Genomic DNA, 45,184 nt, shown 5'->3' with positions numbered 1-45,184 from the left:
GACATATTCAAGTAGAGGAATTATAAATGCAGTCAACAACGCATTGTCAAAAGCAGGAGTAAAACCAAACATATCAAAGGAAAATTCAGTAGGAAATTCTAAAGAAAATTCTCAAGAAAATTCGGGTAACAAAAACGAAGAAAAACCACAAAACAATCCAGAAAAACCAGAAAATAATAACACAAACAGCAGCAGCAAAATAAATGACGCAAAACTAAAAGACGGTCAATACACAGGAATCGCACAAGGATTCAATGGGCCAATCACAGTTAGAGTCACAATAACAAATGGATTAATCTCGGGTGTGGAAATAATATCTCACAGTGATGATGCGCCGTATTTTGCAAAAGCAATGTCTGTTATTTCTAGAATTTTGGGTAAACCTGGAAAAACAGTGGACACAGTATCACAAGCGACATATTCAAGCAGAGGAATTATAGGTGCAGTCAACAACGCATTGTCCAAAGCAGGAATTGCACCAAACGAATCTGATCAAAAACCAGAAAAACCAGAAAAAGAAAACAACGAACAAAAAGACAATAAACAACCAGAAAAAGAAAATCCGAATAATAACAAGAAAGATAATGACAAGAATGACCCACAAAAAATTGACGACGCGTTGAAAAAATACTACAACGACAATCCATTGAGAGATGGAGAGTATAGCGGATGGGGCATCGGTTACATCAACACAAGGAAAACTAAGACCTACATCAAAGTTGAAAATGGCGAAATAATCGACATCAAAGTAGGTCAAGATTCGGAATACGGAGACGATATGGGGCCATTTAGAAAAAAAGCTGAGAAAGTTTTATCGTTCTTAAAAGGAAAAGAAGGACGAATTAACCTCGCAAAAATGGGATTATACCGCGAGTATTTCGAACAAATTAGAAACAGCAAAGATCCGAAATCCAAAGTAGAAGAATTATTTGGAAAACAATACGGCGCGCTTTTGAATGGACTTTCTGGAAACAACATTAAAACAGAATCTGATTTGACGCTACTTTCAAGAACCGTAAAGGCATACATGTCAGATAAATACAACTCGAAAGAAATGTTCGACAGCATAACGGGTGCGACTGTGAGTGCAAGTGGAATCGCACAGTCGACAAGAGAAGCAACAGCAAAATCGTCAAATGATTACAAGAATAATTCAGATGTCAAAGAAATCAAGATTATATCACCTAAAAACAAAACAATTGAAGTGAACAAAAACGATGCAGCTGATTTTTCTGAAATGAAGATTATTGTAATCAAAAAAAACGGTTCATCCGAAAAAATTGGCTGGACAGATTTCCAAGCCAATGGAATTTCAATTACAGATGACAAGGGCAACATAATTACGAATGATTTGTCAAAATATTCCGATACGAACGTAATCAAAGCAAAAGTTGTTCACGAAAAATCATTGTCATACGATGAGTTCAGAATTCTAATCGGAAACTACAGCAAGGATTATATCGTAGGATTGGAATACAGCGTTGACGGAATCAAATGGTACAGATTGGAAAACACATCAAAAGATTTTGAAAACACAAACAATATCGCAGACAGACAAATAATTGATGCACCAACATCATTTGAATTTGCAAAAGTAAAAATTCGCGCAGTATCGAAAAACAACAAAAGATACGAATATATAACATCAAACGCCGCAATCAACAACACTCAAGCGAACTATCATCTCGTATCGAAAGACAATCCGAACTTGCCAAGCGTAATATTTGTAACATTCAAATTGTCTGGAGATGAATCTGACAAGAAACTCGTTGAGGACAAAGAAAAAGAAAACCCACAAGAGAAAGAATCAGAAAAAAAAGAAGAAATTGAAGTGGATCAAAAAGTAATCGACACAAGCTTGATGGATTCAAATGGGCAAAAATGGATCGAAGGAAAACCAATCAGACCGGCGACAGTTACAAGCTTGGATAAGGACGCGAAAATAATAGCGAAAATAGATGGATTGCCACAAGGATTATCATTTGACGGAACGACAATAACGGGAACACCACAAGTAAGTGAAGAAGGTTGGGGCGAAGATGGAAGTGGATTCAAAACAATCACACTAAAACTAAAAGCAGAGAAAAATGGAAAAATACTTGTAAGAAAACTAACATATTGGTTATACAGAGATAAAGATCGTGACGGAATATCAGATGACGACGATGTAGATAACGGAGAAAAATTCACACCACAAAGAAATGGAGCACAACCAATAATAGTCAACGGAACAAAACCAACCATCGAAGATTACAAATCCAAGTTCTCAAACATCCCACAAGATGGATCGGTAGAAGTAACACTTGAAAAAGAACCTGATTATACAAAAGCGAGTGAACTTCCACAAAGAGTTAACCTGATTTTCAAAGTCAAAGGAATAAAAGAAGTTGGAAAAAGCTATGTGATGGTAATAGTGAAAAAACCAGTTGACAAAAAAGCTGAACAAGAAACAAAAGAAGAAATTCCTGTTGATCAAAAAGTAATCGACACAAGCTTGATGGATTCCAACGGACAAAAATGGATCGAAGGAAAACCAATCAGACCGGCAACAGTTACAAGTCTTGACAAAGATGCGAAAATAATTGCAAAAATAGACGGATTGCCACAAGGATTATCATTTGACGGAACGACAATAACAGGAACACCACAAGTAAGCGCAGAAGGATGGCCGGAAGATGGAAGTGGATTTAAAACAATAACACTAAAATTAAAAGCCGAAAAAAATGGCAAAATATTAGTGAGAACATTGACATACTGGTTGTATCGTGACAAAGACCGTGACGGAATATCAGATGACGACGATGTAGATAACGGAGAAAAATTCACACCACAAAGAAATGGAGCACAACCAATAATAGTCAACGGAACAAAACCAACCATCGAAGATTACAAATCCAAGTTCTCAAACATCCCACAAGATGGATCGGTAGAAGTAACACTTGAAAAAGAACCTGATTATACAAAAGTAGGACAATTTAGAGTTAACATAATATTTAAACTTAGAAAAACACAAGAAATATCAAAATCTTATGTGTTTATCAAAATCGAGAAACCTGTTGTAGAAGAAAAAGACAATGAAAAAGAACCTGACGAGAATTCTATTGATAAAAAGTCGGGGAAATCTCAACTACAAAATGAAAACAATACAATAGAACCAAAAAACTCCACACAGTCAGAGCATTTAGATTTGAAATCAAACAAGAAAAAAGATGACGACACAAAAATACATGATGAATCAATAGCAAATGTAAAAAACTTGAAGGAGGAGATTAGATGACTTTAATAGTAGGAATACTTTTCACTATAATATTTTATAGCTTAACAGCCCAATCAATAAAAAAACATCCGGGGGCATATTATCTAGGAATGTATGCGTGGACGGGACTAGTTGTGTGTTATTACAACATGGGTTACTACAGATATTTGCCAACTTGGTTCAACGATTATTTCATGAAAATATTCGCCAGAGGAATATTTGCAACGGCAACATTCATGATAGTAATGTTCTTAGGGACCGTTACAAAACACAATGATTTTTCAAAAAAACTGATGAGCATTCGTGGAGAAATGTCTATAATAGGAAGTTTGTTGGTGATAAGCCACAACATAATATTTGGAGTACATTATTTCCCAGTGCTTTTCACAAATCCCTTATCCTTGCCAAAAAGAGAACTAATCGCATCAATAATAACAATATTTTTATTGTTGATGCTGATTCCGCTTTTCGTGACATCATTTAAGGTAGTTCGTAGAAAAATGAACGCCAAAAACTGGAAGAAACTTCAAAGAATGGCATATCCATTTTTTATAGGAATTTATGTGCATGTAATGGTGCTTTATTCAAATAATTGGAAAGCACACATCTCTGGAGTTATAATTTATACGATTATTTTTGCAAGCTATGTTATATTGAGATTAAGAAAATCCATATATAAGAAGAAAAAAGCACAACGATAATTTGTTTTAGGTTGTTTGTATAATAATAATGATATAATGTAGTTATCATAAAAGAAAGGATAATCATTATGTCAACACAAGAAATTTACGAAATTACGAGAAATTATGCTGTAGTTACAGCGGTATTTCTAATCGTAAGCATATTCAGCTTGTATTTATCATTAAAACGTAAAGATAATGGTATTTTACACATAGTGACAACAGTATTTCTAATAGCTTTGTCATTTGCAATGATGAACATGAACTTCACGATTACTTTGTTACACGACGGACTTGTTTCAAATGATTCAATGCTTGTGAAATTCTGCTTGTACGGCTGGATATTGGCATTAGTATTGATGGGTATTAGCGCAATAATAACCATTAGAAATATCTTAAAACAGCGTAAAAAATAAACAAAATAGAATTACTAAAACGCAGACCACCAACAGTAGTTGGTGGTCTTTTACGTCTAAAATTGTACAGATTGATTATTATCAGTAAATATTATAGAATAAATAAAAACAGGAGGGAACATATGAAAAACAAATTCAAATTAATCGTTTGCTTAATTCTTATGCTGGTATTATTTGTAAGCTGCAACCAAAAGCAAGACCAACAACCAAAAAAAGCCACAGGAGTTGAATCCAAAAACGTAACCACAGAAGAAGACAAGCAAAAAGCCATCGAAGAATACGAACAAAACATCAAAGGCGTTAAGGAAATCAAAGTAGCAGAACTTGATGAAGTGAGTGCCGGAAAAGAAATCACGGTGTATCTTGGAAGAAAAACATGCCCAGATTGTCAAAAGTTTTCAAAAATATTCAAACCATTTGTATCCAAATATGAAATCTACTACATAGATAGCGTCGCTGGAATCAAAAAATCTCCAGAAGATTTGAAGAAATTCAGAACCGACAACGACCTCAAAACAGTCCCAGCAGTGTTTAGAGTAAAGGACGGAAAAATCACCGACAGAATGAACATCGACGACAAAGTGGGAACTACACCAGAAGAACTACAAAAGTTTTTTGATAAGAAATAAGTCAAAGCCATAACGTTAGTTATGGCTTGTTGTTTTAGTTTCCCAATCATCATCTAAAGGAGGATATTTAAATTTTTGTCTTTCTTTAGGGCTCAGACTCTTATAATCATCTTTTGATTGGAACTCGATAGAATCTAGACTCATTTTACCAGGATTTGGGTAATCGTCGTAGGTATAAACAAGAGTAAAACCCGCAGGATCTTTTATCTTCACTCTGTATACTTGGTTTCCTTTTATATAATCTTTTATCGCTTTTATCTCTTTTATGTTATCTTTTTTTATCCCTTGAACTTCCATGTATTTGTACAATTTTTTGTATCCGTAATGTCTTTGAACAGGGACAGCAATAATCCACTTTCCAGCTATAAATACTACAAGACATATTAGTAGTATTTTAACTACTAAAAACTTTTTCTTTTTCATATATAACGCCCCTCTCTTTGATATTATTATACTATAAAATACAAAGGAATCGAAGGTATGAAAATATTTTTTTCTATTATTTTATTTATTAAAATTGTTAGCTTACCATACTTCGTTTCCTACAATTTCTCCCCAATCAATATCTTCTTTTGAATACTTTCCATTAAAATCTTCAAATAAATCTTCAATATTCAATTCATCATCAGATGAATTTTCGATTATTAGTTTATTATCTTTAATTTTTAAATCCAAAATATCATCATCTTTCCAATTTAAAACATCCAAAATCGACATTGGAATTTGCAACACATGAGAATCTCCACACTTAGATAATTTGGTTTTCATAATTCCCCCTAAAAGTTAAGTCATTAATGCATCTAGTATATACCTTTTTTAAAAATTTTTGAATGTCATTTGATATTTCTCCATCAAAAATATAGTATAATTATAATACAAACACGAAGGAGATATAAAGATGCAAAAAACAACAAAAACAAACTTCAGAAAAATATTGAAACTAGTTTTATGGGCAGGTCTGATTATATTTTGTATCAATTTAATTATAAAATATCCTGTACACAGACACATTGGTTTTGATAGGATGTATAAGTACATGGATATGCAGAAAATACCAAGAAGTGATATCAAAAGTGTGAGGGCTTTCAGATCTACAAAAACGGACGATTATGTTTATTGGGTTGTGTTAAAAGATTTGGAAAATTATAGGTTTGAATATGGATATAATTTGAAAAAAGATAACATGTCGTTGAACATTAGTAAGAAAGAATATGATGATGTGTACAAGTATATTAGTGACGAGGAAGTTGCTACATTAAAATATAAACCACTTAAAGAAAGCATTTACTATTTCAAAAAATAAAAATGGATTGTAGATTTGACTCTACAATCCATTTTTTTATTCCAAAACTATAAGGAGTTGGTCTGTGTCGATGGTGTCATTTTCTTTGATTAGTATTGATTTTACAATTCCTTCTGATTTGGATAGTATGTTGGTTTCCATTTTCATGGCTTCCACTACTACCAATGGGTCGTTGACTGATACTTTGTCGTTTTCTTTGACTAGGACTTTTACGACTCTTCCTGGAATTGATGCTCCGATTTCTTTGTCGTTGTTAGGGTCTGCTACTGATAGGTTGTCTTCTTCACGTTCTGTGATTTTTGCAGATTCATCGAACACTCTGACTTCACGTCTGTTTCCATTGACTTCATAGGTGAAGTTTCTGTATCCGCCTTTTTCCAATCTTCCTTTTTCAATAAGTTTGATGATGAGGATCTTGCCTTCTTCTATTGGGACTTCGACAGTTTCTTTTTCGTTTATTCCTTCGAAGAAAGTCGGAGTGTCCATGTAAGTGAAGTTGCCTTTTGTTTTTCTGTAGTCGATGTATTCTTCGAATACTTTTGGATAAAGTGCGTGTGAGATGATGTCTTTTTCATCGAATTCCATTTTGTATTTGTCGGATAAATCTTTTTTGTCTTTTTCGAAATCAAATGGGTCGATGTAAAGTCCAGCTCTTTTTGTGATTGGCTTTTCATCTTTTAGGACGATTTTTTGTAATTTTTCGTTAAATCCTCCTTCAGGTTGTCCCATCATTCCTTTGAAGAATGATATTACAGAGTCTGGGTAGTCGAGGTTTTTGCCTTTTTCGTAGATGTTTTCAGGAGTGATCCCATTTGCCACCATGAATATAGCCATGTCTCCGACCATTTTGGATGATGGTGTAACTTTGATGATGTCACCTAGCATGTCGTTGACTTTTTTGTACATTAATTTTACTTCGTCGAATTTTTCTCCAAGTCCGAACGATTCTACTTGTGGTTTGAGGTTGGAATATTGTCCTCCAGGAATTTCGTAGCGATAAATTTCTGTTGTACCACTTTTCAAATCGCTTTCGAATTGTGAGTAGTACGAGCGAACATCCTTGTAGTAGTTGCTGATTTTGTCACAGTTTGAAAGGCTGATTCCCGTTTGACGTTGAGTGTTTTCAAGAGCGGCTACGACTGAGTTGAGTGCAGGTTGACTTGTGAGTGAACTCATTGAGTTAAAGCAAGTGTCAACTATGTCAACTCCAGATTCACAAGCGTTGATTATTGTAGCGACTCCGTTTCCTGTGGTGTCGTGTGTGTGCAAATGAATTGGAACAGAGACTTCGTTTTTCAATGCTGAGATTAGTTTCGTTGCGGCGTATGGTTTTAACAAAGCGCTCATATCTTTGATAGCGATAATATTTGCGCCGATGGATTCTAGTTCCTTTGCTTTTTTTACGTAATATTCTAGTGAGTATTTGTCTCTTGATTCGTCCAAAATGTCACCTGTGTAGCAAAGCGTTGCTTCCAAGATTTTTCCTTGTTCAAGTACGCTGTCACAAGCAAGTCTCATTCCATCGATGTAGTTTAGCGAATCGAATACTCTGAACACGTCGATTCCGTTTTCTGCAGCTTTTTGTACGAATTTTACCACGACATTATCTGGATAATTTTTGTATCCTACGGTGTTGTTTCCACGAAGTAACATTTGGAATAAAATGTTTGGTATTCTTTTGCGAAGTTCTTGTAGTCTAATCCAAGGATCTTCCTTCAAAAATCTGTAGCTTACATCAAATGTTGCGCCGCCCCACATTTCCAAACTAAACAAGTCCTTCATCAATTCATTGGTAGCTTCTGCGATAGGAAGCATATCTCTTGTTCTCATTCGTGTCGCCATCAATGATTGGTGCGCATCTCTTAGGGTTGTGTCTGAGATTAGAAGTTTATCTTGGTTCAAAATCCAATCGCTAAGTCCCTTGGCACCTTTTTCTTCGAAAACATCTTTGGTTCCTGTAGAATTTGTCTTGGTAAATTCTGGAATTTGTGGAATGTTGTAATCTTTTTTGTCGTTATTAATGGAGCGTTCGCTGATGAAATTCAACACCTTTAATTCTTTGTCTGTAGATGGTTTGATGTCGAAAAGTTCAGGGTTTTTCGAGATAAATCCAGTGTCACACACTCCCTTGTGGAATTCTTCAGTGTTTAAGACATTGATGATGAAGCCGATATTTGTCTTCACACCGCTGATTTTCGTTTCTCTTAAAGCACGGATTGCTTTGTTGATTGTGTCGTTGAATGTTCTGGAGAAGGCAGTGATTTTAACCAAAAGCGAATCGTAATATGGTGTGATTACAGAGCCTGTGAATCCATTTCCACCGTCAAGTCTCACGCCGAATCCGGAACTTGTACGATACAAATCAATCTTACCAGTATCAGGCATGAAATTATTCGCAGGATCTTCTGTCGTGATACGGCATTGAATTGCGTAACCATTGCAGTGAACATCGTCTTGTGAATAAATTCCTATCTCATCTGAATCAAAACTTTTGCCGTCTGCTATCAGAATTTGAGTTTGTACGATATCAATCCCAGTGATAAGTTCACTAACTGTGTGTTCTACTTGAACTCTTGGGTTTACTTCGATGAAATAGTGATTTTCATCTTCGTCCACCAAAAATTCTACAGTACCGGCGTTTGTGTAGCCAACTTCTTTGCAGATTTTGATGGCATCGTTGTGAAGTTCGTTTTTTGTCTTTTCTGAAATCGAAAATGCAGGAGCAAATTCCACAACCTTTTGGTGACGTCTTTGAATGGAACAATCTCTCTCATACAAGTGTAGAATATTTCCGTGATTGTCGGCTATGATTTGCACTTCAATGTGTTTTGGGTTGCGGATGTATTTTTCGATAAACATATCGTCTGATCCGAAAGCTTTCTTGGATTCGTTTTGTGCGCTGACGAAAGAACTCATCAAATCGGATTCATTTTCGACAATTCTCATTCCACGTCCGCCGCCACCAGCACAAGCTTTTACCATAACTGGATAGCCGATTTGGTTTGCGATTTCCAATGCTTCATTTTTATTTCTGATAGGAGTCTCCACGCCTTCGATAGTTTGTACGCCGGCTTTTTTTGCAACTAACTTCGATTGGACCTTGTCACCTAAACTATGTAGAACTGATTCGTCAGGACCAACGAAAATTATTCCGTTTTCCTTACAACGTCTCGCAAATTCTGCATTTTCACTCAAAAATCCATAACCAGGATGAATAGCATCGCAGTGTTTGGATTTTGCAATTGCAATGATTTTTTCGATATCTAAATAACTCGACAAAGGTGATGCCGCATCTTTTATCAAATACGATTCGTCGGCCTTCGTTCTGAAAAGGGAAGTCTTATCCTCTTCGCTATAAATCGCAACGCTTCTTATTCCAAGCTCACTACAAGCTCTGAAAATTCTTATAGCAATCTCGCCACGGTTTGCCACTAGAAGTTTTTTTATTTTATCCATATTACACCTCTTTAAATTTGGACATATTCAATATTATTTCGATCTAACAATTCAATCGCATACTCATCCACACGATAAGCTTCGTGATAATAAATCTTGCTAATTCCAGCTTGAATTAAAGATTTCGTGCAGTTCAAACAAGGAAAATGAGTCACATAACAAATACAACCCTTCACAGCAATTCCTTCTTTCGCACAATACAACAAAGCATTCATCTCCGCGTGAATCGTAGCAATACAATGTCCGTCACGCAAAGTGTGACCAACCTCGTCGCAGTGAGGATTGCCACTAATAGCACCATTGTAACCTGTCGATACAATCCTGTTGTCAGAATTCACCAACACACAACCAACAAACGCCCTGTCACAAGTGCTACGTGTCGCAACATTCAATGCCAAATCCATAAAATATTCATTCCAAGATTTTCTCATATTGACCTCTCATCATCATTAAAAAATTTCTTTACCTTTAATATTATCATAAAAGCAAAAAAATCAAAACTTAAAAGCGACAAAACTACACACCAAAAAAAGCCACACAATGTGGCTTAGGGAATAAAAATATTTACAAAATTATGCGTTGATTTTCTTTTCAAGAGCTGTGGTCAAAACTTCGGAATAATTGATATTTTGGCGATCACAAAGTCTAACCAACCATTCAGGGACTGTAGCATTTTTTCTGATGGTTTTGTTGTTTTTTATAAATGGTGTGGGATCAACTTGAATCATTGAAGTAAATCCGTCTTCGACTTTTATTTTCGTAATATCACTTGGTTTAGGAAGTGGAATATCTTCATCAATAAAAGTCGCCAACACGCTTTCTAACATTTGATGAGCGTTTACCATTGCTTCTTCGATATTATCTCCTTCAGTTCCACCGCCAAATTCTGGAAATTCCACCCAATAAGAATCTTCTTCTTTATGAAAAATAGCAGGATATGATTTTAACATCGTCTAACCTCCTTATGCATTAATAATACGCATAATGCGCATAAAAGTCCAGGGATATTATAAAATAATATAGGATATAATAAAAATAGAAGGAGTTGATGTAATGAAAATCACAACTGCAAAAAATTTCAGGGATAATTTATCCGAAATGATTGATGAATTAATAAAATCAAATGAACAGCTAAAAGTTACAACAGAAATGGGAAATGTTGTCGTACTTAGTGAGTCCAATTACAACGGGATAATGGAAACTCTTCGAATATATTCAAATCCACAAGAAAAAGAAAAAATAATAGAAGGATTACATACAACAATAAAAGATTGTGTATCTGAAGATGAAATTAATCGGAATAATTTGTAATCTTTCAATACAAAAATCACAATTAAAAATGATATCGTATGTCGTTGGCTTGACTAAGTAAAGAATTTATAATACAATTATGTTACGATGTAACACAATAAAAGGAGTGATTTTATGGCTACTATAACGATTAGATTGAGCGAATCGGATAAGGAACTTTTCACAAATGTTTCAAAAGAAAAAAACAAAACTTTATCCGACTGGGCAAGAGAATCATTATTGGAAAAAATCGAACAAGAGTATGATGAAAAGATAATTAACGAGTATCTTCTAAACAAAGACAAAATGAAATTTTACAGTAATGATGAGGTAAAAAAAGAGTTGGGTATATGAGGGTTATTTATTCAGAAAAATCACTAAAATCCTTGAAAAAACTCGATAAGCCTATTCAAAAAATGATTATTCATTATATGGAGAAAGTAGGTCAATTAGAAGAGCCACGTGCAAGAGGTAAGGCGTTGTCAGCCAATTTGAGAGGATTTTGGCGATACAGAGTGTCGAACTACAGAATTATTTGCGAGATTGATGACGATAAATTAATAATCTGCGTTGTAGAAGTCGATCATAGGAAAAATATATATAAATGTTGAAAAAAGTTATTTGTAGTACGAGCTTTAATTCTACAAATAACTTTTTTATTTGCAAAAATTAAAGAATCATATTTCCACACAAAAAAAGCCACACAATGTGGCTTTTAATTACTCATTTATGAACAAGTTAGGTGCTGTATAATATTTTCTGGCGCCACTTACGACGTTATCTTTTCCGATTCGTGTGTAAGGGGCTACGAAGTGTTTGTTGTAGATGAACAGTCCCACAACTTGTGTAAATTTGTTGAGTACAGGAGATTTTTCTTCGAATTCCAAGAATTCACACTTATTCATATCGTAATATTCTTGGAAGACGTAGCCTGTGCGGATAAATTCTGGAAGTTTTTCTTGCAATTCTTCTTCTCTCATTTCACTTCCTACGTATATTCCAAGTGATGCGTAGCCGTCAATTGGTTTGAAGATGTATTTATCTTTGTTCATTATGATTTCGTAAGCATCACGCTCTTCGATTTTTTTCGTGAATGGAACGTGTTCGTCGATGAATTTCTTTTCTTCATTATTCAACAAAGCTTGTGTTTGTTCTTCTCTGAAGATTTCAAAGATAAGCTTGGAGTGCATCAATTGTGATCTGAATGATCCTACCATGAAGAATGCGTTGTCCATGTACGCATCCAAGAATGGTTTGATTTGATCTTTTATTTTCAACAATTCTAATGTTACAATTCTTCTGTAAACCAAATCTATTACATAATCTCCGTGGCACAATTTGCCGTTTTTGTATTCCAAATCTCTGATGTCGATGATTTCGCAGTTGAATCCATTTTCTTCGTAGACTCTTTTGAATTCGTCAAATTCGTTTGGAGTTCCCACTTCCAAATTATCCACGATAGCGACATTTGGTTTCTTATCGGATACGTATTTTTTGTACATATCAGCTGTTTCCCAAACCCATGGAGTGAACATATCGACATTTTCAACGTCGTGTTTTTCCATGAATTTTTGCATAGCTTTTGTTTGAAGAAGAAGTTGTCCTAGTGTGTTGTCTTCGTTCATCGCAGATGATCCGTCTGTGTTAAGTTCACAAAGCATGTAGTTTACTCCGTCGTAGAACACGTCGTAGCGACAGATTGGAACGGGAACATCGTAGCCTGGATCGTGAAGTACAAGTTCTTCAATTGCTGGATCCAATTGGAATATTTTACGATATTCAGGATTTTCTACGAATTCTTTGGTGATTTTGTCAGTCATGCTCATCAAAATATTCGAAATGTATACAAAATCTGATCGGTTCTTTTTGTTGTAGAAAAGTCCTTGGTAGGTCATAGGGATTGGTTCTCCGTGATAAATCGCCTTTGATACTTTTGTTTTGGCAATAAAATCCACGAAATCCCTATAATACATATCTTCGTCTTCTCGTACTATTTTATATAATTCTAATGAATATTCGTCATTAAACATCTAAATCCTCCAATTTAATTTCGTTTGCAACTACAGCTTCACGAAGTCCTTTTTCTTTGTAAATTTGTTCAAATACATCTCTAGGATTCATTCCTTTTTCCAACATTTCTTCTAGAGGGATAAGATAGCCGATTTCATTTGCTGGAAGTCCTGCCTTTGCCATATCCACAAGCATTTTGCAAAATTCTAACATGTTTACATTCATAAATGTAGCATCCAGTCCTTTTTCACGCGCATCTAGTTTTGCTTTCATGCAAGATTCGTATGTCATATTTTTGAATAACTCAGATAATTTGTCCAAGTTAGTATCGTCGTAGAACAAGCCTTTGATTAGAGCGACTGCTGAGAAATTAAGTGGATATTTGATTTCATCCATCATTCTGATTTCAATGTATCGTTTTGCTCTTACATCGGGAAATACTATGGATAATGCGTGGAAAATCAAATCAGTATCTCTAACATCTTCAAATACTTCCTTGAAAGTTGTCTTTCCGACATAATAAGGCTCGTGGTTTTCATCAATTGAGAAAATTAACGGAGTGTTTAATATATTTTCGGCGTATTTCTTGTAGCTCAAATCATCGTCGAAACTAAAAGGATACATTCCGGATCTGTCAGTGTCTGTGTTTTCCCAGATAATTTCTCTCATGTTACGACTTTTTGCAGGATTTCCTTCGAAAATGTATGCGTTGTCGAATAAAGTGTAGAAAACTGGAGACAAACAGTTACAAATTTTGTATTTCTTAATGAAATCTTCTTCGGATGAGTAGTCGATGCTGCATTGCAAAGAACAAGTCCCCTTCATCATATTGTGAGCCATGTCTCCTCTTTCGTTGAAATATTTGTACATAAAATCGTATCTTTTTTTAGGCAAGATTTTAATCTCGTCGATTTTAGTCACAGGATGATATCCCAAAGTCACCATCGCTTGGTTTTTCTTATCGAAAACTTCAACAAGTTTTCTCATATTTTTGATATAAATATCCTTCAATTCGTCGATGTTCCACTTCGATGACAAGGCGACTTCGAATTGGCTTCCAGGTTCTGTAGACACTGCCAAATCATCATTTTCAAGTCCAAGAATGTATTCTCCTTCTTTATATGCAACACATCCTCCTTCGTGAAGTTCTCTGAGAGTTTCGCCGACTCCGTTTTCGCCAAAATACGACACAGTCTTCAACGTATCTTTGTCGATTATAAAATGTTCCATCTCCATTCCGACAGTGAATTCTTCCTTTAATTTTTCTCCGCTTTTAATGTAGTTAATTACAGCTTCAAGCTGTTTTTCGTAATCCATTTTTACTCCTTTTTAATGTCTGATACAGTAATATCACAAATTTTTATCAAATCTTTCGGAGCGATTTTGATTTGCGCTCCGATTTTACCACCAGACACGTAAATATATTCTTTATTTTCACAACTTTCGTCGATAAAAGTTTTAAATTTTGTTTTCATTCCGATAGGAGAGCAACCGCCTCTTATGTAGCCCGTAGTTTTCAACAAATCCTTAACGTGAATCATTTCAAGCTTTTTCACTCCGGCTATTTTCGCACACTTTTTCAGGTCAAGCTCGTCTTTTACAGCCACAACGAACACAAAATTTTCATTTGTGTTGGAAACTGTGACAAGTGTTTTGAACACGTAAGCCTCGTCTTCATTTAATTTACTTGCGACATTTTCTCCGCTTACATCGTCTCCTACAGAGTATTCTATATATTTATACCCAATTTTTTGTTTGTCGAGTATTCTCATTGCGTTAGTTTTTTTCATAAACTCATCCTTTCATTATTAATATTATACTACAAGTGAAAATTTTGTGGATTTATAAAATATTTGATACATTTACTTGCGTAAAATGTCTGTTTATGGGTAAATATATACGAGGAGGATTTTTAATGGAACAAAGTTTAAACATTAGATATATATACCACAGTTCATTTTCTTTGGAGTTTGAAGACAAGATAATTATTTTCGATTATTTTCAAGGAACTTTGCCAAAAAATGTGAACGATAAGAAGGTGATTTTCGTGGTGACTCATTCACACGCAGATCACTACAACGAGAGTATTTTTGATTATGAAAATGCTAGTGATATTACATATATTGTCTCAGAAGATGTATACGAAGAGGTTTTTGATTACGATACGAAGGATAATGTTGTATTTTTGGGAGAAGATAATATCGAAGATTTGAAGAAGCATTTCGGTAAAAAAGTTATAAAACTTGAAGTTGGTGAATCGACTTCTGTGTACGGTGCAGATTTTACAGCGCTTGGTTCTACTGATATGGGAATTAGCGTGTATTTTGAGGCAAATCATTTGAAATTTTTCTTCGCTGGAGATTTGAACAATTGGGTGTGGGAAGAAGACACCGAAGAAGAAAAAGAAAAGATGCAACAGGATTTCTCCAAGGAAATCGACAAGATAGGGCATGTTGACATTGGATTTTTCCCAGTTGATCCTAGATTAAAGGAAAGATACGATTTGGGTGTGAATGAATTTGTCGACAAATGCAATCCGAAAGTTTTGTTCCCAATGCATTTTACAAAAGATCCAACAATCGTGGACACATTCATCGACACGCACGATTACGAGGGTTGTAAAGTTGTGAATATGAAAAAGGAACACGATACTTTTCAAGTTATAATAAAATAATTGATTTAATATAATATTTTTGGTAAAATTAATATACAAGAGGGAGTAGCTTAAAAATATTGTGTCGTCATTACGGTTAAAACCCGGCACAAAGCCACTTTGGTTAGCAAGACTTTTGCCAGAAATGGTGAAAGTTTTTTTTATGATGAAATTAACAGGAGGTAAGAGATTGGATTGGTACAAGGAATCTAATGAGAGTGTTATCAAAAGTTTGGACACTGATCAAAACAATGGTCTATCCGACAGTAAGGTAACGAGTTTGTTAGAAAAATACGGCAAGAACGTATTAAAAGAAAAGAAGAAAAAGTCCATGGCAGCCAAATTAAAGGATCAATTTTTGGATCCAATGATAATTATTTTGCTATTGGCATCTATTTTATCGATGGCTATTGGAGAAATTACAGATAGTATTATTATCATTGCTATCGTTATTGTGAATGCGGTGCTTTCGATTTATCAAGAAGGTAAGGCGGAACAAGCAATAGAAGCTTTGCAAAAAATGGCAAGTCCTAAAGCCAAGGTTATAAGAAACGGCAAGATTATGGAAGTGGATTCACAAAATTTGGTTCCAGGAGATATCGTTGAATTGGAAACGGGAGATATTATCCCTGCCGATTTGAAATTATTGGAATCTACTAACTTGAAAATCGACGAATCATCGTTGACTGGTGAATCGGTTGCTGTAGAAAAGAACGCGAAGGATGAGATTACGACAGATGCAGGAATTGGCGACAGAACAAACATGGCGTACAGTTCTTCTATCGTAAGTTACGGTAGAGCGAAGGGTGTCGTTGTAGAAACAGCACAAAACACAGAAATAGGTAAAATCGCAACGAGTTTATCACAGGTTGAAGACGAAGAAACTCCTCTTCAAAGAAAGCTTGCACAATTGTCTAAGCAATTGGGTATCGTAACTGTTGTTGTATGCGCAATTGTGTTTGCAGTTGGATATTTCGTGTATGATTTTGATGCATTGAATATGCTTATGACTGCGGTATCACTTGCAGTTGCAGCGATTCCAGAAGGACTTCCAGCTATAGTTACAATCGTACTTAGTTTGGGAATGGGAAGAATGGCAGACAAAAACGCCATCGTCAAGAAACTTTTGGCAGTTGAAACGTTGGGAACAACAACTGTAATTTGCTCCGACAAGACTGGTACATTGACTCAAAATGAAATGACTGTGAAGAAAATCTACGTTGATGGAACAGATGTCGATGTCACAGGAACAGGCTACAAACCTGTTGGAGATTATTTGATTCAAGACCGTAAAATGCAAGAAGATGACATCAAATCTCTTAACACTTTGCTTCACATAATGAGTCTTACTAACGATTCAAAACTAATCGAAGAAGACGGAACTTACAAAATCGTTGGGGATCCTACTGAAGGAGCACTTCATACAGCAGCAGGAAAACAAGACATCACAAAAGATGAATCCAATCAAAACTATCCTAGAATAGAAGAAATTCCATTCGATTCAGAAAGAAAAATGATGACTACATTCCACGACAAATTCTTATCTGACAAAGTTGTATCCTTCACAAAAGGTGCACCAGATATAGTTATCGAAAAATGTAGCAAAATTTTAATCGACAACGAAATCAAACCACTAACAGAAGAATTAAAACAAAAACTATTGGCGAAAAACAGCGAATACGCTAAGCAAGCACTTCGTGTACTAGCTTATGCGCTTCGTGAACACGAAGAATTACCAAATGAAATTACATCTGAAAATATCGAAAAGAACATGGTATTTGTAGGATTATCTGGAATGATAGATCCACCAAGACTAGAAGTAAAAGATGCAATCAAAGAATGTAAAACAGCGGGAATCACACCAGTTATGATTACTGGAGATTACTTGGAAACAGCAGTTGCAATCGCAAAAGATTTGGGAATTTGTACGGACGATTCACAAGCAATCATGGGAGCTGAACTTAACAATATGTCAGACGAACAAATCCGTGAAGTCGTCAAAGAAAAGAGAGTTTACGCGAGAGTATCTCCACAAAACAAAGTACAAATCGTAACAGCATTAAAAGAAAACGGACACATCGCAGCCATGACAGGTGACGGAGTCAACGATGCACCTGCAATCAAAAAAGCAGATATCGGAATTGCGATGGGAATCACTGGAACAGACGTTGCGAAGAACACATCAGAAGTTATCCTTACAGACGACAACTTTGCAACCATTGTAAACGCAGTAGAAGAAGGAAGAATAATTTACTCCAACATCAAAAAATTCGTATCATTCCTACTAAGCTGTAACATCGCAGAAATTCTTATCGTATTCTTGGCGATAATGTTCAAATGGGACACACCATTTATCCCAATTCAATTATTATGGTTAAACTTAGTGACAGACTCATTCCCAGCAATGGCGCTTGGAGTTGAAAAAGGAGAAGCTGACATCATGAACAGAGCTCCTCGTTCACCAAAAGAACCAATCATCGACAAGAACATGAGACTAAGCATCATCGTTCAATCATTAGCAATCACAGTTGCGACATTATTCGCATACAACTACGGATTGAACCATTTTGATGGTCATATTGAATCTGCAAGAACAGTTGCGTTTGCAACATTGATAATATCAGAATTACTAAGAAGTTATTCAGTAAGAAGTGAACACAAATCAGTATTCCAAATCGGATTATTCTCAAACAAAGCATTAGTAATGGGAACATCACTTTCATTATTATTAATGCTAGCAGTAATCTACATTCCTGGAGTAAATGATGTATTCGAAACAATACCACTTCACATTGAACACTACAAAGTAATATTGCCATGCGCATTATTGCCATTCGCAGCGGGAGAAATATTAAAAGCAATAAAAAGCAAAAAATAATAGACAACAATAAAGGCGTATCGTGTGATACGTCTTTTTTAGTGGGTTGGGAGATAGAAAATCGTATGGGGCGGACACAGGGATGGGGTTGAAGGACAACATAGGTCAGAATATAAGCAAACATCTCGCACGAATATCTTGGGGAAATTTAACTATCTTATTCGCTCAGCCTCACTTCAGAAATCTTCTTTTTTAGAAATAAGTAATGAAGATTTCATCGTTCGAAGCGTCGCTCATAAGAAACATTAAATTTTCTATGGTGATATTCTTAGCTTCGATTGTTTGCTTAAAGGTTTCGCAGAATTTACAGTTGCAGGACAGGCGTAGGTCAAGTTGTAGCAAACATCTCATACGAATATCTATAAAATAGAAATATTGATAATATTAAATGAAAGTGTTAATATAAAAAAGTAAGTTTCAAAAACAAAGAAAACATTATCATAGGATAAAGCATAATTTTATTATTTTATAAAAACAGTTAAGTTAAATTACAAAAAAAGATTGGAAACTTCTAATTCACAAAAAATATACAAAAATATTAGAACAAATTGGAGTAGTAAATTATCATGATAAAATTAAAAAAACTTTTACAACCTTATTTTTTAGTTTATTTTCTTTTTTTCTTTATTAATGGTGCCTTAGAATCATTTTATCCTATGTATCTTGAAAAATTAAAATTTACTGGAAAAGAAATAGGATTTGCATTTACGGTAATTTATTTTTCGCAGATATTTTTGCCAACATTAACAAGCACATTAACAAATAAATTTAAAGCTAAAAAAGTAGTAACAACAGGATTATTAATCATATTAACATTTAGTCTTATTATATATAATCAGAAATATTTACTAGGAGTAGTTGTTTTAGGTATTATCATACATATGGCTAGACCTATATTTAATTTTTCATTAGGAAATGATATTCTGGTTTCTGTAGACTCTGAAGAAAGAGGAAAATATTTAAGTATAAGAGATTTATTCTTATTTGGAGGAATGTCTATTGGAATCTTTGCATTTTCAATTCTAGTAAAAAATAATGGTCTAAGATTTTCTTTTAACATCTGGAACTTATTATATATAGTATTAATAATATATATAGTTAAGCACTTTCAACAAAACAAACATAATGAAGAAATAGAAGAGGACTCTGGTAAATTAAAAAGCGTTATCAAAGAAAAAAATCTTTTAGTTGTTATAGTTATAAATGTATTGTTGACATTTTCTTATGCATGTACTAAATTTGTCCCTATATTAGCTATGAATATTGGATTTAAAATTGATGAATTTATGAAATATCAATCGTTGTTTATTATAATTAATGCTTTGATGGCGTATAAATTAGCAGATCATTTTGCTAAAAAGAACAAAAGGAAAGTTTATTTAACAGATATTGCAGTAGATGTATTGCCTTTTACACTTCTTGCATTAAATTTAAGTAAGGTAGGATTTATAATTGCATTTTTGATTTTACAATTAAAAGATATCTTTTCTCCAGTATCATTTTCTTATGTTATGGATTTGTTTGAAGAAAAGAATATCACTACTGTTTTAGGTTTATTAGAATCTATTAATAATTGTGTAGGATTAATAGCTCCACTTTTTATAGGATTTTTATGGGATATTATAGGAATAAAAATATTTTATTTTGCCACAGCCATTACAATATTAACGGCAGTTGTTGCTTTTATCAGGCTTCCTATTGAAGAAAAGAATTTGTAAGTAAAAAACGAAATGAACACAAAAAAACAGGGACGAACCCTGTTTTACTATTTACGCGCTATCTTGAAACAGCTGATGTCATTACTTTGAGCAATTGACCTGTGACGGCGTCTCTTTCGTTTTCGTACTTTTGATGTAGTGCTTTGTATTTTATTGTGTATGTTTGGGATTGTTTGTCCAATTTGATTTCCCAATCTTTAATGTCTTCTTTTTCAAGGTAATTTTCTTTTAGTTCCATTTCTTTTATTTTGTCTTCGTCCAAGAATACATTATTCTTTCTTTTTTCTTTTGTTACTGGGTCTTCTCCTTCAAGGTCGAGTCCGTTTTGCACTTTTACTCCATCTATGCTGACGTTTGCTTCGGAGTCACCGTTTTTTGCGATGATTCCATCTTTTCCGATATTTGCTTCTGAGTCGCCGTTTTTTGCAATGATTCCATCTTTTCCGATACTTACTTCTGAGTCACCATTTTTGATATGTATGCCGTCTTCTCCAGAAGTTTTCACGCCAGTATTTCCAACGTTTTTCACTCCACAAGAACTTAGCATAGCGCATGCCAATAAAACTACTAATAATTTCCTCTTCATGATATTATCCTCCTTAAATATATTATACCCCTTAATAAGCAATAAATAGTGGAAAATGTTTACAAAATGTCAACGATATATCAATTTTATTGCAACAAATTACTGAAAATTAGAATTTTTGTAGCCAAAATCATAACCATTAACCCCAATGCTATGAGTAAAACTAGAAGACATTCCTTTAATTTTATTATGGGTTCATTAATTCTAGTATTTTTTTCTATGTTTACTTTGACGATACTAGTAGAAATATAAAATATTATCATGCTTACAAAATAATATTCAGTTAGATAGATGGATTTCATTATGAAAAAATCCAATATAACAGCCAAGAGTAAGAATATACTAGACAAGTAGCACATTGATTTTATGGTATCTTTTCTAAGATGTTTAACATTTCTTGGCTGATATAACAGCAAGAACTTTGATTTGTGTGCATTCATAACACTAAAATACAATATAAAAAGTATACTTAATAAAGTAGTGGAGAAATTCAATCCATATAAATTCTGTGGTGAATTTATAGAAGAAAATACACTTATGAAAAGTATTACAAATAGTTCGTATTTAATTTTGTCGCGTAAGATGTAATAAAAAATAAGTTTTGTCATTTTATTCTCCTTTTATGTTGGGAGCTTTAAGTAAAAGTGGATTGACACAAAATAGTACTACAAAAATTGGAATCATGTACCATAATTGCAATTCTGGTAGTAACTTTTCTAAATCAATTCCCAAATTTGGGAAATTCATATTAGAAAATAATAAAACATAATATGAAATTCTAAGGGCTGTGTACAATATATTTGATTTTCTTGTGTTTTCTGTCAAACGTATCCAAAAACATATAAAAATAAATAAGTACGCCAAACATAAAGAAAGATTTGATTTCAAGAATATCTACAGAAGTTGGAAATAACAAATAAATTATGAAGATATATGTTATCGTAGCTTTCTTATACATGAAGTATTTTCTAACTTGTGTTTTGTTGAATCTTGGGAAAAAGGTCATAAAATCCATTTCTCTTTGAGTTATACTATCAGTTCTTATCTTGAAAAAACCCATAAAAGCTAAGAAAAACGCAAATAAAGCTTTTATCACATAATGGTCTGATGGAAGAGAACTCAAATATTTTAAAAACAAAAAAATTGCTGAGACTATCAAAACGAATTGGATTGCACCTGATAATCTGTCGATTTTTATTTCCTTAAATCGCAATTTCATATCCAATTTAAATATTTCTCTCAAAAATCTCGTCCTCCAGTTGCTTTTTATCTTTTGAATTGACGAATACTTTTTTTACCTTACCATTTTTTAAAAGCACAAACTCATCGCATATATCGATAAGGCTGTCTAAAATATGCGAAGAAATCAAAATTGTAGAAATTTCCTTTAATTGAAGAATTAATTTCTTGATTTCATAAGAATATTTAAGATCGATACTGTTGAATGGTTCGTCCATAATTATAAGGGAATAATCACCCGTTAAAATGTTGATCAGAGTTAACTTTTTCTTCATTCCTTCAGATAATTCAGAAATTAAAGTATCTTTCTTGTCTTCCAGTCCAAGTTCAACTATTAAATTTTCGGACGTTTTACTGGAAGGGGAGTATTCATTTACAATTTTACAAAATTCACTTACTGTTAAAAAATAATACGGAGATACTTGGGAAGGTATGTATAAAATATCATTTTCGTTATAATCTTGGATATCAAAACTTGTGTTTGCTTTTATCATTTTGGATAATATATCCATCAAAGTTGTCTTACCAGCACCGTTTTCTCCAATCAGTCCTATAATTTTATTGTTTCCTATTTCTAGATTTTCGATGTCTAACTCGAAATTTTTGTATTTGTGATTTATTCTTCTTATAATCATGTGATCTCCTCAATATAATCAAATACTAGTTATATATATAATAATATATATTTGTAAAAAAGTCACACATGCTAAGTACCTATTTATAAATTATTTCAATAAATGCCACGTCTGCTTTTTCTCATATTTACTATTATGCTATGGTATAATAAAGTTGGAGGATAGTATGAGTTATTTTAATTACTGGATTAGCGTTCTGGTGGTGTTTGCAATTATATTTTTGTTTGCCAGAACGATTTCAAATGAAAAACAAATTGTCGCATTTTTTTCGAAATTAATCTACGTTGTAATTATTCCGGCGAATATTGCGATTAGTTTGAGTGAACTTACGTACAAGAATTTCAACATCAAACTTGGTGTATTTTTTGTGTATTTGTGGATATTGTCCAAGATTATGACGATGATTTTCCAAATCAACACGAAGGATAAGGATTCGTTGGAACCTGCGTTTATTTTCTCAAATATTATCGTGATGAGGCCGTTTTTGCAAAATGTTATGGACAAGAATATTATGAACAATCTGATTATAATTTCTTGTGTGATTTATCTTGTGTACATGCTTTACAAGAGAATTTTCAATGTGACAGACTTTTTGATGGCGATGGGTTTTTCCGTAGCTTTTTGTATTTGTGCGATTTACAAGTTCTCATACATGCTAACTCCTCTAAAAATTATTCAATCGACAAGTTCAGTTGTGATTATAATAGCATTTGCACTTGCAGTATCGAGCATTGATATGAAAAGTTTGTTTGATTTGACATCCATTATGCTTACTGTTGTGAATTTGCTGATAATTCCAGTGTTTACATACGTCGTTGTGAGTGCTGTGACGAACAATCAGCAGTTGATTAAATCTATAATTATGTACACTGCGATTGGCCCAGCTTTTGTGATTTCGTCTGATTTTTATAAGAAAACCAAACTTAGAGTCACAGAGCTTGGATTCTTGTTGTCGGTGGTTACGATGTTTATTTTAAATTATTTGTTTTTTAAATAGGCGAGACAATTCGCCTATTTTTTTGGCATGAAAAAACCCCTCCATCCGTATTCCGGATTTTGGGGTTCAGGTCAAATTGTCCTCTTTAGTTTAATTTATTTCCATGTTATTTTAAGGTTATTCCAATGGTCTGTAATCTTCAGCCAATGCATCTCTCAAATAAACAAATAATTTCTCGTATTTTTTGATTGAGTTGTAGTATTTGTTATTAGGAAGGACGTAGTATTTTTTGTAATCTTTTGTGAATGCTTTGATGAGCCCTTTTCCTTGTTTATCCAAGAGTGGCTTGTCGATGTCTAGTCCCGATATCAATATTACTTGTGTGGAGTAATTGTTCTTGGTAACTGTGTTGTATCCACCGATTGTAGTCAATTTGTAGATGGATGTAGTGTTTTTCATATATTCTCTAACTGATAGTGGTAGGACATCTTTTTTGACAAGTAGTATCGGTGCTTTGATTTTTTGAGCGACTGTAGAAGATACTAATGCATCTGCGAACACTTCACCGCTTGTAGTGATAACTTCCGCTGGATTTGCATTCACTCTTTTTGCAACTTCAACACTTGATGCGTAACGGTCAGATCCTGCAAGTCTTGTGACACGTTTTTTAGTCAGATTTTCGATTTGGTTTTTGACAGTTTGATTTACAGATATTTCTCCACCGACGATGGTTACATTGTCGATATTTCCGATTGATTGTATAAATTTTCTCGTAGATTGTGACAATCCTTCGTTACTTACAAGCAAGATTGGGGCGTTTTGGTGTGCTGCAAGGCTTGTAGCATACAATGCATCTGCATAATTTGTCCCTGCGGCAAATATCAAATTCGTAGTATTTGCACGTGTTTTTGCAGATTCTGCTGATGTGTCGTAGCGATTATTTCCCATAATTCTAGTGATTTTGGCGTGTGGGAAGTTCTTTCTCAATTTATTTTCAACTTTTTTGCTGATAGTATTTGCGCCACCCATCAGATAAATCTCGTCCAAGAACATCTTGTCAAGCGCTGATTTCGTTTCAACGGATAATGAATTCTTGCCAGTGTACAAAAGTGGGTATTTGCCCATAGACACATTCGTTGCACTGATTGCATCGGGATATGCGTTGTCGTTTACAAGAATAACCTTGTTCGTATTTGCAAAGTAATGACGTTGCACATTCACTGCAGTCTTCGCTCTGTTTTCTCCTTGGAACCTTTGGTGAATAACATTTTTGAACACACCATCTTCATTAGTAGTGATTTGTTCCTGTTGTTTCTCATTTTTAGTTTTTTCGTTAGTATTATTTACGTTCGTTTCATTTGTACTTGCTTTAACCTTTTCCGAAGTCCCTTCATTTGGGCTATCCTTGTCTGCAATACTCACCACAGGAAAGCTCAACATACACACAAGCATCAAAGCCACCAATTTTTTCATAAAACACTCCTTATTAATTTCCAACTAACACACGACTAATTCAAAACGATGAAGAACAACAAAGTTGTACCCATCAGAAAACCAATCGCACTCATAACAATCTTCACAATAGCAGCCGTTACAGTAGCCTTGTTCAAAAAAGAAGGCTTAAATTTGTCATACATCACAACGCTGTACACAAAACCCGAAATCACATTTACAATCACGCTTACAATCGGCATTCTCGTATTAAACACCGAAGACAGAACAATTGTAATCAAAGTGTACACACTAGCCTTTGCCAAAAACTCTGAATTCGAAACCTTAGTCACCATATCTTTTTTCAAAAAACTTGTCGCAATCCAAAAACTCAACACACACGAAAAAGGTGTCATAACAGTCTTTGAAAAATACGACAATGGAAGGGATAAACTCAGAAAATCTTGCGACGAATTGGGAGGACTTATCCTCATCCACAACATAAATGAAACGAGACTAATTACTCCTGAAATAATCAGCGTGAACATCCACGCACCCTGTTTCTTTTCTATTGTTTTAATATGTTTTTGCAAACGTGAAAACACTTCACCATAAAATTTTTCCATAAAAACTCCTCTTAATGTATACACTTATTATAACCCAGTAAAACAAAGCATTCAAGAAACGGACGTATTTTAGCTGACAAGGTAAATTAGATTTTCGATGTTTATTTTTAAAAATAAACACACAAAAACCCGACCTCAAAAAAGGTCGGGTAAATTTTATCCAATCATATTAGAAAAAGAGTTGTAAATCAAAATACCAACCAAAGCTACCAATAAAATTTCTAAGATAAATACGATAACTCTGATAATAATTTGTGCTAAGAATGATTTCAAACCAACTTTGAAGCTATCTTTTTCCAATGTTAAATCCAAGAAAGTTGCAGAGTAAGCTATCATTCCTGTGAAGCAACCAATGATGCTTCCTATAAATCCCAAAGGTGTAAGTATGAACATGAACAATCCATTAATTATCGAAAACACCCCGCCCTTAATATCTCTTGTGCAAGGTGGTGGAGTTGGTCGCATGTATTTTTTCGTAAACATGTATATAAACCTTGTCATCGCGTAGTTGATTAATGGTACAAAAATCAAAGTCATGATAGAAATTGTAGGTCTGTGGAAAACTTTCGACAATTCTCCAAGAGAACCATTTGTTGTAACACTAACCCACATAGCACTTGTCAAAGCCGCGATTAACCCTGATGTTAAAAATGAATAAATGATTCCGTGTTTTGTAGATGCGTAAAAATCGTAGATTTTTTGGGCAAATCCATTGATGAATTTCACACAACTTAAATACCAATCAGGTGAATCGTTTTGCTTGTAGTTTTCGTATTCCTCGTTATCTTCCTTGCGCTCTTTTTGAGTGTATTTTTGGTTAATCTTTTCAAACATGTCTTCTTTTGATTGTTCTTCATCCAAAACCTTATTAACATCAGCATTATTTTCTGCGTCGTTCTCAGTTTTTGCTTCAAAATAACTATCATCGTGAACAATTTTTTCGTCAGACATATAACTTTTCAGATTTTGTTTAAAATCTTGTTTCTTATCGTCCATAGTCTCCTCCTATTAATATTTCTTATTTAATAATATACCCATTTGAGAAATATCCATTCATATATTTGGTAATTTATCGGAGGTTTTTTATGTTAAATATTTCAAAAATTGAACAAAAAAAGGAATTTAATCCAGATTTATTTTAATAATTAAACTTAAAGAGTTTACATATTTTACAAAAGGGTATATTAAAGAATGATGGTTTTATGAAGAAAATTATAGCTAAATATCAAAAGGGGGAAAAATGAATAGAAAACGAATTATTTCGTGGATACTAATCTTCGCTATGGTTATAGGATTTGCTCCTGTAAACATATATGCAAGTGGTGTTCCACAAAAACAAGAGGTCGCTGCTGAAAGTGATTTCGATTTTGATGCAAGTACGGGTACTATTAAAAAATATAAGGGTACAGCTACTGATGTAGTTATTCCGGAAAAAATTAATAGAAAGTCTGTAACGACTATTGGTAAGCAAGCTTTTGGAAAGAAAAAACTAACTTCAGTTGTTATTCCAGAAGGTGTTGAAACAATAGGACAAGGAGCTTTCACAGCTAATCTGTTGACAACTATCAAGCTTCCTTCAACTGTTAAGAAAATTGATAGTATGGCTTTTGCGGCGAATAATAATTTAAGCAAAGTTGAATTAAATGAAGGATTGGAATTTATAGGTCAACGAGCTTTTATGAAAGATTCTTCATTAACAGGAGAAATCACAATTCCATCAACAGTAAAGACTGTTATGACATCTGCTTTTGATAAATCAGGTGTAACTGGACTTTTGTTAAAAGGTGACAGGAATTCTAATACTGTTAATTTACATTCTGGATTAAATGGAGAAGTAATACAATTTGTAAAGTCAGAAAGTACTTTCAAAAAGATTAAAATTAATTTTAACTCTTTAGGAATAGCTGATGCAGATAAATATCTTGATTTGGGTAAAGTAGAAGTTAATGTTAACAGCAAGGAAGAACTTAAAAAATGGCTTAATGAAAATATTGACGCAGATTTTGTGGCAAATTATGTAAACAAAGCTGACAGTTCAGGCTTAAATGATAAAGAAGTTGTTCTTGAAAAGATTTGGAACTTGGATAAATTTGACAAAACAAAAGAATTTGAAGTAACAGCAAATATTGATAAAGACAAGCTTCCAGAATTTGAATTGATCGAAGGATATGCATCACCAAATGTTAATAATTCAGCTACGAATTTAATGATTAAACTAACTGTTAAACTTGGAGAATCTGAAGAACAACCTACTGTAACTGAATGGTCACAAGAAGATTTCACTTATGGACAATTCAAATACAAGGGAAGAATGGAAGAAGAAACTTACAGATTCGGAATTACTGGTTTCTCTGAAAAAGGTAAAGCAAAGTTAGCTAAGAATTCTGATTTGGTTATTCCAAAGGAAGTTAATATTGACGGTGAAGTTAAACAAGTAGAAGGAATTAAGGAAAATTCATTCAAAGATATCAAAATTAATAGTGTAACTTTCCTAAAATCTGATGTAGAATTCATCATCAAAGATTCTGCTTTCGAAAACTCAGGATTGACTAAGGTTAAGTTTGAAGAAGGTTTGAAATCTATTGAATCATTTGCATTCAAGAACAATAAGCTTACAGAAGTTTCCATTCCAAGCACAGTGTGGAAAACTGGTAGCAGATCATTCATGAACAATGAAATTAGTAAGCTTGATATATCTGATGATGTAAATATGATTCAAATAGACAACTATAGTTTTGCTGAAAACAAGCTAGAAATTGTTAAACTTCCTTACTCTATATTTAAGTTTAGAGATTTTGTTTTCATGAATAATCCTGGATATGAAAACAAAGGTGTTGTAAGACTTGAAACAAGAAATCCTGAACATTTGCAATCTACAAGTTATATTGTTCCAGAAAACGAATATCACAAAGTTGTGTTGATTACAGATGTAAACAGAAGTGAACTTTTCAAAGAACTACAAGCTGTTAAATCAATTGTAAGAGAAGATTACAAGAAAGATGTGTTGGCAGAATTCGACAAGGTATTAGAAGAAGCAAAAGCAATATTCAAAGACCAAAAATCAACACAAGAACAAACAGACAAGGCATTTGATGATTTGGTAAAAGCTGAAGCAAAATTGAGACAATCAGCACCAGATAGATCAAAACTCAGAGATTCCATCAAAAAAGCGGAAGAATTAATTCCGGAAATGTTCGAAAAAGAATCCTACGATGCTATGAAGAAGGAACTTGACAAAGCTAAGAAAGTTCTAGCAAACTTGGATTCTACAGCTGATGAAGTGAAGGCTGCACAAGAAAACTTGGATAAGGCTATGGATAACTTGGTTATCAACAAAAATGTGCTTTACACAAGTGAAGATTTCACATACAAAGACAATGCTATTACAGGATTTAGCGAAAGTGGTAAGACTAAGTTCAAAGTAAACAAAGATTTGGTTCTTCCAGATAAAAATCCTGATGGCAAGGATATTGAAGTGATTGGCAAATCAGCATTCAGTTTAGAAAAAGATCCTGGAGTTAAATTCGGTACAGATACTGTAAGCTCTGCTAATGGTATGAAATCTCTTAAATTACCAAAGAATCTTAAGAGAATTGAAGAAGATGCATTCAGATTAAATAATTTCAAAAATGTAGATTTTCCAGAAACTTTGGAATATATTGGAGGATCTGCATTTAATGGAAATAGACTTGAAAAAGTAATCTTACCAGATTCTGTGACAGATGTTGAAGGAGGAGCATTCTCGTTAAATCAAATTACTGAACTTAGAATTTCTCCAAACATGACTAAGATTAAAGATGGTACTTTTGCAAGAAATATTAAACTTAAAAAACTTGAAATACCAGAAGGTATCAAGGTAATCGAAGGATCAGCATTCCAAGGTGCACCATTGAAAGAACTTTCTATTTCAAAAACAGTAGAAGAAATTCAACACAGAGCATTCACAGGTCACCAACTTGAAGAATTGACAATTCCAGGAAATGTTAAGAAGATTGGTAATCAAGCTTTTGCACACAATATTAAGTGGAAGAGACTTAAAAAATTAACATTGGAAGAAGGAATTGAAGAAATCGGCGACACTGCATTTAGATTTAGTTTGCTTAAAGAAACAAACTTACCAAAGAGTTTGAAGAAACTTTCTGATACTGCTTTCAGAAATGCAGAAACAACAGACAAAAAGCCTGTTGTAGTTAAGATTTATACCGAAAATCCTGACCACTTGAAATTTAATAATGAAAAATCATTAGTAAATCAAAAGATAATTTTGAAAGACAATCCAACAGAAGACATCAAAGACACAGACACGCTAAAAGAAATATTCGAAAAAATACCATCAACAAGAATAGCAGGAAGAAATCGTCAACTAACAGCAGTAGAAGTAAGCAAAACACTATTCGAAAAAGCAGACACAGTAATACTAACATCAAGCGATAAAATGGTAGATGCATTAGCATCTTCACCATACGGAGTAGGAAAGAATGCACCAACACTTCTAGTAGAAAAAGATTCAATAATGGATGAAGTTCTTCAAGAAATAAAAAGACTTAACCCATCTCAAATAATAATCGCAGGTGGAAAAACTGTAGTTAGCGAAAAAGTTGAAGATCAAATCAAACAACTAGGAATAAAACCACAAAGAATAGCAGGAGCTGACAGATTCGAAACAGCAGTAAAACTAGGAGAACAAATCAGAGCAAACTCAACTAACAAAAAAGAAATAATACTTGTAAATGGATTCAATAATATTGACGCATTAACAGCAGGAAGCCTAGCTAGTAAACTAAACATCCCAATACTATTGACACAATCAGACCAATTAAACGAAATCACAGAAAAAGCAATCAAAGATTGGGGAATTGAAAAAGTAACAATAATTGGTGGAAAAACACAAGTATCAGAAGCAATAGAAGAAAAATTACAAAACAGTGGACTAAAAGTAGACAGAATAGCAGGAAGAACAAGAGTAGACACAGCATTAGAAGTAGCAAAAGCTGTAAATAAAACCGCTGATAAAGTAATATTTGCAAACAAAACTGCATACCCAGATGCATTAATAGCACCTTATCTATCAAAGGCAGAACAAGCACCAATAATTCTAATAGATAAAGATGAAGCATCTGTATCAGTAAAACAATACTTGAGAGAGAACAAAATAAAAGAAGGTATAATTATAGGCGGAGAAAAAAGCATAGAATTATACAAATAAACTCAGTTAACAAAACAATGTGATTGGATTTTAGATTAAGTCACATTGTTTTTGTTTGCAAATTACAAAAATCGAATTGTATTGTATAATATTAGATAGATTATCAACTGATAATTTCAAATAATTATCTTAAAATGCAAAGATTTGAGGAGAAATTTATGTCAATTTTAGTTATAGGAAGCGTGAATGTAGACACTACATATAATTTGGAAAATTTCCCGAAACCTGGAGAGACAATATCGTCCATATCAAAAAGTAGATCTGTAGGGGGCAAGGGTGCTAACCAAGCGATTGCTTGTCAAAAACTTGGTGGCGATGTGAAGTTTCTTGCGTGTGTGGGAAATGATATGGACGCTGATTTTATTTTCAAAAATATGAAGGAATACGGCGTGGACACATCAAACATCATCAAAAAAGATGTGGACACAGGAACTGCGCTAATAAATGTGGATAAAACTGGACAAAACGAAATAGTTTTGGATCATGGGGCAAATTATGCGATTACAATCCAAGATATCGACGATAACATCGAACTTTTGGATGAATGCGATATTTTGATTTTGCAAATGGAAATTCCGCAAGAAGTCAATGAATATGCTATTAAAAAAGCGAAAGAAAAAGGAGTTTTTGTAATATTAAACCCTGCCCCAAGTGAGTTTGAAGTGGAAAATATATTGGACAAAGTGGATTTGTTCGTGCCTAATGAAAATGAAATTTTGAGATATTCAACCAAAAAAAACTTGAAAGAAGCAGCAGATGAATTATTGGACAAAAATGTAGGATCTGTAATAATAACCTTGGGAGAAAATGGCTCTGAGTATTTTACAAAAACAGAACACATCAAACAAGAAGCCATCAAGGCAGATACGGTTGACACAACATCAGCAGGAGATAGCTACATCGGAGCGATGGCAGTCATGCTCAATCAAAAAAAATCCATCGAAGAAGCGATGGAATTTGCCACAAAAGTATCTTCAAAAACAGTAACGAGAAAAGGATCGGGAGAATCCATCCCAACAATAGACGAAATAATGTAGAACTTTCAAGATTTGCCTTAAAGTTTTTCATTTATAAAAGCAGAACAATAGTAGATAAACCATCATACACGAATATCAGATATTAGTGCATGATGGTTTGATTTTTTTAGTATGAACGGTTTACTACTTAAATTATTTCATATTTCAGGAGTAATCTCCTGATTTTTTATTACAACACAAAACCATCCAGAATTTTCTGGATGGTTTTTCAATAAACTCTATTCGTTCAAAGCCAAATCTTGTATGATTTCATAGTTTTCTTTTAATAATTTGAAATCTGGAATGTAGGATGCGGCGATGATTTCGTCTGGGTTGTATTTTTGTTTTATTTCCATGAATTGGTCTTTTACAGAATTCACATCTCCTTCGATTCGGAGTCCACGGGCAGTTCTTATAATGAATTTTTCGATTGATGTGAGTTCTGGGCTGTTGTTAGGGTCTGCTTTTAAGAATGCATCTCTGTTGTTTCTGTTTTGGATTTGCAAGAATATGGAGATGGCTTGTTGTTTGATGTGTTCTGCGGCGTCTTTCTCGTAGGCTGCGTTTGCAGATACTCCAAGCATTACGTATGGTTTATCCAAATATTTTGATGGTACGAATTCTTCGCGGTAGATTTTGAGTGCAACATCAACGGTGTTTGGCGAAAAATGTCCTGCAAATGAATAAGGTAGTCCCAATTGTGCTGCGATGTGAGCTGATGTCATGGAGCTTCCCAAAATATACACTGGAACGTGTGTGCCAACTCCAGGATATGGACGCACGGTGAAATTTTCTGCCTCTTCTTCAAAATAGCTTAATAAAGTTCTGATGGCTTCTTTGAAGTTATCTTCTTTGTATGTGTCACGATAGATTAATTTCGCTGTTTCGATGTCTGTTCCAGGCGCTCTTCCAATTCCCAAATCAATTCTTTCGGGATACAATGTTTCAAGCGTTCCGTATCTTTCTGCAACTTGGAATGGTGTGTGGTTTGGTAACATCACGCCACCTGCTCCAACTTTTATTCTTTTAGTGTTTTCTAAAATATATCCGATAATCAAATCCGTTGCTGAGCAGGAAATCGACTTTGAATTGTGGTGTTCTGCTACCCAATATCTTTCGAAGTTTTGTCCGTCAGCCCATTTTGCAAGCTCCAACCCACGATTGATGGATTGTTGAGTGGTTTCATCTATAAATCTTGGTATTAAATTCAATATTGATATTTTCATATTTTATCTCCTTTCTGTTAATATGAATTTATTATATAAAATGGCGATTGTCAAATAAATTTTACGTAATACTAATGTGATAGTAAACTATTGAAGAAAACTTGAACAAATGATATAATTAATTCAATAAATGAAATTGTTTAATTTTTAGCCCATTTGGATAAATATATAATAACTATATTAAAAAGGAAGTAAGTTATGGATATTAAAAAATACAGGGTAAAACCTAACAAAAAAGTTGATTTGGAAAAATTTAGCACAAGAAAAGACGATTCTTATTCAAAAAAAGAAGTTAAGGAAGAAATTCTTCCACAAAACTTGAAAAAAATGTTTGAGTTTCAAGAAAAATTATACGCTGAAAACAAGAGAGGAATTCTCGTTGTGCTTCAAGCTATGGATGCTGCAGGCAAGGATAGTTTGGTTAAAAAAGTGTTCACGGCACTTAATCCTGCGGGCTGTAAGGTTACAAGCTTCAAGCAACCTTCTACTGAAGAATTGGATCACGATTATTTGTGGAGAATTGGAAAGGCTACTCCAGCTTATGGAGAAGTTGGGATTTTCAACAGATCTCACTATGAAGATGTGTTGGTGACAAGAGTTCACAATTTGGTTAATCAAAAAAACGACGATGATTTTTGGAATAAAAGATTTGAGGATATCAACGCATTTGAAAAATATTTGGATAACAATGGTATCAAAGTTGTGAAGTTTTTCTTGCATGTGTCTAAGGATGAACAAAAAGAAAGACTTTTGGACAGAATAAACTTAGAGGAAAAACACTGGAAGTTTGCAGCAAGTGATATTTTGGAAAGAGAAAACTGGGACGAATATCACAGGGCTTATGAGGATATGTTGGAGCACACTTCGACAGATTATGCTCCATGGTATGTAATTCCTGCTGACAACAAGTGGTTTACAAGATTTGTTGTGAGTGAGGTTATGTTGGATTTGTTCAAACAATTGGATCCACAAACACCAAAACTTTCTAAGGAAGAAGAATCACAACTAGACAAATGGAAGAAGGTTTTGTTGGAACAAGACGAGAAGGATGAAAAAGAAGACTAATAATAAGTAGGAGGAGAATATGTCAGACGACAGAGATTACAGAAACTTTGAAAATGATGACAGTGAATACACTAAAGACGGCAACTATTTTAATGAAAAAGAAGATGTAAGAGGAGGATTTAGCGAAGATAAGGACAGTTATTCTGAGAGAAATAGCAATTATTTTGAAGCTTCACAAGAAGACAATTATTCTAATAAGAAAGAAGATCATTACGAAAAAACAGACGATAGTTTTTTCTTTGAAGGTCAAGATGATGAAGAAGAACACATTGAAGATTACACTCAAAGAAATAGCACTGGTTATGCAGGATTCTGCCAAAAAGTTTTCTCGTTGCTTCACGGACTTATTGAAAATTTCAATAAAAAGGGTGCATTTGTAATTTTGTTCTTGTTGTACGGAGTGTTCACATTTGTGGCATCAATTGTTCAAAGCAAACTTCACGCTGAACAATTGAAACAGTTAGAAGAAGTATCAAAAACAGGACTAAATCCAATGGCATATAATATTATTTTGGCTGTTATATCGATGTTTTTCTACTATTTAGTGAGTAGACTTATGTTCCATTTCACTAAAAAAGACATGCAACCAATTCCAAATCCTGTAGAAAGAGATGCAAGACTTGGAGTGTATGTAGCAGTTGAAGCGTTGATTAACATTTTGTTGATGGCACTTCCAACAACGTTCCTTCCACCAATTGTAGGCATGATAGTTGGAGTTATCCTTTACTCAGCAGTATTCTACGACAGAATTTCTGATGAAAGAATGCTTGCAGTAGGTGTAAAATCAGCGATAGTAAGTATAGTTTCAGGACTTGTTTTCGTACTTATAGTTGGAATCGTAGCAGTAGCAGCTGCGGTAGCTTTTATGAAATAATAAAATTTATAGACTGACCACTTGGCTAGACTGTGTGGTCAGTTTTTGTTTTTAAATATGTAGCCCTATGTTATATAATAATATATAAATGAAAACCAAAGGGGAAAATAAATGAACTTAACTGATATTATAGATAAAATTGATTATATAGATTACACCAAAAACAACGACGATGAGATTACAAATGTGACGAACGACTCCAGGAAAATCGAAAAAGGCGGCGTATTCGTGGCGATTTCTGGGATGGAATTTGATGGACACCGATTCATCGACAAGGCGATTGCAAACGGAGCAAACACTATTGTAGTAACAGAAGATGTTACACAAATTGACGGCATCAACTACATCAAAGTCGACGATGCAAGGGTTGCTCTTGCACAAATCTCAAATGTGGTGTGTGATTTTCCATCAAAGAAGCTTCGCGTGATTGGAGTAACTGGGACAAATGGCAAAACGACGACAGCTTCTATGATTAGTCATATTTTGGAACATTTGGATTCAACATGCACAAACATTGGCACGAACGGAACTTTTATCGCGAAAGAAAAATACGAAACGCCAAACACGACGCCGGAAATTTGCGAGATAAACAAGATTTTGAAGCTTTCTGTGGACAAAAAAATCGACAACGCTGTTGTGGAATGTTCCAGCCACGGATTGTATTTGCACAGATTAGACGGGATTGATTTCGATGTGGCTGTGTTTAACAATTTATCGATGGAGCACATGGATTTTCACAAAAATATGGAGAATTATTTCGATGCTAAGATGATTTTGTTCGAAAATGCTAAGAAAAAAATCGCAAACGTAGATGACGAATACGGAAGAAAAGCGAAGGCGAGGTTTGAAGACGCATACACATTCTCGCTTGAAAATGAATCTGATTTTAGGGCTGAAAATGTCGAATTGATTGACGGCAAGATGCATTTTGAAATCAAAAACGTAAAATTCATACTGAACAGATTTGCGCTGTTTGATGTGTACAATGCTGTGGCTGCGATTGTTGCGGTGAATTTATTGGGATATGAACTGGAAGATATCGCCAAATCGTTGGAAAGTTTTACAGGAGTTGAGGCGCGATTCGAATTCGTGAAAAATGACATGGGAATAAATATTGTGATTGATTTTGCGCACACTCCAAAAGCTTTTGAAAATATCTACAAATCTGTGCCAAACGACAAACGAAAAATCGCAGTTTATGGGATGAGTGGCGACAGGACTAGTGAAATCAGACACGAGGTCGGAAAGATTTCCGCTGAAAACAACGTGTTCTCGGTGGTGACAACTGACGATCCAAAATTCGACACATACGAAAACATTGCAGATGACATCGTAAAAGGGATTGAAGAAGAAAACGGTGAATATGTCAGAATCAAAGACAGAAAATCTGCCATTAAACATGGGATAGAAATGGCAAAAGAGGGAGATTTTGTCTTGCTTTTGGGAAAAGGACAAGAAAACTTCATCAAGCTCAAAGGAAATGAAAAGACACCTTATTCTGAAAAGAAAACTGTTGAAGAAGTGTTGGGAGAATTGAAAAAATAAGCAGTAAAGATACGAACATATCTTCAATAAAAGCAAAAATAGACACCGATACGAACGAATATCTAGACTACAAAAATTGATAAATTCATCGCTTGTGAACCTAAAATTGTGAACTCGCTAACGCTCAAACTGCACAATTTTTGTAGACAGATGAGCGATTTACGAGTTTTTGTGTTTTCTGTACCGTAGTCTAGATATTCGTGCAAACTGGTTTTCTGCTTTGTGTATTCTGAAGCTATCTAAGACAATACCTTCTTTATTCCCAAAATCGTCTATGGGAGAGGTGAGGGAGGTCATTTATAGAAAAAATCTATAAATAACGATTATCATTTTGATATATTATTGATTAAATGATATTATTTGTTACGAGGTGATTAGATGGTTGATTTAAAGAAGGAATTACCAGAAGTTTTTAACGATTTTGCAGAAAGCCGTCAAAATGCTTTTTTAAAGGTAAAAGAAATAAAGGATAAGAATATTCCTGTTATAGGAATTTTTTGTACGTTTTTTCCACAAGAGTTAGCTGTTGCAGCTGGTGCTACTTGTGTTAGCTTGTGTGCTACAAGTGACGAAACTATTCAAGATGCTGAGAGGGATTTGCCTAAAAACTTATGCCCACTTATCAAATCTTCTTATGGTTTTGCGTTGACTGATAAGTGTCCGTTCTTCTATTTCTCTGATTTGGTTGTTGGAGAAACTACTTGCGATGGCAAGAAGAAGATGTACGAATATTTGGGAGAATTCAAGCCAGTTCACGTTATGGAACTTCCTAATAAAAACAGCGAACAAGGGCTTGTTTTGTGGAAAGAAGAAATCAGAAAGATGATTAAAACTATCGAAGATTTATTCGGTGTTGAAATCACTGACGAAAGATTAAAGCACGCTATCAAGGTGAAAAACGCCGAAAGATCAGCTGTGAAAGATTTTTATTCCATAATGAAATCTGATGATTTGCCAATTACTGGTGGAGAATTGTGGCATGTATTAAATGGTGTGCAATTTGATTTCGATAAGGAACAAATTCCACAAATGCTTGAAGAATTAAAAACTAGGGTTATGTCTGAACACAAGCACATCAGTGGCAAACCAAGAATTTTGATTACTGGTTGTCCAATCGGCGGTGCTACTGAAAAAGTTATCGAAGCTGTTGAAAATAACGGTGCTGTTGTTGTCAGCTACGAAAACTGCGGCGGTGCAAAGGCTATCGATGAGAATGTCGATACAGATAATTCAGACATGATTGATGCGATTGCTAGAAAATACATGAACATCGGGTGTGCATGTGTGAGTCCAAACGAAAACAGACTAAAGTTATTGGATAAATTAATCGACGAATACAAGGTTGATGGTGTTATCGACATGCACTTACAAGCTTGTACTCCTTACCAAGTTGAAGGTTTGTCAATTAAGAGATTCTGCAACGATAAGAAAAATGTTCCATACATTGCTGTGGAAACTGATTACTCAAAATCAGATATCGGACAATTAAATACAAGAATTGGTGCTTTTATTGAAATGTTATAACATTTTTTAAAAAATTGTGGTATAATAGATTTAGCAAAGTCCATACAGGTTTTACCTGGAAAATAATCGCCATTATTCAGAACTGGCGGTTATTTTTTTGTTGGAAATTTTGAAATGTTGTAATAATCTACCTAGCTAGGTGTGATACAATATAGTAAGTATTAATTTTGCACATGGGAGAGGAAGAACTTGGCAAAGCAAAAATCACTTAAATTAAACGCTATGCTCAATCTTATAAAAGTTGGGCTGAGCGTTGTGTACCCGTTGATAACTTTTCCTTACGCTACGAGAATTTTGCAAGTAGCAAACATGGGAAAGGTAAGCTACGGGGATTCAATTATTAAAATATTCATGCTGATTGCATCGCTTGGAATTACCAATTACGCAGTCAGAGAAGGTTCCAAATACAGAGAAAATAGAACAAAACTCAATCAATTTTCGAGGGAAGTTTTCTCCATCAACTTGTTGTCTACGTTGATTTCTTACATTTGTTTGTTCATATTCTGCGTAGTTTCTGTGAAAATGCACGACTATGCAACGCTTGTTTTCATTCAAAGTTTGAGCATAATCTTCGCGACACTTGGAGTTGAATGGGTCAACGCAATCCACGAGGATTATTTGTACATTACAATTAGAAGCATCATAATTCAAACTATTGGTGTAATTTTATTATTTTTCGTAGTAAAAACCCAAGAAGATTACTTAAAATACGCTGGACTTACGGTTTTCGTAAATGGTTTGGTGTGCATTTCAAATATGTTACATGTAAGAAGATATGTAAGTTTGAAACCAACACTCAAACTAAATCTGAAAAGACACTTGAAGCCTATAATGCTATTCTTCTCAAATAGTATCGCAGTTTTGGTGTATGTCAGCGCAGACATGACAATGCTAGGATGGATTTCGGGAGATTTTTACACAGGACTATATGCAGTAAGCGTAAAGGTGTATTCCGTTGTAAAACAAATGCTCGGCGCGATTTACATGGTTACAATTCCAAGATTATCAAAAGCTGCGACATTGGATGACAAGACAGAATTCAGACATTTGTTGACAGAAATCTCAAGTTTCTTACTATTACTAATGATACCAATGTGTATGGGACTTGGCGTATTATCCAAAAATATCGTCTACATTCTATCTGGAGAAAAATTTATCAGAGCCACACTTTCATTGCAAATCCTAGCCGTATCGGTGTTTTTTGCAATAACAGGTGGTGTAATCACAACGTGCATGAACGTTCCATTGGGAAAAGAAGCGTTGAATTTGAAAGCGACGACGATATCTGCCTTCGTAAATGTAGGATTGAACCTAATTTTCATACCACTTTGGCAACAAAATGGTGCAGCAATGACTACTGCGATTTCGGAATTAGTAGTAGTTCTTGTGTGTTTATTTGAATTCAAAGAAGCGAGATTCTATTTCGAAATGGACAAGTTATTCTACACAGCGAAATTCGCAGTCGCAGGTGCGTTGTGGATACTTTTGACAAAAATTGTAGTTACAAAATTTATCACACATTACACACTTAACTTGTTGGCAGTGTTCTTCATCAGCGTCATAGGCTACACATTGATATTGTTCTTCGGCAAAAATGAAGTATTTTTCGAAACATTGAAGAAAACACCACTTAAAAAATTAGTAAAATAAATTATGAGAGCATCACGTGATGCTCTTTTTTCATTGCAACAAAACGCAGGACATTTACACTTGATATGGGAATCACTAAAAATAGACAGCCGCTCTTTTGTTTGAATAATGCAACAAAATGAGATTATAATGACAAAGTTTGTGTTGAATTTGAAAATTGAATTTTATATAATAAAAAAAGAATAACAATGAATCAAGAGTGCAAATTGAGTACATAAAAAACTTATGTTAGGAGGCACAATGAATATAGCTATCTGTGATGATGATCTTAAACATATAAATTTAATAGAAGATATGATATATGATTTATCTCAAAAATTAGACAATTTTAAACCTGATATAGATGCTTATTTAAGTGGCGAAGAACTACTTAGATTGATAGATGTGAAAGATTTTCCATCTATTTTATTTATAGATGTTGAAATGCCAGGACTTAATGGAATTCAAACGGCTAGAGAACTCAGAAAGCTCTCCGAACAAGTTTTGATAATTTATGTTACAAGTTACGAAACTTATACCTTGGAATCTTTTGAAGTTAGACCTTTTCGATATTTGTTAAAGCCTATTGATATAAAAAAGTTTGCCAGAGCTTTTTATGATGCTATTGAATACATAAATAATTCCAATAGTTATGTATTCTTTAAAAAAGGCAAGGATCATATTCAAATAGATAGTTCGTCTATAATATCTATATTCTCGGAATCGGGGAGAAAATTAAGGGTGAAAACTAACAATGAGTTAGATGAGAAAGTATTTTATGGAAAAATCAAGAATATAGAAAAAGAACTCAATCCTTTAAGTTTTGTTAAGATAAACAGTGGAACCATTATCAACTTAAAAAGAGTCAAGATTTTAAACGCTCATGAGGTAATAATGATAGATGGTTCAATATTACCAATTAGTAAAAACAGAAAGAAAAGTGTCATTGATTTGTATTCTAGTTTTATTTCTAAAGAGGTCGGAATATGAGTATCACAGCTATTAAAGTTCTGGTTACATTTTTAGTTATTGTGTTTTTGCAAACGACAATTTCTTATGTTTTTTTTAATGAATATTTTATCAATATAAGGAAAAATAGTATTCTTTTCTTCAGCTTTTTTATTATTATACTTCTGGATAAATTCATGGGAAATTCTACTTTTCTTAAATTGTCGTTTTTAACTGTCGCAAATCTGGCTATCTCATTTATGTTTTTTGATGGGACAGCCTACAAGAAAGTATTTTATGTCATTAGTTTTATTTGTAATTTCACTTTATACGAAATTGTTGGACTAAGCTTTTCGTATTCAAGCATATACAAGGATTTTTTCGACATAGATTTTTCTTTTTATTACATAATTTTGTACTTAGCTTTTTTGATATTGTTTTATGTGTACATAAAATTCATAAAAGATGGCAGTTACGAAAATTTTGACTTGGACAATACTGAATATTTGATTCTTACTATTGTATTTCTTTGCAACCTTGCAATGCTCATGGTACTAGGAGATTATTCTTATAAAGTAAGTATTGTTTTAATATTCGTTGCGATTCTTTCGGATTTTTGTTATGTTTTTTTTCACAGGAAAATCAAAGAAAAGAACTTGATTCTGTCTAAATATCAAGTTATAGATGAACAAAACAAAATCCTAAAAAGAGAGATAGAAAATGAAGCGAATTTTAGAAGATTAAAACATGATTTAAAAAACACTTTGCTTCAGGTTGATATGAATATCAAAAGTGGTGACACTAATCTTGCTATAGCTCAAATTGAAAATATAGTCGGACAAAAATTAGATTATCCAACTTATCTGAGTGGACTGACAGAGATTGACTATCTATTAAGCATGAAAATTAAAAAAATGGAACAACTAAATATCAAACATAAAATATCTCTTCAAATCCCAAAGGACTTAAATATCAAGGAAATTTCGATAGATTTGTCTGCGATAATAGGAAATTTAATAGATAATGCTATTGAGGCAGTTGAACGACTTGGAGATGTTGACTCTCCGATTATAATAAAACTGATATATCGAGATGAAAAAATATATGTATATACTGAAAATCCTTCTGAAAAACTTGAAGAAGATTTCTCGAAAGACTTTATAAAGTCTTCCAAATCGGATAGATTTGGAGTTGGGATAAAGAGTATAAAGTTGCGTTTAGAAAAATTAAAAGGATTTTATAATTTTAAATATGAAGATGACTTTTTTAAAGTTTTGATTATTGTACCTTGTAAACTGCAAAATCAAAGCTCTTTATAAAAATTTGAAGAATTAAACGAGTATTGAAAATTAGATTAAAAACTAATTTTTGATGCTCGTTTTTTTAATACAACTTTTTAGGCTATTTAATACATTTTGAAAATCCAATTAAAAATCCATTGTATAATCAATTTGAAAGTAGAGGTGAGGTGTATGGAGATAAAAAAACGTAGAAATTATGATTTTAGTTTTTTAAATGTAAATGAGAAAAATCCTTTAGTAATAGCGATGTCGTTGGTAGTCATCAATTTGTTATCACTGTTAACGCTTATAATTCTTTTATCGTATGTAAAAGTATCTAATCCGTTTTTAATGTTGACAGTACCAACTGTGATTTCATTTATTATACTTCCAAAATTATTATTAAAATATCTCAATATTGAAGATAATTTGGATGTATTCAGATATTTAAAAACTTCAAGTGTAATTTTTATATCTTTTGTAGCCGTCTATCTTTTAATATTTAGATCGAAACTTGATATGACATTTGAGGGGTTTTGGATAGTACATTATCTAATTGTTGCCACAGGCGAGGAGTACATATACAGGCATCTTTTAATTAGTCTGTTATCTAAAAAAATGAGTATCATTATTTCTTGTGCTATATCAAGTATTGTTTTCGCATTTATCCTTCATAATAACGAAGATTTTTTAACAAACTTAGTAATCAGACTACCTTTGGCGCTTATGTTATCGGGGATTTATGTCAAAACAAAAAGTTTAAGCTTACCTATTGTCATACACGCAATCTACAATTTATTAGTAATGATTGTTTAGGAGGATTTATGAAAAAAAATATTTTAGTTTTGGTTATATCTTCAGTAGCGCTGAGCTTTTTGATAGTAAAAGTATCAACGACTGTAAATTCATTAAATGTTGTGACGTTTTTAGTTTTTGGAGCTATTTTACCGGCGTTGGTTTCATCAATAATGGGCTGTTCGCTTATAAATATCTTAAAAATTCAAAACGATAAAGTAAAAATAATAGGATCTGGGGTTTTTGCACTTGTATATTCAGTTTGTTATTTGATTTTTATAAAATTGATCAATTTGGATTTTGAAGCTATAGCTAGAAATTCTCAGAATTTATCTAACAATTCTTCAATACAAATTAACGCTGTAAGCAGTCAGTCGGTACTGACAACGGGTTTGATTAATTTCTTCTTGGTATTTTCTTTGATAGTAATATTTTTAAAAATAAAAGAAAAAGCAGGTGAAAGATATGTATAAAAATCCTAATGTTAAAACAGAAAAATTTAACGGAGCAAATCTTCTGATTAATACAGCAAACTCAGCTGTATTAGGGCTTGACGATAAAGCTTATGAAGATTATCTGGAAATTTTACAAGATAAAAATGTCAATAAGGATTTGTATGAGTTTTTAGTAGAGAATGAATTCATAAAAAAAGTTAATGAGTTTACAAAAGGATTCAATGTTAAAAATGCTTACATACACATAACAGACAGATGTAATTTGAAGTGTAAGGGATGTTATTCAGAAGATGAGAGATGTGATAAGAAAGAGCTATCATTTGATGAGTTAACAAAAGTGCTTGGTAATTTAAAACCTTTAAATCTAGAAAATATTATTATATCTGGCGGAGAGCCAATGATACGAAAAGATTTGGATAAAATACTAGAACTCATCAAAACAGAACTAAAACCAGATAATTTAATTGTAATAACTAATGGTACTGTACATAATTTTAATATGTTAGAAAAAATTGCCCCATACATTGACGTTCTTTCGGTATCTTTGGATACTTACAGTTCAGATTGCAAAGCGTTCCTAAGAGAAGACAAAATTTTTGATAGAATAATGGAATTTATAGACAGGGCAAAAGGATTAGACATTACTTTATCCATACTTCCAACTATTAATCACAAAAACGTGGATTACATTAATGAGTACACTAAACTTTCGAAAAAACTAGGCACAAATATAAGTTTTAGTTTATTTACAGTAAAACCTGATGCTGAAAACAGAGAATTTGTTTTGATTACAGATGATCTCAAAAAAATTGTCGACTACTATAGAGTTAACGAAATAGAAGTGGAAGATGTTCCTCTTAAAGATTGCCTTGAAGGAAAATGTAACTGTGGAACAGGAGAACAACTGATTTCTGTAGGAACTGATGGATCCTTGTATCCTTGTCATATGCTAATGGAGGATGAATTCAAAATGGGAAATTTGTTGGAAAAAGACGTTATGAGTTTGCTTGTACATAATGCCAAAAGAAAATACAAAGTAGAAGTAGACGATATGGATGGCTGCAAAGAATGTGAGTTCAAATATATATGTGGTGGTGGATGTCGAGCAAGAGCTTACTTGTATACTGACAAAATAACAAGTAAGGATCCGTTCTGCCCAATGTACTATGGGTTTTTTGATGAAGTTATGAATAATTTAATAACAGGATAGATTAATGGACAAATATATTGCTTCTTCAATAGAAGAAATTTGTAATGAAAATAAAAATATAATGACAAGATTTAATGCGAAAAATTTGTTTAAACACAATGGAGAGTTTGTTTTGTCAGATAAATACATAGAATTTAAAGGGTATAAAACAATAAAATTTGATGAAATTGAAGATATATCCTTGGAAAATGATGATGTGGTATCTTCGGTGAATTTTGCCACTCAAAATAGGATGGTTTTTGGAAAATCAGCCAGACCAATAAGACTATTACTGAAAAATGAAGAGATAATATATTTTTATGTGAACTGGAATATATTAACAGGACTTAGCTCCAACAAAAAAATTTATGACATTTTAAATGATCATATAAAAAATTAAAGCTGGATTTTTCTAGAGAATCCAAAGGTTGAAGGAGGTGACAGATATGTTATTCAAATTTTTGAAGAAAAACAACGCAGGTTGTGCATCAGTAGGAATGGTAGTTTGTGGATCTATTGGATATTCAGGAAAAAAATGGTCAGCATAATTGATCTGATTATTTTGAAAAACAACAAAACGGTAAACAAAAGAATTAATTATTAGAGTTATCATAAGGAGATAAAAATGTTATTTAAATTTTTGAAGAAAAACAACGCAGGTTGTGCATCAGTAGGAATGGTAGTTTGTG

The 45,184-nt window shown here is 33.4% G+C and carries 41 protein-coding genes; 25 read left to right on the top strand and 16 right to left on the bottom strand.

Annotated features, from left to right (window positions below; genetic code table 11):
• The 4 genes from ACLUJM_RS07330 to ACLUJM_RS07315 all read left to right on the top strand — a co-directional run.
• On the top strand, positions 1-3,277 hold a 3,277-nt coding region (locus ACLUJM_RS07330; protein ID WP_412412544.1), incomplete at its 5' end, for an FMN-binding protein.
• Positions 3,274-3,957, top strand: coding sequence for a hypothetical protein (locus ACLUJM_RS07325; RefSeq protein WP_412412543.1), 684 nt, complete (start codon positions 3,274-3,276; stop codon positions 3,955-3,957). The genes ACLUJM_RS07330 and ACLUJM_RS07325, both read left to right, overlap by 4 nt.
• Before the next feature lie 68 nt (positions 3,958-4,025).
• Positions 4,026-4,352, top strand: a complete 327-nt coding sequence (locus ACLUJM_RS07320) for a hypothetical protein (RefSeq protein WP_412412542.1) — start codon at positions 4,026-4,028, stop codon at positions 4,350-4,352.
• Positions 4,353-4,474: 122 nt separating this feature from the next.
• Positions 4,475-4,981: a thiol reductase thioredoxin gene (locus ACLUJM_RS07315; protein WP_412412541.1), complete on the top strand. Its 507-nt coding sequence runs from the start codon at positions 4,475-4,477 to the stop codon at positions 4,979-4,981.
• Between the two features lie 15 nt (positions 4,982-4,996).
• Here the strand turns inward: ACLUJM_RS07315 and ACLUJM_RS07310 are convergent, their stop codons facing one another.
• Positions 4,997-5,404: a DUF3139 domain-containing protein gene (locus tag ACLUJM_RS07310; RefSeq protein ID WP_412412540.1), complete on the bottom strand. Its 408-nt coding sequence runs from the start codon at positions 5,402-5,404 to the stop codon at positions 4,997-4,999.
• Positions 5,405-5,506: 102 nt separating this feature from the next.
• Positions 5,507-5,749 (bottom strand): cell division protein FtsW, encoded by a 243-nt coding sequence (locus tag ACLUJM_RS07305; protein WP_412412539.1) that lies wholly within the window; start codon positions 5,747-5,749, stop codon positions 5,507-5,509.
• A 130-nt stretch (positions 5,750-5,879) separates the two neighbouring features.
• Between ACLUJM_RS07305 and ACLUJM_RS07300 the strand changes: the two genes are divergently transcribed.
• Positions 5,880-6,284, top strand: coding sequence for a DUF3139 domain-containing protein (locus ACLUJM_RS07300; RefSeq protein WP_060790751.1), 405 nt, complete (start codon positions 5,880-5,882; stop codon positions 6,282-6,284).
• Between the two features lie 36 nt (positions 6,285-6,320).
• Here ACLUJM_RS07300 and ACLUJM_RS07295 read toward each other — a convergent pair whose 3' ends face one another.
• From ACLUJM_RS07295 to ACLUJM_RS07285, 3 genes are all read right to left on the bottom strand, one after another.
• Positions 6,321-9,740, bottom strand: a complete 3,420-nt coding sequence (locus ACLUJM_RS07295; protein ID WP_412412538.1) for a pyruvate carboxylase — start codon at positions 9,738-9,740, stop codon at positions 6,321-6,323.
• Positions 9,741-9,751: 11 nt separating this feature from the next.
• Positions 9,752-10,171, bottom strand: coding sequence for a deoxycytidylate deaminase (locus tag ACLUJM_RS07290; RefSeq protein ID WP_002838677.1), 420 nt, complete (start codon positions 10,169-10,171; stop codon positions 9,752-9,754).
• Positions 10,172-10,312: 141 nt separating this feature from the next.
• The gene (locus ACLUJM_RS07285; protein ID WP_412412537.1) at positions 10,313-10,690 is read right to left on the bottom strand and encodes a type II toxin-antitoxin system HicB family antitoxin; all 378 of its coding nucleotides are present in this window, start codon (positions 10,688-10,690) and stop codon (positions 10,313-10,315) included.
• A gap of 103 nt (positions 10,691-10,793) precedes the next feature.
• On the opposite strand from ACLUJM_RS07285, the gene ACLUJM_RS07280 reads away from it, so the two are divergent.
• The 3 genes from ACLUJM_RS07280 (at position 10,794) to ACLUJM_RS07270 (ending at position 11,641) form a co-directional block, all read left to right on the top strand.
• A complete protein-coding gene (locus tag ACLUJM_RS07280) occupies positions 10,794-11,051 on the top strand; it encodes a type II toxin-antitoxin system Phd/YefM family antitoxin (protein WP_412412536.1) in 258 nt (85 codons plus the stop codon).
• A 114-nt stretch (positions 11,052-11,165) separates the two neighbouring features.
• On the top strand, positions 11,166-11,384 hold the full coding sequence (gene relB / locus ACLUJM_RS07275) for a type II toxin-antitoxin system RelB family antitoxin (RefSeq protein WP_281682662.1): 219 nt from the start codon (positions 11,166-11,168) through the stop codon (positions 11,382-11,384).
• Positions 11,381-11,641 carry a type II toxin-antitoxin system RelE family toxin gene (locus ACLUJM_RS07270; protein WP_002838725.1) on the top strand — a complete coding sequence of 87 codons (261 nt, stop codon included), beginning with the start codon at positions 11,381-11,383 and terminating at the stop codon, positions 11,639-11,641. Before relB ends, ACLUJM_RS07270 begins: the two co-directional genes overlap by 4 nt.
• Before the next feature lie 108 nt (positions 11,642-11,749).
• Here the strand turns inward: ACLUJM_RS07270 and ACLUJM_RS07265 are convergent, their stop codons facing one another.
• Genes ACLUJM_RS07265 through ybaK form a run of 3 tightly spaced genes read right to left on the bottom strand, consistent with a single transcriptional unit; the run spans position 11,750 to position 14,830 of the window.
• A complete protein-coding gene (locus ACLUJM_RS07265; RefSeq protein WP_412412535.1) occupies positions 11,750-13,060 on the bottom strand; it encodes a glutathionylspermidine synthase in 1,311 nt (436 codons plus the stop codon).
• Positions 13,053-14,357: a glutamate--cysteine ligase gene (locus ACLUJM_RS07260; RefSeq protein ID WP_412412534.1), complete on the bottom strand. Its 1,305-nt coding sequence runs from the start codon at positions 14,355-14,357 to the stop codon at positions 13,053-13,055. The genes ACLUJM_RS07265 and ACLUJM_RS07260 overlap by 8 nt, the downstream gene beginning before the upstream one ends.
• A 2-nt stretch (positions 14,358-14,359) precedes the next feature.
• Complete coding sequence (ybaK, locus tag ACLUJM_RS07255; RefSeq protein ID WP_412412533.1) at positions 14,360-14,830, bottom strand: Cys-tRNA(Pro) deacylase; 471 nt, start codon at positions 14,828-14,830, stop codon at positions 14,360-14,362.
• A gap of 125 nt (positions 14,831-14,955) precedes the next feature.
• Here ybaK and ACLUJM_RS07250 point away from each other — a divergent pair, with 125 nt between their 5' ends.
• The 3 genes from ACLUJM_RS07250 (at position 14,956) to ACLUJM_RS07240 (ending at position 20,289) form a co-directional block, all read left to right on the top strand.
• Positions 14,956-15,714, top strand: a complete 759-nt coding sequence (locus tag ACLUJM_RS07250) for an MBL fold metallo-hydrolase (protein WP_412412532.1) — start codon at positions 14,956-14,958, stop codon at positions 15,712-15,714.
• Positions 15,715-15,883: 169 nt separating this feature from the next.
• A complete protein-coding gene (locus tag ACLUJM_RS07245) occupies positions 15,884-18,571 on the top strand; it encodes a calcium-translocating P-type ATPase, SERCA-type (RefSeq protein WP_412412546.1) in 2,688 nt (895 codons plus the stop codon).
• A 566-nt stretch (positions 18,572-19,137) separates the two neighbouring features.
• Positions 19,138-20,289: an MFS transporter gene (locus tag ACLUJM_RS07240; protein ID WP_294684937.1), complete on the top strand. Its 1,152-nt coding sequence runs from the start codon at positions 19,138-19,140 to the stop codon at positions 20,287-20,289.
• Positions 20,290-20,347: 58 nt separating this feature from the next.
• On the opposite strand, the gene ACLUJM_RS07235 is transcribed toward ACLUJM_RS07240, so the two are convergent.
• From ACLUJM_RS07235 to ACLUJM_RS07220, 4 genes are all read right to left on the bottom strand, one after another.
• Positions 20,348-20,875 carry a hypothetical protein gene (locus tag ACLUJM_RS07235; protein WP_294684938.1) on the bottom strand — a complete coding sequence of 176 codons (528 nt, stop codon included), beginning with the start codon at positions 20,873-20,875 and terminating at the stop codon, positions 20,348-20,350.
• An 86-nt stretch (positions 20,876-20,961) separates the two neighbouring features.
• Positions 20,962-21,483 carry a hypothetical protein gene (locus ACLUJM_RS07230; RefSeq protein WP_294684939.1) on the bottom strand — a complete coding sequence of 174 codons (522 nt, stop codon included), beginning with the start codon at positions 21,481-21,483 and terminating at the stop codon, positions 20,962-20,964.
• Positions 21,484-21,653: 170 nt separating this feature from the next.
• On the bottom strand, positions 21,654-22,118 hold the full coding sequence (locus ACLUJM_RS07225) for a hypothetical protein (RefSeq protein ID WP_412412531.1): 465 nt from the start codon (positions 22,116-22,118) through the stop codon (positions 21,654-21,656).
• Entirely contained in the window at positions 22,102-22,749 is a 648-nt protein-coding gene (locus tag ACLUJM_RS07220) for an ATP-binding cassette domain-containing protein (protein WP_294684940.1), read from the bottom strand. The genes ACLUJM_RS07225 and ACLUJM_RS07220 overlap by 17 nt, the downstream gene beginning before the upstream one ends.
• Positions 22,750-22,915: 166 nt before the next feature.
• Between ACLUJM_RS07220 and ACLUJM_RS07215 the strand changes: the two genes are divergently transcribed.
• Entirely contained in the window at positions 22,916-23,746 is an 831-nt protein-coding gene (locus ACLUJM_RS07215) for a hypothetical protein (RefSeq protein WP_412412530.1), read from the top strand.
• Positions 23,747-23,863: 117 nt separating this feature from the next.
• On the opposite strand, the gene ACLUJM_RS07210 is transcribed toward ACLUJM_RS07215, so the two are convergent.
• The 3 genes from ACLUJM_RS07210 to ACLUJM_RS07200 form a co-directional block, all read right to left on the bottom strand.
• The gene (locus ACLUJM_RS07210) at positions 23,864-25,159 is read right to left on the bottom strand and encodes a cell wall-binding repeat-containing protein (RefSeq protein WP_294684942.1); all 1,296 of its coding nucleotides are present in this window, start codon (positions 25,157-25,159) and stop codon (positions 23,864-23,866) included.
• 35 nt (positions 25,160-25,194) lie between these two features.
• Positions 25,195-25,743: a hypothetical protein gene (locus ACLUJM_RS07205; RefSeq protein ID WP_294684943.1), complete on the bottom strand. Its 549-nt coding sequence runs from the start codon at positions 25,741-25,743 to the stop codon at positions 25,195-25,197.
• A 156-nt stretch (positions 25,744-25,899) separates the two neighbouring features.
• Positions 25,900-26,739: a hypothetical protein gene (locus ACLUJM_RS07200; protein ID WP_294684944.1), complete on the bottom strand. Its 840-nt coding sequence runs from the start codon at positions 26,737-26,739 to the stop codon at positions 25,900-25,902.
• Positions 26,740-26,983: 244 nt separating this feature from the next.
• Here ACLUJM_RS07200 and ACLUJM_RS07195 point away from each other — a divergent pair, with 244 nt between their 5' ends.
• Complete coding sequence (locus ACLUJM_RS07195) at positions 26,984-30,949, top strand: leucine-rich repeat protein (RefSeq protein WP_412412529.1); 3,966 nt, start codon at positions 26,984-26,986, stop codon at positions 30,947-30,949.
• Between the two features lie 158 nt (positions 30,950-31,107).
• Positions 31,108-31,986 (top strand): ribokinase, encoded by an 879-nt coding sequence (gene rbsK, locus ACLUJM_RS07190; protein WP_412412528.1) that lies wholly within the window; start codon positions 31,108-31,110, stop codon positions 31,984-31,986.
• Positions 31,987-32,204: 218 nt separating this feature from the next.
• On the opposite strand, the gene ACLUJM_RS07185 is transcribed toward rbsK, so the two are convergent.
• Complete coding sequence (locus ACLUJM_RS07185; protein ID WP_412412527.1) at positions 32,205-33,191, bottom strand: LLM class flavin-dependent oxidoreductase; 987 nt, start codon at positions 33,189-33,191, stop codon at positions 32,205-32,207.
• Positions 33,192-33,389: 198 nt separating this feature from the next.
• Between ACLUJM_RS07185 and ACLUJM_RS07180 the strand changes: the two genes are divergently transcribed.
• The 11 genes from ACLUJM_RS07180 to ACLUJM_RS07130 all read left to right on the top strand — a co-directional run bounded on the left by ACLUJM_RS07180 (position 33,390) and on the right by ACLUJM_RS07130 (position 44,895).
• Positions 33,390-34,256, top strand: a complete 867-nt coding sequence (locus ACLUJM_RS07180) for a polyphosphate kinase 2 family protein (RefSeq protein ID WP_412412526.1) — start codon at positions 33,390-33,392, stop codon at positions 34,254-34,256.
• 19 nt (positions 34,257-34,275) lie between these two features.
• A complete protein-coding gene (locus ACLUJM_RS07175; RefSeq protein ID WP_412412525.1) occupies positions 34,276-35,130 on the top strand; it encodes a beta-carotene 15,15'-monooxygenase in 855 nt (284 codons plus the stop codon).
• A 111-nt stretch (positions 35,131-35,241) separates the two neighbouring features.
• Entirely contained in the window at positions 35,242-36,675 is a 1,434-nt protein-coding gene (locus ACLUJM_RS07170) for a UDP-N-acetylmuramoyl-L-alanyl-D-glutamate--2,6-diaminopimelate ligase (RefSeq protein WP_412412524.1), read from the top strand.
• 378 nt (positions 36,676-37,053) lie between these two features.
• Complete coding sequence (locus tag ACLUJM_RS07165; protein WP_412412523.1) at positions 37,054-38,199, top strand: double-cubane-cluster-containing anaerobic reductase; 1,146 nt, start codon at positions 37,054-37,056, stop codon at positions 38,197-38,199.
• A gap of 189 nt (positions 38,200-38,388) precedes the next feature.
• Complete coding sequence (locus ACLUJM_RS07160) at positions 38,389-39,849, top strand: flippase (RefSeq protein ID WP_412412522.1); 1,461 nt, start codon at positions 38,389-38,391, stop codon at positions 39,847-39,849.
• Positions 39,850-40,089: 240 nt separating this feature from the next.
• Entirely contained in the window at positions 40,090-40,818 is a 729-nt protein-coding gene (locus tag ACLUJM_RS07155; protein ID WP_412412521.1) for a LytR/AlgR family response regulator transcription factor, read from the top strand.
• Complete coding sequence (locus ACLUJM_RS07150; RefSeq protein ID WP_412412520.1) at positions 40,815-42,095, top strand: GHKL domain-containing protein; 1,281 nt, start codon at positions 40,815-40,817, stop codon at positions 42,093-42,095. Before ACLUJM_RS07155 ends, ACLUJM_RS07150 begins: the two co-directional genes overlap by 4 nt.
• A 153-nt stretch (positions 42,096-42,248) precedes the next feature.
• Positions 42,249-42,872: a CPBP family intramembrane glutamic endopeptidase gene (locus ACLUJM_RS07145; protein ID WP_412412519.1), complete on the top strand. Its 624-nt coding sequence runs from the start codon at positions 42,249-42,251 to the stop codon at positions 42,870-42,872.
• Between the two features lie 8 nt (positions 42,873-42,880).
• Positions 42,881-43,324, top strand: a complete 444-nt coding sequence (locus tag ACLUJM_RS07140) for a hypothetical protein (protein ID WP_412412518.1) — start codon at positions 42,881-42,883, stop codon at positions 43,322-43,324.
• A complete protein-coding gene (locus ACLUJM_RS07135; RefSeq protein WP_412412517.1) occupies positions 43,317-44,516 on the top strand; it encodes a radical SAM protein in 1,200 nt (399 codons plus the stop codon). The genes ACLUJM_RS07140 and ACLUJM_RS07135 overlap by 8 nt, the downstream gene beginning before the upstream one ends.
• Positions 44,517-44,520: 4 nt before the next feature.
• Positions 44,521-44,895 (top strand): hypothetical protein, encoded by a 375-nt coding sequence (locus tag ACLUJM_RS07130; RefSeq protein ID WP_094209093.1) that lies wholly within the window; start codon positions 44,521-44,523, stop codon positions 44,893-44,895.
• The last annotated feature ends 289 nt before the right edge of the window (positions 44,896-45,184 follow it).

The organism is Finegoldia sp., from assembly GCF_046991905.1.
GTDB lineage: Bacteria > Bacillota > Clostridia > Tissierellales > Peptoniphilaceae > Finegoldia.
Note: the sequence above shows the minus strand (reverse complement) of the source record. Positions and strands in the feature narration are given on the sequence as shown.

Coding starts and splice junctions, on each gene's coding strand:
- ACLUJM_RS07325 (WP_412412543.1), top strand. CDS start 3,274: ATGACTTTAATAGTAGGAATACTTTTCACTATAATATTTTATAGCTTA.
- ACLUJM_RS07320 (WP_412412542.1), top strand. CDS start 4,026: ATGTCAACACAAGAAATTTACGAAATTACGAGAAATTATGCTGTAGTT.
- ACLUJM_RS07315 (WP_412412541.1), top strand. CDS start 4,475: ATGAAAAACAAATTCAAATTAATCGTTTGCTTAATTCTTATGCTGGTA.
- ACLUJM_RS07310 (WP_412412540.1), bottom strand. CDS start 5,404: ATGAAAAAGAAAAAGTTTTTAGTAGTTAAAATACTACTAATATGTCTT.
- ACLUJM_RS07305 (WP_412412539.1), bottom strand. CDS start 5,749: ATGAAAACCAAATTATCTAAGTGTGGAGATTCTCATGTGTTGCAAATT.
- ACLUJM_RS07300 (WP_060790751.1), top strand. CDS start 5,880: ATGCAAAAAACAACAAAAACAAACTTCAGAAAAATATTGAAACTAGTT.
- ACLUJM_RS07295 (WP_412412538.1), bottom strand. CDS start 9,740: ATGGATAAAATAAAAAAACTTCTAGTGGCAAACCGTGGCGAGATTGCT.
- ACLUJM_RS07290 (WP_002838677.1), bottom strand. CDS start 10,171: ATGAGAAAATCTTGGAATGAATATTTTATGGATTTGGCATTGAATGTT.
- ACLUJM_RS07285 (WP_412412537.1), bottom strand. CDS start 10,690: ATGTTAAAATCATATCCTGCTATTTTTCATAAAGAAGAAGATTCTTAT.
- ACLUJM_RS07280 (WP_412412536.1), top strand. CDS start 10,794: ATGAAAATCACAACTGCAAAAAATTTCAGGGATAATTTATCCGAAATG.
- relB (WP_281682662.1), top strand. CDS start 11,166: ATGGCTACTATAACGATTAGATTGAGCGAATCGGATAAGGAACTTTTC.
- ACLUJM_RS07270 (WP_002838725.1), top strand. CDS start 11,381: ATGAGGGTTATTTATTCAGAAAAATCACTAAAATCCTTGAAAAAACTC.
- ACLUJM_RS07265 (WP_412412535.1), bottom strand. CDS start 13,060: ATGTTTAATGACGAATATTCATTAGAATTATATAAAATAGTACGAGAA.
- ACLUJM_RS07260 (WP_412412534.1), bottom strand. CDS start 14,357: ATGGATTACGAAAAACAGCTTGAAGCTGTAATTAACTACATTAAAAGC.
- ybaK (WP_412412533.1), bottom strand. CDS start 14,830: ATGAAAAAAACTAACGCAATGAGAATACTCGACAAACAAAAAATTGGG.
- ACLUJM_RS07250 (WP_412412532.1), top strand. CDS start 14,956: ATGGAACAAAGTTTAAACATTAGATATATATACCACAGTTCATTTTCT.
- ACLUJM_RS07240 (WP_294684937.1), top strand. CDS start 19,138: ATGATAAAATTAAAAAAACTTTTACAACCTTATTTTTTAGTTTATTTT.
- ACLUJM_RS07235 (WP_294684938.1), bottom strand. CDS start 20,875: ATGAAGAGGAAATTATTAGTAGTTTTATTGGCATGCGCTATGCTAAGT.
- ACLUJM_RS07230 (WP_294684939.1), bottom strand. CDS start 21,483: ATGACAAAACTTATTTTTTATTACATCTTACGCGACAAAATTAAATAC.
- ACLUJM_RS07220 (WP_294684940.1), bottom strand. CDS start 22,749: ATGATTATAAGAAGAATAAATCACAAATACAAAAATTTCGAGTTAGAC.
- ACLUJM_RS07215 (WP_412412530.1), top strand. CDS start 22,916: ATGAGTTATTTTAATTACTGGATTAGCGTTCTGGTGGTGTTTGCAATT.
- ACLUJM_RS07210 (WP_294684942.1), bottom strand. CDS start 25,159: ATGAAAAAATTGGTGGCTTTGATGCTTGTGTGTATGTTGAGCTTTCCT.
- ACLUJM_RS07205 (WP_294684943.1), bottom strand. CDS start 25,743: ATGGAAAAATTTTATGGTGAAGTGTTTTCACGTTTGCAAAAACATATT.
- ACLUJM_RS07200 (WP_294684944.1), bottom strand. CDS start 26,739: ATGGACGATAAGAAACAAGATTTTAAACAAAATCTGAAAAGTTATATG.
- ACLUJM_RS07195 (WP_412412529.1), top strand. CDS start 26,984: ATGAATAGAAAACGAATTATTTCGTGGATACTAATCTTCGCTATGGTT.
- rbsK (WP_412412528.1), top strand. CDS start 31,108: ATGTCAATTTTAGTTATAGGAAGCGTGAATGTAGACACTACATATAAT.
- ACLUJM_RS07185 (WP_412412527.1), bottom strand. CDS start 33,191: ATGAAAATATCAATATTGAATTTAATACCAAGATTTATAGATGAAACC.
- ACLUJM_RS07180 (WP_412412526.1), top strand. CDS start 33,390: ATGGATATTAAAAAATACAGGGTAAAACCTAACAAAAAAGTTGATTTG.
- ACLUJM_RS07175 (WP_412412525.1), top strand. CDS start 34,276: ATGTCAGACGACAGAGATTACAGAAACTTTGAAAATGATGACAGTGAA.
- ACLUJM_RS07170 (WP_412412524.1), top strand. CDS start 35,242: ATGAACTTAACTGATATTATAGATAAAATTGATTATATAGATTACACC.
- ACLUJM_RS07165 (WP_412412523.1), top strand. CDS start 37,054: ATGGTTGATTTAAAGAAGGAATTACCAGAAGTTTTTAACGATTTTGCA.
- ACLUJM_RS07155 (WP_412412521.1), top strand. CDS start 40,090: ATGAATATAGCTATCTGTGATGATGATCTTAAACATATAAATTTAATA.
- ACLUJM_RS07150 (WP_412412520.1), top strand. CDS start 40,815: ATGAGTATCACAGCTATTAAAGTTCTGGTTACATTTTTAGTTATTGTG.
- ACLUJM_RS07145 (WP_412412519.1), top strand. CDS start 42,249: ATGGAGATAAAAAAACGTAGAAATTATGATTTTAGTTTTTTAAATGTA.
- ACLUJM_RS07140 (WP_412412518.1), top strand. CDS start 42,881: ATGAAAAAAAATATTTTAGTTTTGGTTATATCTTCAGTAGCGCTGAGC.
- ACLUJM_RS07135 (WP_412412517.1), top strand. CDS start 43,317: ATGTATAAAAATCCTAATGTTAAAACAGAAAAATTTAACGGAGCAAAT.
- ACLUJM_RS07130 (WP_094209093.1), top strand. CDS start 44,521: ATGGACAAATATATTGCTTCTTCAATAGAAGAAATTTGTAATGAAAAT.